Below are 57,671 nucleotides of genomic sequence, written 5' to 3'. Positions count from 1 at the left end.
TCGAAGCGGCCCAGCGCCCAGTCGTCCTTGGGGAAGTGCGCCGGTACCCAGTCGACGATGATCCCGAGGCCGGCCTGGTGAGCCCGGTCCACCAGGTGGCGGAAGTCGTCAGGACTGCCGAACCGCGACGTCGGCGCGTAGTAGCTGGTGACCTGGTAGCCCCACGACCCGCCGAAGGGGTGCTCGGCGACCGGCAGGAACTCCAGGTGGGTGAAGCCGGCCTCGACGGCGTAGTCGACCAGCTGCTCGGCCAGCTCCCGGTAGGACAGGCCCTGCCGCCACGAGCCGAGGTGGACCTCGTAGACGCTCATCGGCCGCTCGTGCCAGTTCCCGCGGGCGCGCTCGGCCAGCCAGGCGTCGTCGTTCCACTCGTGGGTGGACTCGACGACCACCGACGCGTTGGCCGGCGGCACCTCGGTGGCGAAGGCCATCGGGTCGGCCTTCTCCCGCCACACGCCGTCGGCGCCGAGCACGTGGAAGCGGTACCGGGTGCCGGCCTGCACGCCCGGGACGTAGAGCTCCCACACGCCGATGGAGCCCAGCTGGCGCATGGGGTAGGCGCGGGCCTCCCAGTAGTCGAAGTCGCCGGTGACCTTCACGCCCTGGGCGTTGGGCGCCCAGACGGCGAAGGAGACGCCCTCGACGGGCCCGCGCGGGGTGTCGTAGCGGCGCACGTGGGCGCCGAGCGCCTGCCACAGCTGCTCGTGGCGGCCCTCGCCGATGAGGTACTGGTCGAGCTCGCCGAGCGTGGGCATCCAGCGGTAGGGGTCGTCGACGACGTAGGTGTCGCGGCCGCCCCGGCCGTCGAGGTAGCCGACCTCGATCCGGTAGTCGCCGGGCTGCGTCGGCAGGGTGGCCTCGAAGACGCCGCTGCCGTGGATCTGCTGGGCCTCGTAGCGGGTGTCGTCCTGGTCGACGACGGCTACCGAGACCGCGTCGGGACGCAGTGTGCGCACCACCCAGCCGTCGGCCGCCGGGTGGGCGCCGAGCACGCGGTGCGGGTCGCGCGACCAGCCCTCGACGACGGCGCGCAGGTCGTCGGCGCTGACGTCGTCGGGCACCGCCTCGCCGGTGACCGGGCCGCCGGCCTGCTCCTCGGACGGGGCCTGCGGTGCCGGCTCGGGTGCCGGCTCGGGTGCCGCCTCCGGGGCCTGCGGGGTCGACGGCGCGGCCGGGTCCGGGTCGGGCGCCTCGGGCTGCCCGGCGGGCGCGCCCGCCGGCGACCCGGGCTCCGCGATCGGCGCGGGGGCCACCACCGGCGTCGCGGTGCCTCCCTGCTCGGCCACGACCTCCTCGGTGGGCACCGCCGCGGTGTCGGCGGCGGTCCGCCCCGCCGGGGTGCGCTCGGCCGCGGCCGTGGCCGTGGCTGCGGCCTTCTTCGTCGTCCGCTTGGCCTTCTTCGGGGCGGCGGGCTCGGCGTCGCCGCCGTCCGCGGTCGCGGCGGCGGCGGCCTTCTTCGCGGGGGCCTTCTTCGCGGCGGCCTTCTTGGCCGGGGCGCGCTTCCTGGCGGGGGAGGGGTTGACGACGGGCTCGCTCTCGGCCGCCTCGGCCTGCGCCGTCCTCTCCTCGACCACCCGCTGGAGCTCCTCCTTGGTGGCCGGCGCGTCCGTCGATTCGTTCGTCGTCATCGTCGCGTTGCCGTCCTCTGCCTCGTCGTGTGGGGCCGTGCTGCGGGGGCCGGTCATGCCTCGGCCGTGAGCCGGGACAGCGAGTGCAGCGGGATCATCAGCCAGTGCGGCCGGTTGCGCGCCTCGTAGACGCACTCGTAGACGGCCTTGTCCGCCTCGAAGGCCCGCAGCAGGGGGGAGTCCCCGCACGGGTCCATCCCGCTGGCGGCGGAGTAGCCGGTGCAGAAGGCCCCGCGGTTGCGCACTGCCCACTCCTGCGCCCGGTACGCACGCTGCGGGTCGCCGGGCTGCTCCACGAGCATGTGGCGCGCGGCGTAGTCGAAGCTGCGCAGCATGCCCGCGACGTCGCGCAGCGGGCTGTCGAGCTGGCGCCGCTCGGCCAGCGGCCGGGCCGGCTCGCCCTCGAAGTCCAGGACCACCCAGCCGGTCGCCGTCCGCAGCACCTGGCCCAGGTGCAGGTCGCCGTGCACCCGCTGGCGCAGCACGGTCTCGGGGCTGTCGGCCACCCGCGCGTAGACCGCGCGCAGGCCGGCGAGGTGCTCCTCCAGCTGCGGGACGACGGCCAGCGCCTGCTCCAGCCGCGCGGCCATCGCCTGCGCGGTGGCGCCGAACCACTCCCGGTCGGCCGGCTCGCTGGGCAGCACCTGCGCGAGGTCGGCGTGCACCGACGCGGTCGCCGCACCCAGCCGCTCGCTGTCGGCGGCGAAGTCGCCGCCCACCTCGTCGGCGTGCAGGTCGCCCTCGGCGTAGAGGTCCCGGACGCTGGCGGTGGCCAGCCGCCACCCGTCGCTGGCGCCCCGCACGAACGTCTGCAGCATCGCCGCGGTCGCGGGCTCGGCGCCGGGCTCGTCGATCTCGATGTGGCCGAGCAGCGGCGCGATGTGCTTGTTCTCGGTGCGTCGCAGGGCGTCGTGGATCTCCACGTCGGGGTTGAGCCCGGGCTCGAGCCGGCGGAACAGCTTGAAGATCGCGTCCTGGCCGTAGACCAGCGAGGTGTTGCTCTGCTCGGTGGACACGATGTCGCCGGGCGCACCGTCGGGGATCGACGCGACACCGGCCGGGTGGAAGTGCATCGGCCCGACGGTCGAGGCGGCCACCAGGTGGGTCAGCCACGGCACCGTCGCGTCGCGGTCGCGCATCGCGTCGTAGGCGTAGTTCTCCCGGTCGGCCCCGGGGACGGCGCCGATGAACGCCGAGCTCAGCTCCTCCTCGGGGTGGGCCCGCCACGACAGCGGCACCAGGTAGGTCTCGGTGGCGCCGTCGGTGTAGCCGACCCGGACGCGGTGCACCGAGACCACCGGCTCGGTGCGGGAGAGGAAGAACCCCTCCTCGGTGACCTCGGCCCACTCGCGGCCCTTGCCACCGAACCAGCGCTGGTGCGGCATCCAGTCGCGCAGCAGCTCGGTCAGGGCGGTGCTCATCGGGTTCCTCCGGTGCTGGACGGGACGTCGTCGCCGGTGCGCGTGTCGCTGCCGCCGGGGATCTGCTCGGCGTCGGACACCACGCCGGCGGCCAGCAGCGAGTCGGCGACGGGGCTCGAGGTCTGCCCGGCGTCCTCGACCACCGGCTCGGGCTCCTCCTGCGGCCTGGCCAGCTCGAACCAGTAGAAGCCGTGGCCGGCGAGGGTGAGCATGTAGGGCAGGACGCCGATCTGCGGGAACTCGACCCGGCCGGTGAGCTCGACGGGCGTGTAGCCCTCGAAGCGGCGCAGGTCGAGCTCCACCGGCTGCGGGAACCGGGAGAGGTTGTTCACGCACAGCACCACGTCGTCGCCGAACTCGCGGACGAAGGACAGCACGGTCGGGTTGCGCGAGCCGATCTCCTCGTAGGTCCCGCGGCCGAACGTGGGGTGCTCCTTGCGGACCTGGATCATCCGGCGGACCCACTGCAGCATCGAGTTGGTGTTGCGCAGCTGCGCCTCGACGTTGGTGGTCTGGTAGCCGTAGACCGGGTCCTGGTTGAGCGGCAGGTACATCCGCTGCGGGTCGGCGGTGGAGAACCCGCCGTTGCGGTCCGGCGTCCACTGCATGGGGGTGCGGACGCCGTCGCGGTCGCCGAGCCAGATGTTGTCGCCCATGCCGATCTCGTCGCCGTAGTAGAGGACCGGCGAGCCGGGCAGCGAGAGCAGCAGGGCGTTGAACAGCTCGAGGGTGTTGAGGTCGTTCTCCAGCAGCGGCGCCAGCCGGCGGCGGATGCCGATGTTGGCCTTCATGCGGGGGTCCTTGGCGTACTCCGCCCACATGTAGTCGCGCTCCTCGTCGGTGACCATCTCCAGGGTCAGCTCGTCGTGGTTGCGCAGGAAGATGCCCCACTGGCAGTTGTCGGGGATCGGCGGCGTCTGCGCCATGATCTCCGAGATCGGGAACCGCTGCTCCCGACGCGCGGCCATGAACAGCCGCGGCATCACCGGGAAGTGGAAGGCCATCTGGCACTCGTCGCCGTCCTCGCCGAAGTACTCGACGACGTCGGCCGGCCACTGGTTGGCCTCGCACAGCAGCACCCGGTCGGGGTAGTCGGCGTCGACCACCTTGCGGACGTGCTTGAGGAACTCGTGGGTCCGGGGCAGGTTCTCCCCGTTGGTCCCCTCCTCCTCGAACAGGTAGGGCACCGCGTCGAGCCGGAAGCCGTCGATGCCCAGGTCCAGCCAGAACCGGAGGGCGTCGATGATCGCCTCCTGCACCGCCGGGTTCTCGAAGTTCAGGTCGGGCTGGTGGGCGAAGAAGCGGTGCCAGAAGTACTGCTTGCGCACCGGGTCGAACGTCCAGTTCGAGCTCTCGGTGTCGACGAAGATGATCCGCGCGTCGGCGTAGCCGGTGTCGTCGTCGGCCCACACGTAGAAGTCGCCGTAGGGGCCCTCGGGGTCGCTGCGGCTGGCCTGGAACCAGGGGTGCTGGTCCGAGGTGTGGTTCATGACGAAGTCGATGATCACGCGGATGCCGCGGCTGTGGGCCGCCTGCAGCAGGTCGCGGAAGTCCTCGATGTCGCCGAACTCGGGCAGCACCGCGGTGTAGTCGCTGACGTCGTAGCCACCGTCGCGCAGCGGCGAGGCGAAGAACGGCGGCAGCCACAGGCAGTCGACGCCGAGCCACTGCAGGTAGTCGAGCTTGTCGAGCATGCCGCGGAGGTCGCCGACGCCGTCGGCGTTGCTGTCCGCGAAGCCGCGGACGAGCACCTCGTAGAAGACCGCGCGCTTGTACCAGAGCGGGTCGGTGCCGCGTGCGGGCAGGCCGGAGGCGGTGTCGTCGGAGTCGGGCACGGGGAGCGTCATCGGTGCGGGTGGCCCTCGTGAGTGTGTCGGTGGTGGGTGGGGTGCGGCCCCTGCAGGGGCCCGCCGCGAGCCTGCGAGTGGTGGGGAGGAGGGGTCAGGGGACCGCGGGCGGCCAGGTCACCGGCCGGGGCAGGTGGACCGAGAAGACGTGCGCCGGCTCCCAGTACGGGTCGAGCTCGACGTAGTTGAACTGACCCCAGTCGTAGCGGGCGCCGGTCAGCTCGTCGGTCACCGCGAAGCGCTCGTGCCAGTCCAGGCCCAGGCCGGGGAGGTCCAGCGACGTCGTCCCGATCTGCCGGTTGTGGCTGTCCAGCGAGCAGACGACGAGGACGGCGTCCTGCGAGCCCGGGTCGGTCTTGGAGAAGCAGATCAGGTTGGCGTTGTCGACGGCGTGGAAGCGCAGCGTGCGCAGCTGCTGCAGCGCCGGGTGCTGCCGCCGGATCTCGTTGAGCCGCCGCAGGTAGGGCGCGAGGCTGCGCCCGGCGGCCTCGGCGCCGGCCCAGTCGCGCGGCCGCAGCCGGTACTTCTCGCTGTCGAGGTACTCCTCGCTGCCCGGCCTCACCGCCACGTGCTCGTAGAGCTCGTAGCCGGAGTAGACGCCCCACGTCGGGCTCATCATCGACGCGAGCACCGCCCGGATCTTGAACATCGACGGGCCGCCGTACTGCAGGCTCGCGTGCAGGATGTCCGGGGTGTTCACGAAGAAGTTCGGGCGCATGTAGTGCGCGTTGGCGGCCAGCTCGCGGCCGTACTCCTCGAGCTCGTCGCGCCCGGTCCGCCAGGTGAAGTACGTGTAGGACTGGGTGAACCCGATCCGCGCGAGCTGGTGCATCATCGCCGGCCGGGTGAAGGCCTCGGCGAGGAAGAGCACGTCCGGGTCGGTCTGCTTGACCTCCCAGATGAGCCAGTGCCAGAAGTCCAGCGGCTTGGTGTGCGGGTTGTCGACCCGGAAGACCCGCACCCCGGCCTCGACCCAGACCCGGATCACCCGGAGGCACTCGGCGTAGATGCCCTCGGGGTCGTTGTCGAAGTTGACCGGGTAGATGTCCTGGTACTTCTTCGGCGGGTTCTCCGCGTAGGCGATCGTCCCGTCCGGCTTCGTGGTGAACCACTCCGGGTGGGCCTCGACCCACGGGTGGTCCGGGGCGGCCTGCAGCGCGAAGTCCAGCGCCACCTCCATGCCGAGCTCGCGGGTGCGTGCGACGAAGGCCGTGAAGTCCGCCATCGTGCCGAGCTGCGGGTGGACGGCGTCGTGCCCGCCCTCGGCACTGCCGATGGCCCAGGGCGAGCCGACGTCGTCGGGGCCGATCTCGTGCGGGTTGCCACCCGGGTACTGCGGGGTGTTCGGGCCCTTGCGGTTCACCGTGCCGATCGGGTGGATCGGCGGCAGGTAGACCACGTCGAAGCCCATGTCGGCGACGGCCGGCAGCCGGTCGGCAGCGGTGGCGAAGGTGCCGTGCGTGGGGGTGCCGCCGACGACGGGTCCCTCCGAGCGCGGGAAGAACTCGTACCAGGAGCCGTACAGCGCGCGCGGGCGGTCGACCCACACCTCGTACTCGGGCGACGGCGTCACCAGCTCCCGGACCGGGTGCTCGTCGAGGTACTGCTGCAGCGCCGAGGACAGCGCGGGGGCGACCCGGTCGTGCAGGCTGCGCACACCGTCGCGGAGGGCGGTCACGGCCTCGCGGAGCCGGCCGCGCCACTCGTCCTCGGCGTCCGCGGCCACCCGCTCGAACAGCCGGGCGCCCTCCTCGAGGTCGTTGGCCAGCTCGTCCGCGCCCTGGCCGGCCTCGATCTTGACCTCGACGGCGTGGTGCCAGGTGGCCAGCGGGTCGCTCCACGCCTCGACGCGGAAGGTCCAGCGGCCCTCCCGGTCGGGCACCACCGTGGTGAGCCAGCGGTCGGGCTGGTCGCCGTAGCGGCGCATGCGGGTGAACGGCCCGCGGCTGCCGTCGGGACCGGTCCAGACGACGTCGGCGGCGACGGCGTCGTGGCCCTCGCGGAAGACGGTGGCGGTGACCGGCAGGTGTTCACCGACCACGGCGCGGGCCGAGAACGACCCGCAGGACACGACGGGGGCGACATCGGTGATGCCGAGGCGGAGGTCAGCGCGGCGAGTCATCCGGGCCACGCTATCCACCCCGGGGACCGGCCACACATCGGCCGCCGAGGGGACCGCACGGTTCCCCAACACGGGGGTGGCGCGCCGGTCCGGCCCTGTCCCGGCGGGGATCGCTGACTAGGCTCTCGGCGTGCGAGCACTGCGTCGGTTCACCGTCCGCGCGGCCCTCCCGGAGGCCCTGACACCCCTGTCCCAGCTGGTCATGAACCTGCGCTGGTCGTGGCACGCCGAGACCCGCGACCTGTTCGAGGAGCTCGACCCCGAGCTCTGGCAGACCTGCGGCAACGACCCGGTCAAGGTCCTCGGCGAGGTGTCGGCCGAGCGGCTGGCCACCCTGTCGCGCGACCGCCGGTTCCTGCGCCACATGCAGGACGTCGTCGACGACCTGGAGGACTACCTGTCCTCACCGCACTGGTACCAGTCGCTGGGGCCCGACGCCCCGCGCAGCATCGCCTACTTCTCCGCCGAGTTCGGCATCACCGAGGTGCTGCCCCAGTACTCCGGCGGCCTGGGCATCCTCGCCGGCGACCACCTCAAGGCCGCCTCCGACCTCGGCGTGCCGCTGGTCGGCGTGGGCCTGCTCTACCGGGCCGGCTACTTCGAGCAGGGCCTGTCGGCCGACGGCTGGCAGCTCGAGCGCTACCCGTCGCTGGACCCGCACGGGCTGCCGGTCAAGCTGCTGCGCCAGCCGGACGGGTCGGCCGCCGTCGTCAGCGTGCCGCTGCCTGAGGGCCGCACGCTGCACGCCCACGTGTGGCGGGCGCAGGTGGGCCGGGTGTCGCTGCTGCTCCTCGACAGCGACATCGAGGAGAACAACCCCGCCGAGCGCGGCGTCACCGACCGCCTCTACGGCGGCGACGAGGACCACCGGCTGCGCCAGGAGATGCTGCTGGGCATCGGCGGGGTCCGGGCGCTGCGCACCTACTGCCAGCTCACCGGCACGCCACAGCCGGAGGTGTTCCACGCCAACGAGGGTCACGCCGGCTTCCAGGGCGTCGAGCGGATCCGCGAGCTCACCGAGTCCCACGGGCTGTCCTTCCCCGAGGCGCTGCAGGCCGTCCGCGCCGGCACCGTGTTCACCACCCACACCCCGGTGCCGGCCGGCATCGACCGCTTCCCGCGGGCGCTCATCGAGCGGTACTTCGCCGGCTTCGGCGTCCCGCTGGAGCACCTGATCCCGCTCGGCGCCGAGGACGACCCGTCGAAGTTCAACATGGCGCACATGGGCCTGCGGCTGGGGCAGCGGGCCAACGGCGTCAGCCAGCTGCACGGGCACGTCAGCCGCTCGATGTTCAGCGACCTGTGGCCCGGCTTCGACCAGGGCGACGTCCCGATCTCCTCGATCACCAACGGCGTGCACGCGCCCACCTGGACCGCCCGCGAGCTGGTCGAGCTGGGCACCCAGAGCTCGCGCACGGGCGACCCGTCCGAGGGCCGGGGCGCGGCGGTCTTCGACGGCGTCGACCGCATCCCCGCCGGCGAGCTGTGGGCCACCCGCCGGATGCTGCGCGGCCGGCTGGTCGAGGAGGTGCGCCGGCGGCTGCGGGAGACCGCGCTGTCGCGGGGCGCGGCCGAGACCGAGGTCGGCTGGACCGACAGCGCCTTCGACCCCGACGTCCTCACCATCGGCTTCGCCCGCCGGGTGCCCTCGTACAAGCGGCTGACGCTCATGCTGCGCGACCCGCAGCGGCTCAAGGCGCTGCTGCTCGACCCGGACCGGCCGGTGCAGCTGGTCATCGCCGGCAAGAGCCACCCGGCCGACGACGGCGGCAAGCAGCTGATCCAGCAGATGGTGAAGTTCGCCGACGACCCCGAGATCCGGCACCGCATCGCGTTCCTGCCCGGCTACGACATCGGCATGGCCCGCTACCTGTACTGGGGCTGCGACGTCTGGCTGAACAACCCGCTGCGGCCGCTGGAGGCCTGCGGCACCTCGGGGATGAAGGCGGCGCTCAACGGCGGGCTCAACCTCTCCATCCGCGACGGGTGGTGGGACGAGTGGTTCGACGGCCAGAACGGCTGGGCCATCCCGACCGCCGACGGGGTCACCGACGCCGAGCGCCGCGACGACGTGGAGGCGCGGGCCATCTACGACCTGCTCTCGACGCAGGTGCTGCCGCGGTTCTACGAGACCGACCGCGACGGCGTCCCGACCCGCTGGGTGGAGATGGTGCGGCACACGCTGCGCGAGACCGGCCCCAAGGTGCTCGCCACCCGGATGGTCCGCGACTACGTCGAGGGGCTCTACGTCCCCGCGGCGGGCTCCTCGCGCACCATGGCCGACGCCGGCTACGGCCCCGCGCGCACCGAGGCGCAGTGGCGGGCACGGCTGCAGGAGAACTGGACCGGCGTGCGGGTGGCCCACGTCGAGGCCACCGGTGCCGGCGACACCCCGGAGATCGGGTCGACGCTGGCCCTGCGCGCCGAGGTGGAGCTGCCGCAGCTGACCCCGGCCGACGTGCAGGTGCAGGCGGCCTACGGGCGGGTCGACGACGCCGACGGCCTGCACGAGGTGACGACGGTGCCCATGGAGCACGAGCACACCGAGGGCTCCCGGCACTGGTTCAGCGCCACGCTGCCGCTGGAGCGGACCGGCGCGTTCGGGTACACCGTGCGCGTGCTGCCGCACTCCGAGCACCTCGCCGACCCCGCTGAGCTGGGGCTCGTCCGCTCGGCGTAGCGGGCGCGACCCCGCGCGGGCACCCCAGCCGTCACGCCGGTCGCAGCGTCCCCACCGGGCGCGCGAACCGGCGTGGCGGTGGCGCCGGGACGCCCACTCGCCCCGCTGGTCACTAGGCTGGCGCGCATGCCCGACCGCTGTGAAGTCCTGCCCGGAGACGCCGTCGTCGCCCGACGCGGCGGTGGGCTGCTCTGGGTGGACGCTCCCGGTTCGCCCGCCCTGGTCGCCGCACTGCACGCCTGCCTTGGCGTGACCGGCCCCGGCGCCGACCGCGTGCTCGCGGCCGTCGCCGCCCAGGTCGCCCCGCTCGCCGGCGGCGGGGCGTCCTTCGCCCTGGTGCTCGTCGACTCGGCCGAGGGGTCGGGCACCGGCGTCGCCCTGTGGTCGGGCAAGGGCCAGCCCGCCGTCGACGGCGTCCCGGTGTCGGGCTCGCCGGTCGACGGGTGCAGCGTCGCCGCCGGCTTCCCGGTGGGGTCGACCCTCTACGTCGGCCCCGGCCAGGCCGCGCCGCAGATGCCGCCGGGGGTGGCCTACGACCTGACCGAGGGCACGGTCCCCGGCTCGGGCGCGCTCCTGCAGCTGGCCGCCACGGCGCACGCCTCGGCCGCCGCGCCGCCGGCGACCGCGCAGCCGTCCTCCTACACCGCCGGTTCCGACGCCGGGTTCGCCGGTGCCTCGGCGGGCTTCGGCGGCTCGCCGTTCGGCGGGGCCGGCTCGTCCGTGGTCGGCTCGCCGGCCCCCGCCGACAAGGGCGGTGAGGAGACGGCGTTCTGGAAGCCCGACGTCGTCGCGCCGGTGCTGCGCTTCGACGACGGGCTGGTCGTGACCGTCGACGAGGACCTGGTGCTCGGCCGCCGTCCCGACAGCCACGAGCTGGTCACCAGCGGGACGGCCCGCCCGGTGCCGATCGCCGACACGCAGAACGTGCTGTCCTCGGCGCACGCCGCGATCCAGCGCAGCGGCAACGAGGTCACCCTCACCGACCTGGGCTCGCTCAACGGCACCCACGTCGCCGGCCCCGAGGCCACCGAGTGGACCCAGCTCGAGCCCGGCGTCGCCCACCCGCTCTCCGACGGCGACCGCCTGCTGCTCGGCTGGACCGTCATCACCTACGAGCTCCCGCAGGACTGAGCACATCGTCGGCCTGCCGGCCGACACCGCGGCCAGGAGCCGTCCCCGACCTGCGCGGAGCCGCTGCCCGTGTCCCGGCCGGGGACCCTCCGGGCCCCGCGACCGGTCCACCCTGGGGAGTGCCGTCCCCGACCCGGCGGAGCCCCGGCCGTCCTTGGGCGGGGCTCCGCCGTCGCGGCGTCAGGGGCGGCGCAGGACGCGGAGCAGCCAGACCGTGCGGGCGGGCACCTCGATCGGGCCGGGCGCCACGACGGTCGGCCGCGGCGGCGCCCCGGTCGGGTACTCGGTGCTGACGGCGAACTCGTAGCCGTCGGCCCACGGCGGCCCGGGCAGCTCGACGGTGACCGGCCCGGGGCCCGCGTGCAGCTGCACGAGGTAGGAGTCGTCGGCCACCCGCCGGCCGCGCTCGTCGCGGTGCCGGATGCCGCGCCCGTCGAGGTACATGCCGATCGTCTGCAGCCGGTTGTCGAACCAGTCGGCGGTGGTGAGCTGCCCGCCGTCCGGGGCGAACCAGGCCAGGTCGCGGGTGCCGCCGGTGCCCGGGATCTCGTGGCCCTCGAAGAACGCCTCCTGGCGCAGCACCGGCGAGCTGCGGCGCAGCCGCACCAGGCGGCGGACGAAGGCGAGCAGGTCGGCGTCGACGGCGTCCCAGTCCAGCCAGGAGACCTCGTTGTCCTGGCAGTAGGCGTTGTTGTTGCCGCCCTGCGTGCGGCCCAGCTCGTCGCCGGCGGTGAGCATCGGCACGCCGGTGGACAGCAGCAGCGTGGTCAGGTGGTTGCGCACCTGCCGGGCACGCAGGGCCAGCACCGCGGGGTCGTCGGTGGGCCCCTCGACGCCGCCGTTCCAGTTGCGGTTGTGGCTCTCGCCGTCCCGGTTGTCCTCGCCGTTGGCCTCGTTGCGCTTGCGCTCGTAGGTGACGAGGTCGGCGAGGGTGAACCCGTCGTGGGCGGTGACGAAGTTGACGCTGGCGAAGGGGCGCCGGCCGTCGGAGCGGTAGAGGTCCGAGGAGCCGGTCAGCCGGTAGGCCAGGTCACGGACGCCGACGTGCGCGCCCGACCACACGTCGCGGACGGTGTCGCGGTACTTGCCGTTCCACTCCGTCCACAACGGCGGGAAGTTGCCCACCTGGTAGCCGCCCTCGCCGACGTCCCACGGCTCGGCGATGAGCTTCACCCGGCTGACCACCGGGTCCTGGTGGACGACGTCGAAGAACGCCGAGAGCCGGTCGACGTCGTGGAAGGACCGCGCCAGCGCGCTGGCCAGGTCGAAGCGGAACCCGTCGACGTGCATCTCGGTGACCCAGTAGCGCAGCGAGTCCATGAGCAGCGCCAGCACCGCCGGCCGGCGCACGTCGAGGGTGTTCCCGCAGCCGGTGTAGTCGGTGTAGCGGGCCGGGTTCTCGCCGGCGAGCCGGTAGTAGCCGCCGTTGTCGATGCCCTTGAGCGACAGGGTCGGGCCGGTGTGGTCGCCCTCGGCGGTGTGGTTGTAGACCACGTCGAGGACCACCTCGATGCCCGCGGCGTGCAGCGCCTTGACCATCGCCTTGAACTCGGTCACCTGCGCGCCGCCGGACCCGGCGGAGCTGTAGGCGGCGTGCGGGGCGAAGTAGCCGAGGGTGTTGTAGCCCCAGTAGTTGGTCAGCCCGCGGCGCAGCAGGTGCGGCTCGCTGACGAAGTGGTGCACCGGCAGCAGCTCGACCGCGGTCACCCCGAGCGAGCGCAGGTGCTCGATGAACGCCGGGTGCGCCAGGCCCGCGTAGGTGCCGCGCAGGGCCGGCGGGACGTCGGGGTGGCGCCGGGTGGCGCCGGCGACGTGCACCTCGTAGATGACGGTGTCCGACCACGCGGTCTGCGGCCGCCGGTCGCCGTCCCACGGGAAGGAGTCGTGCACGACCACGCCGCGCGGCACGTACGGGGCGGAGTCCCGCGGGTCGGCGGCCCCGGACTCGCCGGTCTCGAACGGGAAGCCGAAGAGCGCCGGGTGCAGCTCCAGGTCGCCGTCGACGGCCCGGGTGTAGGGGTCCAGCAGCAGCTTGGCCGGGTTGAACCGGGCGCCGGAGGCCGGGTCGTAGGGGCCGTGCACCCGGTAGCCGTAGCGCTGGCCGGGGCCGACGCCGGGCAGCCGGCCGTGCCACACCTGGTGGGTGGTCTCCTGCAGCCGGTGGCGGTGCTCGGTGCCGTCAGGGTCGAACAGGCACAGGTCCACGGCGGCGGCGCCGGCCGACCACAGCGCGAAGTTCGTGCCGGTGCCGTCCCAGTGCGCCCCCAGCGGCGCGGGGGAGCCCGGCCACACCTCCGCGTCGTCGGCGCCGTCCTGGGGAGTCCTCACCCGGCGATACTGCCAAGTCCGGCTGACGGGCGGCGGGACGCGGGCTGTTGGTTGGATGGGGTCGTGTCGAGCAGCGCCGCGTCCCCCCGGCCCGCCGGACCCGAGAGCGTCGTCGAGATGCGCGGGGTGGACGTCGTCCGCGGCCAGACGCACCTGCTGCAGGGGGTGGACTGGACCGTCCTGCCCGACCAGCGCTGGGTCGTCCTCGGTCCCAACGGCGCGGGCAAGACGACGCTGCTGCAGCTGGCCGGCGCGCACCTGCACCCCACGCGGGGCGAGGTGACGCTGCTCGGCGAGACGCTGGGCGCGGTCGACGTCTTCGAGCTGCGGCCGCGGATCGGGCTGACCAGCGCCGCGCTGGCCCAGCGCATCGAGCCGGGGGAGCGCACCGGCGACGTCGTCGTCTCCGCCGGGTACGCCGTCGTCGGCCGGTGGCGGGAGCGCTACGACATCCACGACCTGTCGCGGGCCGCCGCCCTCATGCAGCAGTGGGGCGTCGCGGGCATCGCGCACCGGCCCTTCGGCACCCTGTCGGAGGGCGAGCGCAAGCGGGCCCAGATCGCCCGCGCGCTGATGCCCGACCCCGAGCTGCTGCTGCTCGACGAGCCCGGCGCCGGGCTCGACCTCGGTGGCCGGGAGGACCTGGTCGGCCGGCTGTCCGAGCTCGCCGCCTCGCCCGCCGCGCCGGCGCAGGTGCTGGTCACCCACCACGTCGAGGAGATCCCGCCGGGCTACACGCACGCGCTGCTGCTGCGCGGGGGGCGGGTGGTGGCCGCCGGGCCGCTGGACGGGGTGCTCACCGCGGACCGGCTCTCCGAGACCTTCGGCCTGCCCCTGGACCTGTCCCGCTCCGACGGCCGGTTCACCGCCCGACGCAGGGGCACGGTCCCGGCTCCTCGTTAGGGTGCGGCGACGACGTCGTCCCCAGGAGGTCCGCAGATGGCAGCGCCGGAGTACGTGACCCTGTCGGTGGAGGGCGGGGTGGGCACCATCCGCCTCGACCGGCCGAAGATGAACGCGATCGACGAGCAGCTGCACTGGGAGGTGCGCGCGGCGGCGCTGGAGGCCGGCGAGCGCGCCGACGTGCGGGCCGTCGTCCTCTACGGCGGCGAGCGGGTCTTCGCCGCCGGCGCCGACATCAAGGCCATGTCCCAGCTCGACGGCCGCTCGATGGTCGCCTGGGGCCGGGAGCTGACCAACAGCTTCACCGCGGTCGCGCACATCCCCAAGCCGGTCATCGCCGCGATCACCGGGTACGCCCTCGGCGGCGGCTACGAGCTGGCCCTGTGCGCGGACTTCCGGGTGATGGGCGCCGGCGCCAAGGTCGGCCAGCCCGAGATCCTGCTCGGCGTCATCCCCGGGGCCGGGGGCACCCAGCGGCTGGCCCGCCTGGTCGGCCCGGCCAAGGCCAAGGACCTCGTGTTCACCGGCCGCCACGTGGGCGCGGAGGAGGCCCTGGAGATCGGCCTGGCCGACGCCGTCGTCCCCGACGCCGAGGTCCACGACACCGCCGTCGCCATGGCGCGCAAGTTCGCCGCCGGCCCGCCGCTGGCCCTCGCCGCGGCCAAGAAGGCGATCGACGAGGGGCTCGACCTGCCGCTGGGCCGGGGCCTGGAGCTGGAGAGCCGGCTGTTCGCCGGGCTGTTCGACACCGAGGACCAGGACACCGGGATGCGCTCGTTCCTCGAGCAGGGGCCGGGCAAGGCCACGTTCAGCGGCCGCTGAGCGGTCATCACGAGTTCGCCAAGGTGTCCCCGCACGCCCTGACGCGGACCATCCCGTTCTGTCACGATCCGCGGGACCCCTCCGGCACCGGCCCGCCGGTGCCGGAGGAGCCCCGGACCGCTCGTCGAGGAGGACGCCCGTGCGACGCCCTGCCACCCCCACCCTGAGGACGACGGCCGTGTTCGCCGCCGCCGCCCTCGCCCTGTCGGCCTGCGGCGGGGGTGACGGCGGCTCGGGCGGCGGCTCGGGCGGCGGTCCCGACGCGGCGAGCGCCACCTCCGCCGAGGACCTCGGCGGCATGGACGCCCTCGTCGAGGCCGCGCAGGCCGAGGGCGAGCTCAACGTCATCGCGCTGCCGCCGGACTGGGCGAACTACGGCGAGATCATCTCCACCTTCGAGGAGGAGTACGGGATCACCGTCAACAGCGCCTCGCCCGACGGCTCCAGCCAGGACGAGCTCAACGCGGTGGAGAGCCAGCGCGGGCAGGACCGCGCTCCCGACGTGCTCGACCTCGGCACCGCCTTCGCCCGGCAGGCCCAGGCGCAGGACCTGCTCGCGCCCTACCAGGTGCAGACCTGGGACGACATCCCCGAGGACCAGAAGGACCCCGAGGGCCACTGGTACAACGACTACGGCGGCTACGTCTCCATCGGCTGCAACGCCACGGTGATCGCCGAGTGCCCGACCACGATCGCCGACCTGCTCGACCCGCAGTACGCCGGCCAGGTCGCCCTCAACGGCAACCCGACCCAGGCCGCGGCCGCCTTCGCCGGCGTCTGGGCCGCGTCGCTGGCCAACGGCGGCAGCCTCGACGACATCGGCCCGGGCATCGACTTCTTCGCCCAGGTCAAGGAGGCCGGCAACTTCAACCCGGTCGAGATCACCCCGGCGACCATCCAGAGCGGCGAGACCCCGCTGGCCATCGACTGGGACTACAACAACGCCGGCCTGACCGACACGCTCGCCGAGCAGGGCGTCGAGTGGCAGGTCGCCGTCCCCTCCGACGGGCTGTTCGGCGGCTACTACAGCCAGGCCGTCAGCGCCTACGCGCCGCACCCGGCCGCGGCCCGGCTGTGGCAGGAGTTCCTCTACAGCGACCAGGGGCAGAACCTCTACCTCGCCGGCGGTGCCCGGCCGGTCCGGCTGCCCGCGATGGAGGAGGCCGGCACCGTCGACGCCGAGGCGCTGGCCGCCCTCCCGCCCGTCGAGGGCACCGCGGACTTCCCGACCCAGGAGCAGGAGAGCGTCGCCCAGCAGGTGGTCGCGACCCGCTGGAACCAGGAGATCTCCGGCTGAGCACCGTCGTCCCGGCTCCCGCGCCGGCGTCCCCCCGGGGGCGCCGGCGCGGGAGCCCACTGCTCGCGCTGGGCCCGGTCCTGGGGATCGCCCCGTTCCTGCTCTACGTCGCGGTCTTCCTGCTGCTGCCGGTCGGCGTGCTGACCGTGGAGGCCTTCCGCGCGGTCGACCCGGTGACCTTCGAGGAGTCGTGGTCGGCGGGCAACATCGGCACGATCACCGGCGGCGCCTACGCCCGCTCCTACCTCGGCAGCCTGCAGCTGTCGGCGGTCACCGCGGTGCTCAGCGCCGTCCTCGGGCTGGCGCTGGCGTTCGCGATCGTGCGCAGCCGCCGCAACACCCTGCTGCGCCGGCTGGTGCTCACCGCCTCCGGCGTGCTGGCCAACTTCGGCGGCGTGCCGCTGGCCTTCGCCTTCCTCGCCACGATCGGCAACGCCGGCGTGGTCACCGCGGTGCTCACCGGCCCGCTCGGCCTCGACGGCTTCCGGCTGGCCTCCCTGACCGGCCTGGCGCTGGTCTACCTCTACTTCCTCGTCCCGCTCATGGTGCTGACCATCGTCCCGGCGCTGGAGGCGCTGCGCCCGCAGTGGCGGGAGGCCTCCGACGTGCTGGGCGGCAGCGGCTGGCACTACTGGCGGCACGTGGGCGGGCCCGTCCTCGCCCCGCCGGTGCTGGGCGCCACCATGCTGCTGTTCGCGTCGGCGTTCGCCGCCTACGCCACCGCCAAGGCGCTCGTGGGCAGCAGCGTGCCGCTGGTGACGCTGCAGATCGCCGACTCGCTGTCGAGCAACGTCGTCGTCGGCGCGGAGAACCTCGGCAAGGCCCTCGCGCTGGGCATGGTCGTGCTCGTCGGGCTGGTGATGGTCTTCTACACGTGGGTGCAGCGGCGGACGTCGCGGTGGCTGGCGTGAGCGCCACCACCGGACCGGCGACGTCGACCGGCCTGTCCACCGCGGCGGTCGCCGGCGCCGGCGGGGTGGAGCCCGAGCCGCCCGCCCGCCCCGCCCGGCGCGGCCGCGGGTGGTGGCGCTGGGCCGTCTTCGCCGTCCTCGGCGTGTACTTCCTCGTCCCGCTGGGCGCCTCGGTGTGGTTCACCGTGCGCGACCGGGGGCGGGGCGGGGTCAGCGCCGACGTCTACGCGGGCATCCCGACGGCGGAGGGCTTCGCGGAGAACTTCGGCCGCTCGCTGGCCCTCGGGGCGCTCACCGTGCTCATCGCGCTGCTGCTGGTGGTGCCCACCGTCGTCCTGGTGGAGCTGCGGCTGCCGCGGCTGCGGCCCCTGGTGGAGCTGCTCACCCTCGTGCCGCTGCTGCTGCCGCCGATCGCGCTGGTGGTCGGCGTGCGCAGCGTCCTCGCGTGGGCGCCCGAGCACTTCCTCGGCACCCCGCTGGCCGACGCGTTCTTCGCCCTCCAGGAGCCGGCGCTGCCCTGGATCCTGGTGCTGGTCTACGTCGTGCTGGCGCTGCCGTTCGTCTACCGGGCCCTGGACGCCGGCGTCCGCGGCGCCCAGCTGCGCACGCTGACCGAGGCCGCCCGGGTGCTGGGCGCCTCGTGGCCGCGGGTGATGACCTCGGTGGTGCTGCCGGTGCTGCGCACGTCGGTGCTCAACGCCGCCTTCCTCACCCTGGCGCTGGTGCTCGGCGAGTTCACCGTCGCCAACATCCTGGGCTTCGAGACCTTCCCCACCTGGATCGTGCGCATCTCCGGCTCGCAGCCGCAGCTGTCGGTCGCCGTCTCGGTGCTCTCCCTGCTGCTCACCTGGGCGCTGCTGCTGCTGATCTCCGCGCTGGACCGCCGGCGCCGCGAGGAGGACCCCGCATGACCGCCGTCCGCCCGGCCGCCCCCGCCGACCTGCGCGAGGCGCCCGGCGTCGCCGTCCGGCTGGAGGGGCTGACCCGCCGCTACGGCTCGGTGCTCGCCCTCGACGGGCTGGACCTCGAGATCGCCGGCGGGGAGTTCCTCGCGCTGCTCGGGCCCTCGGGCTGCGGCAAGACGACGGCGCTGCGGGCGATCGCCGGCTTCGAGGTCCCCGACTCCGGGCGGGTGTGGTTCGACCGCCGCGACGTGACCGGGCTGCCGCCGTCCCGGCGCGACGTCGGCATGGTGTTCCAGGCCTACAGCCTGTTCCCGAACATGACCGTGGCCGACAACGTGGCCTACGGGCTGCGGGTGCGCCGCCGGGACCGGGCGGAGCGGGCCGGGCGGGCCGCCGAGCTGCTGGAGCTGGTCGGGCTGGCCGACCGCGGCGGCCGCTATCCCCACCAGCTCTCCGGCGGGCAGCAGCAGCGGGTGGCACTGGCCCGCGCGCTCGCCGTCGCCCCCCAGGTGCTGCTGCTCGACGAGCCGCTGTCGGCGCTCGACGCGCAGGTGCGCGTGCAGCTGCGCGAGGAGATCCGCCGCATCCAGTTGGAGCTGGGCACCACCACCGTCTTCGTCACCCACGACCAGGCCGAGGCCCTGTCGGTGGCCGACCGGGTCGGCGTCATGCGGGAGGGCCGGCTGGAGCAGGTGGCCTCGCCCGACGAGCTCTACGAGCGCCCGGCGACGGCGTTCGTGGCCGGCTTCGTGGGCACGATGAACCGCATCCCCGCCGTCCTGGGCGACGGCGACGTCGAGTTCCTCGGCGTGCGCCGCGAGGTGCTCGGCGGCGCGCTCCCGGCGGGGCCGGCGTTCGCGCTGGTGCGCCCGGAGGCGCTGGTGGTCGCTACCGACCCGCAGGGCGGCGGCCGGGTGGTCACCCGCACCTTCTCCGGCGCCACCACCCGGCTGGCGGTCGCGCTGCCCGACGGCCTGGAGGTGACCGCCGACGTCCCCAGCGCCGACAGCCTGGGCCTCACCCCGGGGACGGCGGTCTCCGTCACCCCCGCCGAGCGCCCCGCGCTGGTCGAGCCCGCGGGGGACTGAGCCTCACGCGGCGAGGTCGTAGACGACGACCGTGGCCGAGTACAGGTTGGTGACGTAGCCCCGCCGCCCGTCGGGGGACACGCCGATGCTGGTCGGCCCGTCGCCGGTGGTCGGTTGCGCGGTCACGGCCAGCGTCTCGGCGTCGACCACCGACATCGTGTCGCCCTCGACGTCGGCGGTGTAGAAGCGCGCCCCGTCCGGCGCCCAGGTCACGTCCTGGGGGCGCTGCCCGACCGGCCCCTCGACCGGCGCGAGGCTCGCCACGTCGACCAGGTGGACGGTGCTGCTGTCGAAGGCGACCACCGCGACCCGGCTGCCGTCGGGGGAGATCGCCACGCTGTGCGGGGCGGCACCGGCCGGGATCTCCGCCAGCACCCGGCCGTCCGCGGTGAGGTCGAGCAGCGAGAGCACGCCGGACTCGTGGTTGGCCGTCCACGCCCGGGTGCCGTCCTCGCTGACCGTGATCCAGTGCGGGTTGCGCGGGACCGTGTAGGAGGCGACCTCCGCCCCGGTGGCGGTGTCGAGCACCTGCACCCGGGCCTCGTCGTGCAGCGGCACGTACAGCAGCCGGCCGTCGGGCGAGGTCTCCGGGACGTAGGGGCGCGTCCCCACGTCGACGGTCTGCAGGACCTCGTTGGTGGTGGTGTCGACGAAGACGACGACGTTGACCGTGTAGTCGGCGTTGAACGCCGTGACGTAGGCACGGCTCCCGTCGGGGGAGAAGGCCACGTACTGCGGGGGTGCGGCGTCGATCGGGATCGTCGAGGAGACCTGCAGCGAGGTCGTGTCGAACACGCTGACCACGCCCTCCGCGCGGTGCGCGATGTAGGCGTAGCGGCCGTTGGGGGCGACCGCCAGGTAGCCGGGCGTGGGCCGCACCGGGATCGGCTCGCCCAGCTGGGTGGGGACGGCGAGGCTGGCCGGCGGGGGACCGGTCGGCCGGGGCGGCGGCGTGGCCCCCTCGGGCGCGAGGGTGCTCTCCGGCGTGCTCTCCGGCGTGCTCTCCGCCGTGCCGCCGGGTGAGCCGGCCGCGTCCGCACCGCCGTCGTCCCGGGGCCACAGCAGGGCGGCGACCCCCGCGGCGACGAGGACGAGCACCAGCGCGGTGACCAGCGCGACCCGCCGGCCCCGGCGCCGCGGCCGCGTCGCGGGTGTCTGCCCGCGGAGCGGCGGGGGCGGGAGCGGGGGCCCGGGCAGCTGCTGCACGGAGCTGTGCGCGCCGTCGCCGGACCGCACGCCCAGCACGGTGGGCGGGGCGGAGGGCACCGGCGCGGTGGTCCGCGGCGGGACGGCGGGGTCCGGCGGCGGGGCGGCCCCGGCTGCGGGCGCGGCGGCCGGAGCCGCCTGCAGGGCCGCGCGGGCGGCGTCGACCAGGGCACGCGGGGTGGGGAAGCGGTCCTCGGGGCGCTTGGCCATGCCCTGCGCGATCACCTCGTCCATGGCCTCGGGGACCCCGGCGACCAGCTCGCTGGGCCGCGGCGGGTCGACGTAGAGGTGGGCGTAGAGCAGCGCCGGCAGGTCCTCGCCGCGGAAGGGGCGGCGCCCGGTCAGGCACTGGGCCAGGACGCAGGCCAGCGAGTAGACGTCGACGCGGCCGTCGATCGGCTGGTCGGTGAAGCGCTCGGGCGCCATGTAGTCCAGCGTCCCGACCGTCGCGCCGGTGATCGTCAGCGACGTCCGCGTGCTGCCGATGGAGCGGGCGATGCCGAAGTCGACGACGTAGACGAAGTCGCTGGGCGTGACCAGGACGTTGCTCGGCTTGACGTCGCGGTGCACCAGGCCGTCGGCGTGCGCGGCCTCCAGGGCGTCGGCGACCTGCGCCAGCAGCGCCACGGTCCGCTCCGGCGGCAGCGGCCCCTCCTCGAGCAGCCGGCCGAGGTCGCGGCCGTCGACCAGCCGCATGTCGATGAACAGCCGGCCGTCGATCTCGCCGTAGTCGTGGATGGGGACGACGTGCGGCTCCCGCAGGCGGGCGGCGACGTGCGACTCGCGGCGGAAGCGGCCGGCGAACTCGGCGTCGCGGTTGAGGGCCTCCGGCAGCAGCTTCAGGGCCACGAGCCGCTCCCGGCGGGTGTCGCGGGCACGCCACACCTCGCCCATGCCGCCGGTGCCGAGCAGCTCCTCCAGGAGGTAGGGGCCGAACTCTCGGGGGGACATGGCGGCTCCTCGGCAGGCCGGCCGTGGTGCCGCGGGCCGGCCGGGCAGGCGGGTGGCGGCGGGGAGCGTAGGCAGCGCGGCGTCCGGGCGGCCCGGCCGCGGTCCCCGCGCGCGCCCGGCGCGGATCCCCGGCGCCGCGCCCCACCGCAGTGCAGTCCCGCGACGACGCAGCGTGCCCGGCCGTGCCGGCGGTGCACCAGACTGGCCCGGTGAGCCAGCCCGCCCCGACCGCCGCCGCCGACGTCGACCGCTCCGACCCCGCCGGCCGGGCCTGGGTCGACCGCGCGGTGGCCGCCGTCGAGGCCGACGCGCTGCGCAGCGCCGACACCCACCTGCTCGTCTACCCCCTGCCGCCGGAGTGGGGCGTCGACCTCTACCTCAAGGACGAGTCGACGCACCCGACGGGCAGCCTCAAGCACCGGCTGGCGCGCTCGCTGTTCCTGCACGCGCTGTGCTCGGGCTGGATCACCGAGGGCAGCACCGTCGTCGAGGCCTCGAGCGGGTCGACGGCGGTCAGCGAGGCCTACGTCGCGCGGATGCTCGGCCTGCCCTTCGTCGCGGTCATGCCGGCCTCGACCAGCCGGGAGAAGATCGCGCTGATCGAGCGGTACGACGGCCGCTGCCACCTGGTCGAGCGCGCCTCCGACGTCTACGACGAGGCCCGCCGGCTGGCCGCCGAGACCGGCGGGCACTACCTCGACCAGTTCACCCACGCCGAGCGGGCCACCGACTGGCGCGGCAACAACACCATCGCCGAGTCGGTGTTCGAGCAGCTGGCCCTGGAGCGCCACCCGGTGCCCGAGTGGGTGGTGGTCGGCGCGGGCACCGGCGGCACCAGCGCCACCTTCGGCCGCTACCTGCGCTACCGGCGGCACCCGACCCGGCTGGCCGTGGTCGACCCGGAGGGCTCGGCGTTCTTCCCCGGCTGGGTGGCCGACGACCCGGGCGCGACGACGGGGACGCCGTCGCGGATCGAGGGCATCGGCCGGCCGCGGGTGGAGCCGTCCTTCCTGCCCACGGTGGTCGACCGCATGATCCGCGTCCCCGACGCCGCCTCGCTGGCGGCCACCCGCCACCTGGAGCGGGTGACCGGCCGGCGGGCCGGCGGCTCGACCGGCACCAACCTGTGGGGCGCGTTCCGGCTGGTCGCCGAGATGCTCGCCGAGGGGCGCACCGGGAGCGTGGTCACCCTGCTCTGCGACGGCGGCGAGCGGTACGCCGACACGTACTTCGCCGACGAGTGGGTGGCCGCCCGGGGCCTGGACCTGGCGCCCGCCGCGGCGGTGCTGGAGGAGTTCACCGCCACCGGCCGCTGGACGGCGTGACCGCCGTCACGGGCACCCGGGCACGGGGGGCCGTTACCCCGCAGTAACCTCCACTATCGGAGCCAGGCGGGCCGTGGCCCGCGTCCCCCATGACCGATCGCGGAGGTAGGTCTGGCGATGAACATCGTCGTTCTGGTCAAGCAGGTACCCGACTCCGGCACCCAGCGCTCGCTGGACCCGTCGGACAACACCGTCGCCCGCGCAGGAGCGGACAACGTCATCAACGAGATCGACGAGTACGCCATCGAGGAGGCGCTGCAGGTCAAGCAGGCCCAGGGCGGCGAGGTCACCATCCTCACCGTCGGCCCGGCCTCGGCGACCGACGCGATCCGCAAGGCGCTGTCGATGGGCGCCGACAAGGCCGTCCACGTGACCGACGACGCCATCCACGGCTCGTGCGCGATCCAGACCTCGGCGATCCTGGCCGCGGCGCTGCAGCAGCTGGACTACGACCTGGTGCTCATGGGCGCGACCTCCACCGACGGGCAGGTCGCCGTCATGCCGGCCCTGCTGTCCGAGCGCCTCGGCATCCCGCAGCTGTCGGGCGCGCAGAAGCTCACCGTCGAGGGCTCGACGGTGAAGGTCGAGCGGCAGACCGACGGCGGGTTCTGGGCCCTGGAGGCACCGCTGCCGGCGATCGTGTCCACCTGGGACACCATCAACGAGCCGCGCTACCCCTCCTTCAAGGGGATCATGGCCGCCAAGAAGAAGCCGGTGACGACCATGTCCCTCGCCGACCTGGGCATCGACCCCTCCACCGTCGGCCTGGCCACCGCCACCAGCGCGGTCGTCGACGTCACCGGCCGCCCGCCCAAGGGCGAGGGTGTCAAGGTGACCGACGAGGGCGACGGCGCCCAGAAGCTCGTGGGCTACCTCGTCGAGCAGAAGCTCGTCTGACCGGCCGGCGATCGCAGCGAAGAGGAGACTGAACACCCATGGCAGAGGTCCTGGTCCTCGTCGAGCTGAACCCGGCCGACGGCACCGTCCGCAAGGGCACCCTGGAGGCGCTCACCGCCGCACGTGCGCTCGGTGAGGTCTCGGCGGTCGTCGCCGGCGGCCCCGGCGTCGCCGCCGGCGCCCGTGACCGGCTCGCCGAGTACGGCGCGGCGAAGGTCTACGTCGCCGAGTCCCCGGAGATCGACGAGTACCTCGTCGCCCCCAAGGCCGAGGTGCTCGCGCAGCTCGTGGCACAGGTGTCGCCGGCCGCCGTCGTCATCCCCTCCTCCCCGGAGGGCCGCGAGGTCGCCGGCCGGCTGGCGCTCAAGACCGGTAGCGGCTTCCTCACCGACGTCACCGAGATCGCGCCCGACGGCACCGCCACCCAGGTGGTCTTCGCCGGCGCCCAGATCGTGCACTCGAAGGTGACGGTGGGGACGCCGATCTACACGCTGCGCGGCAACTCCGTGACCCCCGAGCCCGCGCCCGCGGCCGGCGAGCAGGTGCCGGTCGAGGTCAGCCTGTCCGAGCAGGCCAAGCAGACCCGCGTGGTCGACAAGGTCGTCGAGCAGAAGAGCAACCGGCCCGAGCTCACCGAGGCGGCGATCGTCGTCTCCGGTGGCCGCGGCGTGGCCAGCGCGGAGAACTTCTCGATCATCGAGGGCCTGGCCGACTCCCTCGGCGCGGCCGTCGGCGCCTCGCGCGCCGCGGTCGACTCCGGCTTCTACCCGCACAGCTTCCAGGTCGGGCAGACCGGCAAGACCGTCAGCCCGACCCTCTACATCGCCGTCGGCATCTCCGGTGCCATCCAGCACCGCGCCGGCATGCAGACCAGCAAGACCATCGTGGCCGTCAACAAGGACCCCGAGGCCCCGATCTTCGAGCTGGCCGACTTCGGCGTCGTCGGCGACCTGTTCCAGGTCGTCCCCGCCGCCACCGAGCAGATCGCCTCCCGCAGGGGCTGAGCAGCAGGTCGCCCGTCGGGCGCCGGCCCCCGCGGGGGCCGGCGCCCGACGTGTGTCAGGAGGGGGAGGGGTGCACGAGGCGACGCCCGGCGTGTTCGACCGCCGGTACCGGCTGACGACGGCCGGCCTGCTCACCCTGGTCACCTTCATCGCCTTCGAGGCGATGGCCGTGGGGACGGCGATGCCGACGGCGGTCCGCGATCTCGACGGGCTGGCCTGGTACGGCTGGCCCTTCAGCGCCTTCCTCGTGGCCTCCGTGTTCGGCATGGTCGTCGGCGGGGACACCGGCGACCGTCGCGGCCCGCGGGCGGCGCTGCTGGCCGGGGTGACGGTGTTCGCCGCGGGCCTGCTCGCCGCGGGGCTCGCCGGCAGCATGGCGCTGTTCGTGGCCGCCCGCGCGGTGCAGGGCGCCGGCGCGGGGCTGATCGCGGTCTCCCTCTACGTCGTCGCCGGGCAGGCCTACCCCGCGGCGGCCCGGCCGCGGCTGTTCGGGGCGATCTCGGCGGCCTGGGTGCTGCCCGCGCTGGTCGGCCCGCTGGCGGCGGGGCTGGTCACCACGCACGCCGGCTGGCGCTGGGTGTTCCTGGCGCTGCTGCCCCTGGTCGCGGCGGGCCTGGCGCTGGTCCTGCCGGCGCTGCGCACGCTGCGCGGGCCGGGGGAGGGCAGCCGGGTCCCGGCCCCCGCCCGGCGCTGGTGGGCGGTCCTGGCCGGCCTGGGCCTGGCCCTCCTGCAGTACGCCGGGCAGCGCCGGGACGGCCCGGCGCTGCTGGTCGCCGCCGTCGGGCTGGCCGCGCTGGCCGCCGGCCTGCGGCCGCTGCTGCCCCGCGGCACGGTCCGCGCCCGCCCGGGGCTGCCCACCGTGGTCGCCTCGCGCGGCCTGCTGGCCGGGGCCTTCTTCGGCATGGACGCGCTGCTGCCCCTGGCCCTCACCGAGCTGCACGGCGCCGGTCCGACCGCCGCGGGCGTGCCGCTGACGGCCGGCGCGGTCGGCTGGGCGCTCGCCTCGCAGCTGCAGGGCCGCCGTCCCGGGGCCTCGCGGCTGGTGCTGCTGCGCGCCGGCTTCCTGCTGCTGGCCACCGGCACCGCGGCCACCGCCGTGGTCGCGGCGCCGGTCTCCGGGGCGTGGCCGGCCTACCTGACGTGGGCGGTCGCCGGCCTGGGCATGGGCCTCGGGATGCCCAGCGTCGGGGTGCTGCTGCTGGAGCGCTCGCCGGAGCACCGGCGCGGCGCGGACTCGGCGGCCTTCCAGATCGCCGACGTCGCCGGGTCGGCCCTCGCCGTCGGCCTGGTGGGCGTCCTCGTGGCCGCGGCGACCGCGGGGGTGCTGCCGCTGGCGGCCGCGGTCGTCGTCGCCACGGCCGTGCTCGCCGGGCTGGCGCTGCTGGGCGCCGCGGTGTGCGGCCGGGCCGGAGGCGGCGGCGCGGAGGACGACTACCCTGGCGGCGGAGGCGGACGCACGGCCGCGAGGGTGCAGGACGAGGCGGGCGCGGAGCCGGTGGACGCCAGCGAGGAGGGCAGGTGACCTACCTCGACCACGCGGCGACCACCCCGGTGCTGCCCGAGGTCCTCGCCGCGGTGACCGAGCAGATGGGCCGCGTGGGCAACGCCTCCTCGCTGCACGCCGGGGGCCGCGCCGCCCGCCGCGCCGCCGAGCAGGCCCGGGAGCGGCTGGCCGAGGCGCTGGGGGCCCGCCCGTCGGAGGTGCTGTTCACCGGCGGCGGCACCGAGAGCGACAACCTCGCGCTCAAGGGCCTGTTCTGGGCCCGGCGGGAGGCCGACGCGCGCCGCCGCCGGCTGGTGGTCAGCCCGGCCGAGCACCACGCCGTCCTCGACAGCGCCGAGTGGCTGGCCAAGCACGAGGGCGCCGAGGTCACCTGGCTGCGGCTGGAGCCCAGCGGCCGGGTCACGCCCGAGGCGCTCACCGAGGCGCTCGGCGACGGGTCCGACGTCGCGGTGGCCAGCGTCATGTGGGCCAACAACGAGATCGGCACGGTGAGCGGCGTCGCCGCGCTCGCCGAGGCCGCCCACGCCGCCGGGGTGCCGCTGCACACCGACGCGGTGCAGGCCGTCGGCCAGGTGCCGGTCGACTTCGCCGCCAGCGGCGCCGACGCGCTCACCCTGACCGGGCACAAGCTCGGCGGCCCGATGGGCGCCGGGGCGCTGCTGCTGCGCCGCGACGCGGAGTGCACGCCCCTGCTGCACGGCGGCGGCCAGGAGCGCGACGTCCGGTCGGGGACCCTCGACGTGCCCGTCATCGTCGGGCTGGCCGTGGCCGCCGGCGCCGCCGTCGCCGGCCGGGAGGAGCGGGCCGGCCGGCTGGCCGCGCTGCGCGACCGGCTGGTGGCCGGGGTGCTCGAGCAGGTGCCCGACGCCCAGCTCAACGGCGCGCCGCTCGACGACGTCGTCGCCGGCGGCCCGGGCCGGCTGCCCGGCAACGCGCACCTGTCCTTCCCGGGCGCCGAGGGCGACGCGCTGCTCATGCTGCTCGACGCCCGCGGCATCGAGTGCTCCACCGGCTCGGCCTGCAGCGCCGGCGTGGCCCGGCCCAGCCACGTGCTCACCGCCGTGGGGGCCGGCGCCGCGCGCGCCCGCAGCTCGCTGCGCTTCAGCCTGGGGCACACCTCGACCGGCGCGGACGTCGACGCCCTGCTGGCCGTGATCGGGCCGGTGGTGGAGCGCGCCCGGCGGGCCGGGATGGGACGCCGCTGATGCGGGTGCTCGCCGCGATGAGCGGGGGCGTGGACTCCGCGGTGGCCGCCGCGCTGGCCGTCGACGCCGGCCACGACGTCACCGGCGTGCACCTGGCGCTCTCGCCGGACCGGCAGACCCTGCGCAGCGGCGCCCGCGGCTGCTGCAGCGTGGAGGACGCGCACGACGCCCGCCGGGTGGCCGACGAGCTGGGCATCCCGTTCTACGTCTGGGACCTCGCCGACCGGTTCCGCGAGGACGTCGTCGAGGACTTCGTGGCCGAGTACGCGGCCGGGCGCACCCCCAACCCCTGCCTGCGCTGCAACGAGCGGATCAAGTTCACCGCGGTGCTCGACCGCGCCCGGGCGCTGGGCTTCGACGCCGTCGTCACCGGCCACCACGCGCGGCTGGCCGACGGGCAGCTGCGCCGGTCGGTCGACGCGGCCAAGGACCAGTCCTACGTGCTCGGCGTGCTCACCGCCGAGCAGCTGGCGGGGGCGCGCTTCCCGCTCGGGTCGACGACCAAGGAGCGGGTCCGCGCGATCGCCGCCGAGCGCGGCTTCGCGGTGGCGACCAAGCCCGACTCGCACGACATCTGCTTCATCCCCGACGGCGACACCCGGGGCTTCCTCACGCGCCGGCTGGGGGCCGCGCCGGGACCGGTGGTCGACGCCGCCACCGGCGCGACGGTGGGCAGCCACGAGGGCACCCACGGGTTCACCGTCGGGCAGCGGCGCGGGCTGGGCCTGGCGGTGGGTGACCAGCGGCCGCGCTACGTCCTGTCCATCGAGCCGGTCACCCGCACGGTGACCGTCGGGACGGCGGAGCTGACCGGCGTCGACGTCGTCCGCACCGGGCCGCCCACCTGGACCGGCCCGGCGCCGGCGCTGCCGCTGCGCGCGGAGGTGCAGCTGCGCGCCCACGGCACCCCGGTGGCCTGCACGGTGGACGCCGCACCCGACGGCGGGCTGGTGCTCACCCTGGCGCGGTCGGAGCGCGGCGTGGCCCCCGGGCAGTCGGCCGTGCTCTACGCGCCGGACCCGGTGCGCGGCGACCTCGTGCTCGGCCAGGCGCCGGTCACGCGCTGACCCCCGGAGGTCACCGGGGCGTCACCGGCCGGGCCTGGTGCCGGACGGGTCCGTCACCTAGCGTGTGCGGCGAGCCACTCCCCGAGCAGCGCCACGCGGCTCGGCTCCCGACCGCCGGTCCCGGCGGTCGGGTCCGCACGTCCTCGGAGGACTCCTTGCGCAGATCGCGCTCCACGCTGGCCGCCGCAGCCGCGGTGGCCACCACGGCCGGCATCCTGGCCGCTCCGGCCGCCCAGGCCGCGCCGGGGGACGGCGCGGGCGGCCTGCCGGTCCAGCTCGTCGCCATGAACGACTTCCACGGCCGGATCAGCCCGCAGACCGGTGGCGACGGCGAGCTGGTCACCTCGCCGGGACCGGACGGGGACTACGCGACCGCCGCCGACAACGTCGTCGAGAAGGTCGGCGGCGCGGCGAACGTCGCGACCACCCTCGCCGACATCCGCGAGGACTGGGGCGGCCCGGCGAGGAACACCTTCTTCGTGGGCGCCGGCGACCTGGTCAGCGCCTCGCCGTTCAACTCCAGCGTGTTCAAGGACGAGCCCACCATCGAGGTGCTCAACGCCCTCGGCCTGGACTTCTCCGCGGTGGGCAACCACGAGTTCGACCGCGGCCAGGACGAGCTCTACCGCATCTCCGGCGCCACCGACGACACGTTCTCCGACGACGTCGAGGCGTGCGAGGGCATCACCCCGGGTGTCGACGGCTGCTTCGGCGAGGGCGAGCACGCCTTCGAGGGCGCGCAGTTCCCGTACCTGGCGGCCAACGTGACCGACACGGCCACCGGCGAGCCGATCCTCCCGCCGTACGAGGTCGTGCGGACCACCGGCAACCGGGAGGTCGGGCTGATCGGCGTCGTCACCGACGACACCCCGGACATCGTCGCGGCCGCGGGCATCGCCGGCCTGGAGTTCGGCGACGAGGCCGAGGCGGTCAACCACTACGCCGCCGAGCTGCAGGGCAAGGGCGTCGAGGCGATCGTCGTCATGGTCCACGAGGGCGGCACCCAGGGCGCCGGCGGCGGCTACGACCGCTGCGTCGGCGACATGGCCGGCACCCCGGTCGGCGCCATCAACGCCGCCGTCGACGCGTCCGTCGACGTCATCGTCAGCGCGCACACCCACGTGCCCTACGACTGCGTCCTGCCCGACCCCGCCGGCGACCCGCGCCCGGTCACCCAGGCCGGCTTCTACGGCAAGGCGCTGACCGACATCCGGTTCCGGATCGGCAGCGACGGCGACGTCGTCCGCGAGACCGCGACCGCCACGAACGTGCCGGTCCGCCAGACCGCCCCGGACCCGGCGGTCCAGTCGATCGTCAGCTACTGGGAGGCCCGCGCCGCCGAGGCGGGCGACGTGCCGGTCGGGCAGCAGGCGGCCGACCTGGACCGGGCGTACCGGTCCGGTGCCCCGGTCCGTGACTCGGAGTCGTCGCTGGGCAACCTGGTCGCCGACGCCCAGCTCGCCGCCGTCCCCGGCGCCCAGGTGGCGTTCATGAACCCCGGCGGGCTGCGCGCCGACATCAACTGCGCGTCGGGCACGCCGGCCGGGACCATCACCTACGCCGAGACCTTCGCCGTCCAGCCGTTCAGCAACACGGTCAACAGCGTGCAGCTGACCGGGGCGGCCATCGAGCAGGTGCTCGAGCAGCAGTGGGCCACCCGGAGCGGCTCGCCGAGCTTCCTGCAGCTGTCGGTGTCGGGTCTGACCTACTCCTTCGACCCGCGCCGGCCGGTGGGCGACCGGATCGACCCGGCGTCGATCCTCGTCGGTGGGCAGGCGTTGGACCTCGGCGCCTTCTACACGGTGGTGGCCAACTCCTTCCTCGTCGAGGGCGGGGACGGCTTCACCGCCTTCCGCACCGGCCGGGTGCCGGACACGACCGCGGCCACCGGGCCCAACGACGTCGACGCGTTCAACGCCTACCTCGACGCGCAGCCCGGTCCGGTCGCCCCGCCGGCGCTCGACCGCGCCGTGTCGCTCGACCCGGCGCAGCCGTTCGACGACGACCTGTCCGGTCGGGGGCCCTGCACCGTCTGACCCCCGGGGGTGCCGCGGCGGCGCCGGACTACCGTCGCCGCCGTGGCGTCCCCGACCGAGCCCAGCACCGAGAACACCGACCCGAGGCCGGCTCCCGCACCGTGGGGGCCGGCCTCGGGCGTCGGGTCCCTGCCCGGCACCGACCCGGCCGAGGCCCTGCGCGTGGTGCTCGGCGAGCTGCCCGGCCTGCCGCACCTGCCCGAGCTGCCCGCCCGGGGCGCCGGCGCCGACCTCCTCGGCCGCAGCGCGGCGCTGCTGGTCGACCTGGCCGTCGACCTGACGCCGGCCGGCTGGCGCCTGGTGCCGCGCGGGGGCGTGGACCTGCGCCGGGCGCAGGAGTTCCTGCTGCGCGACCTCGACGCCGTGCACGAGGTCGCGGGCACCCACGACGGCCCGTTCAAGGTGCAGGCGGCGGGCCCGTGGACGCTCGCCGCCGGGCTGGAGCGCGAGCGCGGCGAGCGGGCGGTCGTCGACCCCGGTGCCCGCCGCGACCTCGGGCAGTCGCTGGCCGAGGGGATCGCCGCGCACGTCGCCGACGTCGCGGCCCGCGTGCCCGGCGCGCGGGTGGTCGTGCAGCTCGACGAGCCGTCGCTGCCCGCCGTCCTGCAGGGGTCGCTGCCGACGGCGAGCGGCTTCGGCCGGCTGGCCGCCGTCGAGGCGGCCGTCGTGCAGGCCGAGCTCGCCGCGGTCGTCGAGGCGCTGCCCGGACCGGTCGTCGTCCACTGCTGCGCCTCCCGCGCGCCGCTGGACCTGCTGCGGGCCGCCGGGGCCGGCGCGCTGTCGTTCGACCTGGGCCTCGTGCAGGACCTCGACGCGCTCGGGGCCGCCGTCGAGGCCGGCACGCACCTGCTGCCCGGCGTCGTCCCCGGCACCGACGCGCCGCTGCCGGCGCCGAAGGCGACCGCCTCCCGGCTGCAGGGCTGGTGGCGCGAGCTCGGGTTCGCGGCCGACGCGCTGCACGAGGCGGTCACGCTGACGCCCGCGTGCGGGCTGGCCGGGGCCAGCCCCGCGTACGCCCGGGCGGCGATGACCCACGTCCGCGAGGCCGCGAGGTACCTGGTGCCGGAGTGACGGTGCGTCGGCGCGTACGTGCGCCGGGTGAGCGCCGCCCTCCTACGCTGCCGCGGTGCGCCAGCTGACCGTCGACGGCATCCCCGTGTTCGTGGCCGACGGCCCGCCGCCCCTGGCGGCCGGGCTCGTGTTCGGGGTCGGCCGCCGCGACGAGACCTTCGTCCGGGGCGGCATCACCCACCTCGTCGAGCACCTGGCCATGGGCGCCCTCGGCCGGACGACGGTCGAGACCAACGCGTCGGTCGACCTCGCCGTCACGGAGTTCACCGCGACCGGGGCACCCGAGCGGGTCGCCCGGGTCCTGGAGACCGTCTGCACCGCGCTCGCCGACCTGCCGACCGACCGGCTCGCGGTCGACGCCGACGTGCTGCGCAGCGAGCGCGGGCTGGCCGCCGCGCCCGACACCGCGGTCCTCCTGGGCGAGCTCTACGGCGCCTCGGGGCCGGGGCTGGCGTCGATGCGCGAGCCGGCGCTGCGCGCGGTGACGGCCGACCAGGTGCGCGCCTGGGCCCGGCGGTGGTTCGTCGCCGGGAACGCGGCGCTGTGGCTGGTCGGCCCGGTGCCCGCGGAGCTGTCCCTCCCGCTGCCCGGTGGCCCGGTGCCGGAGCGGGCGCCCCAGCTGCGCCGCGACCTGCCGACACCGGCCTGGACCGAGCTGCCCGTCGACGAGCGGGTCGCGGTGGCCGCCGAGCTACCGCGCGGCCCGGCGGACGCGGCCACCGCCGGGATCCTGCGGGCCCGGGTGGAGGAGGAGCTGCGCTCCCGCCGCGGTGTCGCCTACGCCGTCGAGCTCGACCAGGTGCCGGTGGACGCCGGACGCCGGGTGGTCGTCCTCTCGTCCGACGCGCGGCCGGGGGAGGAGGCGGTCGTCGCCCGGCTGCTCTGGCGGGAGGTGCAGCGCCTCGCCGACGAGGGGCCGCAGCCGGCGGAGCTCGACCACGAGCGGGCGCTGGTCGCCGAGTACCTGGCCGACCCGCGGTCGGACGCGGACGAGGCGCGGGCGACGGCGCGCGGCCTGGTCACCGGCTCGCCCGTCACGACCGGGGCCGAGCTGCGCGAGGAGGCGGAGCGGCTCGACGCGGAGCAGGTGCGCGCGGTCGCCGCCGCTCTCCGCGACGCCGCCGTCCTGGGGGTGGCCGCGGGCACCGAGGCGCCGGCCGGCCTGCCCCGCCTGCCGCAGTGGTCGGCCGACCGGGTGACCGGCCGGGTGTTCCGCCGCGCGCGGCGCTCCGGCGCGCCGCGGGGCGCGGAGCTCGTCGTCGGGCCGGAGGGTGCCGGCGTCGACCTGGGGGAGGGGCGGCTGCTCACCGTGCGCTGGGCCGACGTGATCGGGCTCGTGCGCTCCCCGGGCGAGGAGTGGACCCTCGTCGGACGCGACGGCACCGGCGTCCCCCTCGTGGCCGCGGACTGGCGGGACGGCACCGAGGCCGTGGAGCTCGTCCGCGCCGCCGTCCCGTCCGAGCTGCAGGTGACCGACGACGAGGTGCACGACCAGGACGGGGTCCTGCTGCTGCGGGTCCCCGTCCACCGCGTGCGCGAGGCGGTCGGGACGTCGCGCGACGCCGTCTCCCTCGTGGGCGACGGCGAGTGGACGCTGGTCGCACCCGACGGCGCGCGCTCCGCCGAGGCCCGGGCGCTGCACCTCGGCGCGGCCGGGCCGCGGACGACGGCCCTGGTCCTGCGCCGCTCGCACGCCGACCTGGAGTACGTGCTGTACCGGGGCGGGCGGGAGGTCGACCGGCACCGCTGGGGCGTGTCCCCCGGGGACCCCGACCTGCTCGCCAGGGCGACCGGCCGGCCGGTGCACGCCGTGGCGGGGGTGCTGGCCGACACCGGCGCCCCGGAGGCGGTCCTCGCCCGGTTCGCCGCCCTGCTCGGCCTGGCCGGCCGGCCGGCCGGCGTGCTGCCCGACCTCCTGGCCGGCCGGGCGGTCGAGGGCCTCGAGCGGGTGGAGGGGCGCGGCGCCGTCCAGGGTCTGCGCGCCGCCGTCCGCGGCGACTTCGCCCCGCCGCCCGGGACGGGTGGCGCACTCGAGCGGTACGCGCGGCTCGGCCGCACCCGGCCCGCCTGGTACCGGGCGGTCAACGCCGTGACCGGCCTCGTCCTCGCCCTGGTGGCCTGGGTCCTGCTCGCCGACGGCCGGGTCGCGCTCGGCGTCCTCGCCGCCCTCCTCGCCGTGTGCTCGCTCGCCGAGGTGCGCCCGCCCCGCCGGGACGCCGGACCTCCCGGGTCGCCGCCCGCCGCGGTGACGCCGACCGGGTGAGCGAGCCGTCCAGGCGCGGGGACGTGCGCCCGGACGGGTGGCGCCCGCGCCGCGGCGTTCCGCTGTCCCACCCGCCGGATACCGTCGCGCCGTGAGCACCGACGCAGCCGAGGTCGACGTCCCGCAGGTCGACGCCGTGGTCGACCGGGCCGACGTCACCGAGGTCCCCGACGACGCGCGGACCCGCCACCGCGACCTGTCCGAGGAGCTCGACCGCTACGCGTTCGCCTACTACGTGCAGGACGCGCCGCTGGTCAGCGACGGCCAGTACGACGAGCTGATGGGCGAGCTCACCGCGCTGGAGGCCGCCCACCCGGCGCTGGTGACGCCGGACTCGCCGAGCCAGAAGGTCAACGGCGGCTTCACCGCCACCTTCGCCCCGGTGCGGCACCTGGAGCGGATGCAGAGCCTGGACAACGCGTTCACCGGCGACGAGCTCTCCGCGTGGGCCGGCCGGGTGGAGCGCGAGGTCGGCTCCGCGGCGGTGTACCTGTGCGAGCTGAAGGTGGACGGCGTCGCCGTCGACCTGGTCTACGAGCAGGGCCGGCTGGTGCGCGCGGCCACCCGCGGGGACGGCGTCACGGGGGAGGACGTCACCGCCAACGTGCGCACGATGGACGACGTCCCGCAGCAGCTCACCGGTGACCCTGACGACGGCACCGTCCCGCCGCTGCTGGAGGTGCGCGGCGAGATCTACTTCCCGGTCGCCGGCTTCGCCGACGTGAACGCGGGCCTGGTCGAGCAGGGCAAGGCGCCCTTCGCCAACCCGCGCAACGCGGCCGCGGGTTCGCTGCGGCAGAAGGACCCGCGGGTCACCGCCTCGCGGCCGCTGCGGCTGGTCGTGCACGGCCTCGGCGCCCGGGAGGGCTTCGCGCCGGAGCGGCAGTCGGCGGCCTACGCCGGGCTGCGGGCGCTGGGGCTGCCGGTGAGCGACCGGTTCGAGGTCGTCGAGGACCTCGAGGGCGTGTGGGCCTACATCGAGCGCTACCGCGAGCAGCGGCACTCGGTGGAGCACGAGATCGACGGCGTGGTGGTCAAGGTCGACCAGGTCGCGCTGCAGCGCCGGCTGGGGTCGACCTCGCGCGCGCCGCGCTGGGCGATCGCCTTCAAGTACCCGCCGGAGGAGGCCACGACCAAGCTGCTCGACATCCGGGTCAACGTCGGGCGCACCGGGCGGGTCACGCCGTTCGCCTACATGGAGCCGGTCAAGGTGGCCGGGTCGACCGTCCAGCTGGCCACGCTGCACAACGCCAGCGAGGTGGAGCGCAAGGGCGTGCTCATCGGTGACACGGTCGTCATCCGCAAGGCCGGCGACGTCATCCCCGAGGTGCTCGGCCCGGTGGTCGCCGCCCGCACCGGCGACGAGCGCCCGTTCGTGATGCCCACGCACTGCCCGGAGTGCGGCACCGAGCTGCGGCACGAGAAGGAGGGCGACGCCGACATCCGGTGCCCCAACGCCCGGTCCTGCCCGGCGCAGCTGCGGGAGCGGGTGTTCCACGTCGCCGGCCGGGGCGCGTTCGACGTGGAGGCGCTGGGCTACGAGACGGCGATCGCGCTGCTGCAGGCGCAGCTCATCGAGGACGAGGGCGACCTGTTCGCCCTGGACGAGGAGAAGCTCGCGCGGTCGTCGTTCTTCACGCGCAAGAAGGACGCCGGGCTGACCGCCAACGCCCTCAAGCTGCTGACCAACCTGCAGCACCGCAAGGACGTCCCGCTGTGGCGGGTGCTGGTCGCCCTCTCGATCCGGCACGTCGGCCCGACGGCGGCGCAGGCGCTGGCCCGCGACTTCCGCTCGCTGGACCGGATCGCGGGTGCCGGTGAGGAGGAGCTCGCCGCGGCCGACGGGGTCGGCCCGACGATCGCGCGGTCGGTGCTGGACTGGTTCGCCGTCGACTGGCACCGCGGGGTGGTGGAGAAGTGGCGGGCCGCCGGGGTGCGCATGGCCGACGAGGGGGAGGACGCCGGGCCGGGGCCGCTGACCGGCGTCACCGTCGTCGTCACCGGCTCGCTGCGCGACTTCAGCCGCGACCAGGCCATCGCGGCGATCCAGGAGCGCGGCGGCAAGGTGACCGGCTCGGTGTCGAAGAAGACCGGGTTCGTCGTGGTCGGTGCCGACCCGGGCGGCAAGTACGACAAGGCCGTGCAGGCCAAGGCGCCGATCCTCGACGACGACGGCTTCCGCGTGCTGCTCGACGACGGACCCGACGCAGCCCGTGCGGTGGCGACGATCGGCGACGACAGCGAGCCGGCGGCCGCGGAGGAGCAGCCGGCGGGGGATTGACCGGTGGACGTCGTCGTGGAGGTCGGCGGGTGGGAGCACGAGTGCTGCGGGCCGGCCATCGAGCGCGACCGGGTCGTCGATCTCGGCTGCACCCGCTGGACGGCGCCGGACGGCCAGGTGCGGCTGGTCGAGACGCACCACCACGTCGAGCACGACGAGCGGGTCCGGGGACGGGTGACCGGGATCGAGGTGGTCCTCGACGAGGGCACCGTCCAGCCGGTGCTCCGCGTACCGAGCGGGCGGGCCCTGCTGGGCTTCGACGACGACGACGACGGCCACCTGGAGGACCCGTGGACCGGTGTGGTGGTCGCGACGGGGAGCACCGACTTCCTCGTGACCGTCCGACGGTCCGACTGACAGCCAGGGCACCGCGGCGGTCAGCACGTCGTCCACGCCCTCGATCTGCGTTCGAACGCTGCCCTGCACGACAGTCGTAGGGCACGAGAGCACAGGTCAGCGCGCCGGTTCAGACGGGCGGCAGGTGCGCGACCGTGCTGGCGATCCCCGCCAGGTGGGCCAGCCGCAGCAGCTCCGACCTCCGGTACGCCGGGCCGCCGGACCGGCCGAGCACCACCGCCGTCCCCGGGTCGCCGAAGGGCGCGGCCATCATCTCGATCGCCATCTCCCGCCACCGCTCCGGCAGCCAGTCCTCCTCGCTGGGCAGCAGCCGCGGCGAGGAGAGCGGCAGCCAGGGCAGGGGCACGTCCTCGAGGCGGGGCGCGGCGTCGGACGCCGCGAGCGCCTCGCCGTCGGCCCGCACCACCGCCGCCCAGCCGCTGTGGAACACCCGCGGCAGCTCCGCGGCCAGCAGCTTGACCTGGGTGCCCTCGGCGGCGCGGGCCAGCGCCTCGAGCAGGTCGAGCTCGCGGTGGGTGTCGAGCGGCCCGTGGAAGGGGCGCAGCGCCTCGACCTGCACACCCGGCACCGTCTGCGCGACGGTGATCAGGCTGTCGGGCAGCCGGTCGCGGGGGAGGTCCACGACGACGTCGTCGACGGCGACGCCGCCACCGCGCTCGAGCACGTCGACCGAGACGATGTCGATCCCGGCGACACCCAGGGCGGTCGCCACCGCGCCGAGCAGGCCGGGGCGGTCGGGGACGACCAGCCGCAGGAGATAGGACACGGTTCCTCCGCAGACGACGTCGAGCTGCTGGCCGATCCTCGTCGATCGCGTGGCGGGAGCAGCTTCCCCCACGAGGCGCCCCCGGGTCGAGCGGGCGTCCCGGGAGGTCCCCGGCCCCACGTACAGTGACCGGGTTGCGTCCCTGGCGCCGGCCGGCGCCGACGACAGGAGTCCCAGCCCCAGCATGAGCAGCGAGCCCACCCCCGACACGGCCGCCCACCCGGCCCTCGACCGCCAGGACATCGCGCACCTCGCGCGGCTGGCCCGGCTGGCCGTCACCGACGAGGAGCTCGACCGCTTCGCCGGCCAGCTGGGCGCGGTCCTCGACGCGGTGGCCCAGGTCCAGCGCGCCGACGTCGCCGACGTCGTCCCCACCACGCACGCCGTCCCGCTGACCAACGTGCTGCGCGCCGACGTCGCCACCCCGAGCCTGCCCCGCGACGCCGTCCTGGCCGGCGCCCCCGCCGCCGAGGACGACCGCTTCCGGGTGCCCCGCATCCTGGGGGAGGAGGCGTGAGCGACCTCACCGCACTGAGCGTCGTCGAGCTGCAGCAGGCGCTGTCGGCCGGCGAGACCACCTCCGTCGAGGTCACCCGCGCCCACCTCGACCGCATCGCCGCCGAGGACGGCGCCCTCGGCGCCTACCTGCACGTCGACGGCGAGGCCGCGCTGCGGCGGGCCGGCGAGATCGACGCCGCGGGCACCGCGGGCACCGGCCTGGCCGGCATCCCGGTCGCGCTCAAGGACGTCTTCGTCACCGAGGGCGTGCCCACGACCAGCGGCTCGCGGATCCTCGAGGGCTGGCGGCCGCCGTACGACGCCACCGTCGCCCGCCGGCTCAAGGACGCCGGCACGGTGCTGCTGGGCAAGACCAACATGGACGAGTTCGCGATGGGCTCGTCCACCGAGAACTCCGCGTACGGGCCCACCCGCAACCCGTGGGACCACGACCGCATCCCCGGCGGGTCCTCCGGCGGGTCGAGCGCGGCCGTCGCCGGGCGGCTGGCGCCCTTCGCGCTGGGCACCGACACCGGCGGCTCGATCCGGCAGCCGGCGGCGGTCACCGGCCTGGTCGGGCACAAGCCCACCTATGGCTCGGTGTCGCGCTACGGGCTCATCGCGTTCTCCTCGAGCCTGGACCAGGCCGGCCCGATGGCCCGCACGGTCCTGGACGCCGCCCTGCTGCACGAGGCCATCGGCGGCCACGACCCGCGCGACTCCACCAGCATCGACGCCCCGGTGCCCACCGTCGTCGAGGCCGCCCGCCGCGGTGCCGGCGGCGACCTGGCGGGCCTGCGGGTCGGCGTCGTCCGGGAGCTCGGCGGCGACGGCGCCCGCGAGGGCTACGACGCCGGTGTGCTGGAGCGGGTGGCCGAGGCGGTGGCACTGCTGGAGGGCGCCGGCGCCGAGGTGCGCGAGGTGTCCTGCCCGTCGTTCGGGCTGGCGCTGCCGGCGTACTACCTGATCGCGCCGAGCGAGGCGTCGTCGAACCTGGCCCGCTTCGAGGGGATGCGCTTCGGCATCCGCGTCGGCGACGACGGCACCCGCGACATCGACGAGGTCATGGCGCTCACCCGGGAGCAGGGCTTCGGTCCCGAGGTCAAGCGCCGCATCATCCTCGGCACCTACGCGCTGTCGGCGGGGTACTACGACGCCTACTACGGCCAGGCGCAGAAGGTCCGCACGCTGATCGACCGCGACTTCACGGCCGCCTTCGACGACGACGTCGACGTGCTCGTGAGCCCGACCAGCCCGACGGTGGCCTGGCCGATCGGCGCCCGCGTCGACGACCCGCTGGCCATGTACGCCGCCGACCTGTGCACCCTGCCGGCCAGCCTCGCCGGCGTCCCGGCCATCTCGGTGCCCTGCGGCCTGTCCGAGGGGCTGCCGGTGGGCCTGCAGGTCATGGCCCCGGCCCTGGCCGACGACCGCTGCTACCGGGTCGCCGCCGCCGTCGAGGCGGCGCTCGGCGCCCCGCTGACCGACCGGCTCGCGGAGCGTGCCGCGTGACCGCCCAGCCGGGCACCGCCCCGAAGGGAGACCCCTGTCCGTGAGCGAGCCCCTCGTCGAGTTCGACGACGTCCTCACCCGGTACGAGCCCGTCATCGGCCTGGAGACGCACGTCGAGCTGGGCACCGAGTCGAAGATGTTCTGCGGCTGCGCGACGACGTTCGGCGCCGAGCCCAACACCCAGACCTGCCCGGTCTGCCTCGGCCTGCCCGGGTCGCTGCCGGTGGCCAACGCCGCCGCCGTCGAGTCCACGATCCGCATCGGCCTGGCGCTGGGCTGCCGGATCGCGTCCTGGTCGCGCTTCGCCCGGAAGAACTACTTCTACCCCGACATCCCCAAGGGCTTCCAGACCAGCCAGTACGACGAGCCGCTGTGCACCGCGGGGCACCTCGACGTCGAGGTCGACGGCGAGACCTACCGCGTGGAGATCGAGCGGGTGCACCTCGAGGAGGACACCGGCAAGAACCTGCACGTCGGCGGGGCCACCGGGCGCATCCACGGCGCCGACCACTCGCTGGTCGACTTCAACCGCGCCGGCATCCCGCTCGTCGAGATCGTCACCCGCCCGGTCCCCGGCGCCGGCGCGAAGGCCCCCGAGGTCGCCCGCGCCTACGTCACCGAGCTGCGCGAGATCATCCAGACCCTCGGCGCCTCCGACGTGCGGATGGAGCAGGGCAGCCTGCGCTGCGACGTCAACACCTCGCTGGCGCCGACCGGCAGCCTGGAGTGGGGCACCCGCACCGAGACCAAGAACGTCAACTCGCTGCGGTCGGTGGAGCGGGCGGTGCGCTACGAGATGCGCCGGCAGGCCGCCGTCCTCGACGCCGGTGGCCGGGTGCTGCAGGAGACCCGCCACCTCCACGAGGACACCGGCAGCACCTCGCCGGGGCGGAGCAAGGAGGAGGCCACCGACTACCGGTACTTCCCCGAGCCCGACCTGGTGCCGCTGGCGCCCGACGCCGAGTGGGTGGAGAAGCTCGCCGCCGGGTTGCCGGAGCTGCCCGCCGCCCGCCGCACCCGCCTGCAGCAGGAGTGGGGGCTGTCGGCCACCGAGATGACCTGGCTGGTCAACGCCGGGGCGCTCGGGCTGGTCGAGCGCACCGTGGCCGCCGGCGCGTCACCGGCCGACGCCCGCAAGTGGTGGCTCGGGGAGCTGGCCCGCCGGTCGAACGACGCCGGCGTCGAGCTCACCGAGCTGGCGGTCACGCCGGCGCAGGTGGCCGAGCTGACGGCGCTGGTCGCCGAGGGCACGGTCAACGACAAGCTGGCCCGGCAGGCGCTCGACGGCGTGCTCGCCGGCGAGGGCGACCCGCGGGCGGTCGTGCAGGCGCGCGGCCTGGCGGTGATGGGGGAGTCCGACGAGCTCGGCGCCGCCGTCGACGCCGCCATCGCGGGGGCCCCGGACGTCGTGGCCAAGGTGCGCGGCGGCAAGGTGCAGGCCCTCGGCGCGCTGGTGGGCGCGGTCATGAGGACCACCCGCGGCCAGGCCGACGCGGCCACCGTCAAGCGGATGCTCGAGGAGCGCGTGCTCGGCGGTTGACCCACGGCGGCCTGCCGCCGTGTCGCGCCCGAGTGGGCGGTCCGGTGGGACCGCGGTGTCACGGCCTAGATCGGGCTGGAGCCTCCCGAGGACGGCGGCAGGATGCGCAGCACCTTGTCGTCGTCCTCGGCGGGCGTGCCGGCGCCGTCCCCGTTGGACGTGGTCACCCACAGCCCGCCCTCGGCGTCGAGGGCGAGGGTCCGCAGCCGGCCGTAGCGCTCGGGGATGAGCGCGGTCGGCTCCTCGGTGACGCCGCCGCCCTCGACGGTGACGACGTACACGCGCCGCCCCTCGAGCGCGCCCAGGAAGACCGTGCCGCCCACGGCCGCGCAGCCGCTGAGCCCGCCCGCGTCGCCCGGCACCTCGAGCAGCGGCCCGGTGCTGGTGGACCCGGGAGCCGGCCAGCCGTGGTCGCTGTCCTGCAGGACGGTGTTGAGCTCGTCGGGCCCGGTGGAGGAGTCGTCGACGGCGAGGAGCACCGCCGGGTCGTCGAGGCCGGGGCACAGCGCCTTGACGTCGGCGTGCCCGCGGCTGAAGACCGGCCCGGAGCCCACCGGCTGGCCGAAGACGTCGACGTGCAGCACCTTGCCGCCCAGCGAGGCGGTGTCCTGGGCGAGCGCCGGGTCGCCGGTGTCGCCGGTGCCGACGAACAGCGTGCCGTCGGGGGCGAACGCCAGCCCGCCGCCGTTGTGCACCTCGCCGCGCGGGATGCCGGTGAGCACCGGGTTGGGGGTGCCGCCGAGCGGGAAGCGGACGACGCGGTTGTCGGTGGCCGTCGAGACGTAGGCGTAGAACAGCCCGTCCTCGTCGAAGGTGGGCGACAGGGCCAGGCCCAGCAGTCCGCCGTCGCCGGCGGTGTCGATGCCGGGCACGACCATGAGCTCCCGAGGCGGGGAGCGGTCGGGGAAGACCTGCAGCAGGCGGCCGGTCTCGCGCTCGCCCACGACCGCGGTGCCGTCGGGCAGCACGACCAGCCCGGTGGGCACCGCCAGGTCGGTGGCGACGACGTTCGGGTCGCCGCCCGACTCGCCCGACCCCGGCTCCGCGGGGTCGCCGGGGGCCGGCGCCGGGGTGGACTCGGTGGGCGGCCCGACCTGCGGCGGCTGGCCCTCGGGCAGCGGCCGGAAGGGGCCGGCGGGCTCGTAGCCGTCCTCCGCGCAACCGGCGAGGACCAGCGTCAGCGCCACCGCGCACGCGGCGCCGGCGGCCCGCCGCCCCCGCTGTCGCCTCACCCGGACCACAGTACGGGCGGACGGCGGCCGGGCGGTGCCGGCGGCACGGACCTGGGAACATGGTCGGTCGTGGCCGACCACGCACGCATGCGGCTGAGCCGGGTGGCCCTGGTGCCCGTCGTCTTCCTCGCCGTCTGCGTGCTGCCGTTCGCCGCGGCCGCGCCCTGGGCCGCCGTCGTCCTGGTGGTCCCGCTGCTGGCCGCGGTGTGGGTGCTGCGGGTCGGCGTGGACGTCGACGACGAGGGCATCACCACCCACACGCTGGGCCCCTCGCGCCGGGTGGCGTGGACGGAGCTGGCCGGCATCCGGGTGGGCCGCGGCGCCCGGCTGCGGCTGGTCACGACCGCCGGGTCGGAGCTGCAGCTGCCGGTGCTGCGGGCCCGCGACCTGCCGCGGCTGGCGGCGCTGTCGGGCGGGCGGATCGACGCGCCCTGAGGCTCAGCCCGCCAGTGCGGCCAGGCGCCGCGCGGAGTCGCTGCCCGCGGCCGCGGTGTAGACGACCAGCTGCAGGCCGGGGGCGTCGGCCGGGGTCAGCTGGTGGTGCTCGAGCAGCAGGGTGCCCACCTCGGGGTGCTCGAAGCGGCGCTCGGCGGAGCTGAACCGGTCGACGTCGCGGCTGGCCCACCCGGCGCGGAAGTGCGGGCTCGCCGCCTCCAGCCGGACCACGAGGTCGACCACCGCCGGGTCGGCCAGCCGGGGGCCCACCTCGGCGCGGAACTGGGTGAGGAACCGGCGGCTGTCGGTCGTCCAGTCGCCGAGCAGCTCCCGGACGGCGGGGTCGGTGAAGACCAGCCACAGCAGGTTGCGCTGCGGCGGGGCGACCGCGGCCACCCCGGGGTAGAGCCGCTCATAGGCCCGGTTCCACCCGGCGATCGCCCACGTCGCGGTGATCGCGTAGGCGGGGTAGGGGCCGAGCGCGTCGAGCAGGCGCTGCAGGTGCGCCGGCATCCCGTCGCCGTCGTCGGGGAGGGGAGCGCCGCCGTGCCCGGTCAGCCGGCGCACGTACTCGTGCTCGGCCGGCGACATCCGCAGCGTGCGGGCCAGCGCGTCGACCACCTGCCGCGACGGCCGGATGTCGCGGCCCTGCTCCAGCCACGTGTACCAGGTGTGGCTGACGCCCGAGAGCAGCGCGACCTCCTCCCGGCGCAGCCCCGGCGTCCGCCGCGCGCCGCCGGCGGGCAGCCCGACGTCGCGGGGGTCGACCTGGCGGCGGCGGGAGCGCAGGAACCCCGCGAGCTCTCGGCGGGTGGGCGGGGGATCGGCACGGCGGGCGGTGGCGGGCACGCGGGCTCCTCGGTGGTGGTGTCGGTACCAGTATCGGCGGCCCCTCGGCACGGGCCGCCGTCCGGCCTACGCTCGGCGCTCGTGACCACCGTGGACGACCCCCGCACCACCGCCGACGTCAAGCCCCGCAGCCGCGAGGTGACCGACGGCATCACCCGCGCCCCGGCCCGGGCGATGCTGCGCGCCGTCGGCATGGGCGACGACGACTGGGAGAAGCCGCAGGTCGGCGTCGCCTCGTCGTGGAACGAGATCACCCCCTGCAACCTCTCCCTGGACCGGCTGGCCAAGCGGGCCAAGGAGGGCGTGCACGCCGCCGGCGGCTTCCCGCTGGAGTTCGGCACGATCTCGGTCTCCGACGGCATCTCCATGGGCCACGAGGGCATGCGCGCCTCGCTGGTCTCCCGGGAGGTGATCGCCGACTCGGTGGAGACGGTGGTGTTCGCCGAGCGCCTCGACGGCACGGTGCTGCTCGCCGGCTGCGACAAGTCGCTGCCCGGCATGCTCATGGCCGCCGCCCGCCTCGACCTGGCCAGCGTCTTCCTCTACTCCGGCTCCACGCTGCCCGGCCGGCTCGGCGACCGCGACGACATCACGATCATCGACGTCTTCGAGGCCGTGGGCGCGTGCGCCCGCGGGCTGATCACCGAGGAGGAGCTGGGCGCCGTCGAGCGCGCCGCCTGCCCCGGCATGGGCTCGTGCGGCGGCATGTACACCGCCAACACCATGGCCAGCGTCGCCGAGGCCCTGGGCATGGCCCTGCCCGGCAGCGCCGCCCCGCCGGCGCCCGACAGCCGCCGCGACGCCTTCGCCGTCGCCTCCGGCGAGGCCGTGGTCGAGCTGCTCCGCCGGGGCATCACCGCGCGGCAGATCATGACCCGCGAGGCGTTCGAGAACGCGATCACCGTGGTGATGGCGCTGGGCGGCTCGACCAACGCCGTCCTGCACCTGATGGCCATCGCGCACGAGGCGCAGGTGGACCTCTCGCTGGACGACTTCAACCGGATCGGCGACCGCACGCCGCACCTGGCCGACGTCAAGCCCTTCGGCCGCTACGTGATGACCGACGTCGACCGCATCGGCGGCGTCCCGGTCGTCCTGCGCGCACTGCTCGACGCCGGGCTGCTGCACGGCGACGTCCTCACCGTGACGGGCAGGACGATGGCCGAGAACCTCGCCGAGATCGCCCCGCCGGACCCCGACGGCGCGATCATCCACGCGATGTCCGAGCCCATCCACCGCACCGGCGGGCTGACGATCCTGCGCGGCTCGCTCTCGCCCGACGGCGCGGTGGTCAAGTCGGCCGGCTTCGACCGGGACGTCTTCGAGGGCACCGCCCGCGTCTTCGACGGCGAGCAGGGCGCCATGGACGCGGTCACCGACGGCACGCTGCAGGCCGGCGACGTCGTCGTCATCCGCTACGAGGGCCCCAAGGGCGGGCCGGGCATGCGCGAGATGCTCGCCGTCACCGGCGCCATCAAGGGCGCCGGCCTCGGCAAGGACGTGCTGCTGCTCACCGACGGCCGCTTCTCCGGCGGCACCACCGGCCTGTGCATCGGCCACGTCGCCCCCGAGGCCACCGACGGCGGGCCGATCGCGCTGGTGCGCGACGGCGACCCGATCCGCCTGGACCTGCGCGCCCGCACGCTGGACCTGCTGGTGGACGACGACGAGCTGGCCCGCCGCCGCCAGGAGTGGCAGCCGCTGCCCCCGCGCTACACCACCGGGGTGCTCGGCAAGTACGCCAAGCTCGTCGGCTCCGCGGCCCAGGGCGCCATCTGCACGTGAGGGCGGGGCCCCCCTCCTTGGGGTGAGGGGGGCCCGCCGTGCCTCCGGCCGGCCGGCCGCACTGCCGACACCCGGGGTGTGGACAGGCGGATCAGGTGGCTGGTGACGTGTGCCCTGCCCGCGGCCGCGGCGTGCCTCGTGGCCGCCCTCGTCCCGGCACTGCACCCGCTCGGTGAGGTCGTCGCGGCGCTCGCCGGGCTGCTGACCGCCGCGGTCCTGTGGACCACCGGCCGCGCGGCCGACCGCTCCGCCCGCCCGTGGCGGCTGCTCGCCGCCGCCGCGCTGTTCCCGGTCACCGGGCTGCTGGTCAGCGTCCTCGCCGCGCCCTCCTCGCTCCTCGAGGAGGTCGTGCTGCGCTGGGTGGTCATCGTCCCCGGCTACGTCCTGGCCGTCGTCGGGCTGCTCGGCATGGTCGAGCGCGCGGCGCTGCGGCGCACCTGCCCCCGGGCGGCGCTCGAGCTCGCGCTGTTCGCCACCGCCGCGCTCGTCGTCATGCAGGCGCTGCTCGTCGGTCCCGGCAACGGCTGGACGGCGCTCTCGCCGGTTGCCCGGCTCGTCCTCGGCAGCGCCGTGGTGGCCACCGCGGCCACCATGGCCGCCGGCCTCACCGTCCTCGGCGGGGTCGCCGCGCACCGCCAGCGGATGGCCGCGGTCCTGTTCGCCGGGCTCGTCGCGCTGTGCGTGGGCCGCGGCACCGGCACCTCCGCCGCCCTGCTCGGCGCCACCGACGCCGTCCCCGCCACGCGGGTGGCCGTCGTCGTCGGGCTGGCGCTGCTCGTGCTCGCCCGGCTGCTCGACGCGGCCCCCGCGTCGGACCCCGCCGCTGCCGGCCGGGCGGCGCAGCTGCGCTCGGTGCTGCCGCACCTGGCGCTGGTGGTGGTCGTCGGCCTCGTCGTCGTGCCCCTGGCGCTCGGCGTGGTGCCCACCCCGGTCACCCTCGTCGGCGCGCTGCTGTGCGTGGGGCTGTCGGCCGCCCACCGCTGGGTGGCCGCGCGCGAGGACCACCTCCGCGGCGCCCGGCTGCGCCGCGACGAGGCCTACTTCCGCAGTCTGGCGGCCTCCACCAGCGAGGCGGTGCTCGTCCTGGACGCCCGCCTGCGCGTCGGCTGGACCTCCCCGGCGCTGGCCGCCCTGCTCGGCAGCACGCCGGCCGACCTGGCCGGCCGCGACCTGCTCTCCGGCCGCTCGGCCGTCGACGCCGCCGACGCCACCGCCCTGCGCCTGCGCCTGGAGGCCGGGGAGGCGAGCGGCCTGCTGACGTTGCACGTCCGCGACGGGGCGGGTGGGGTCCGCTGCCTCGAGGCCAGCGTCTCCGACCTGCGCGCCGACCCCGCCGTCGCCTCGGTCGTGCTGCACTGCCGCGACGTCACCGAGCGGGAGACCCGCGAGCGGGCGCTCGAGGAGCTGGCGTTCACCGACCCGCTGACCGGCCTGCCCAACCGGGCGGGCTGGGAGGCCGCGCTCGCCGGCGCCGTGGAGGGCTCGGCCGCCGGGCCCGCGGCGGACGCCCCCGGCCGGGCGCTGCTGCTGGTCGACGTCTGCGGCCTCACCGAGGTCCGCGAGCACGCCGACCGCGACACCGTGTCCGGCGTCCTGGTCGAGCTCGGCCGGCGCCTGCGGGCCACCGTGCGCGGCGACGAGGTCGTCGCCCGCGTCGCCGGGGGCGTCTTCGGCGTGCTGGTCACCGGCGACGGCGACACCGCCGACCGGCTGGCCGACCGCTGCCTGGCCGCCCTGGAGCGCCCGGTGGGCACGCCGGCGGGCGTCTTCGACCTCACCGCCGACGTCGGCGTCGTCGTCGTCGAGCCGGGCCTGTCCGTCGGCGAGCTCACCGGCCGCGCGGAGACCGCCGTCGCGGCCGCCCGGGCCGGCGGCTCGGCGCGGGCCACCCGGTGGACCGACGCGCTCGGCGCCGCCGCCGCCCGCCGCGACCGGCTGCGCGAGGACCTGCCCGGTGCCGCCGGGCGCGGGGAGCTGTGGCTGGCCTTCCAGCCGATCGTGTCGATGGACGAGCAGCGGGTGGTCGGCGTCGAGGCGCTGCTGCGCTGGCGGCACCCCGAGCTCGGGGACGTCCCGCCGCGCGAGTTCGTGCCCATCGCCGAGCGCGCCGGCGTGATCGGCGAGCTGCAGCGCTGGGTGCTGCGCGAGGCCACCGCGACCGCCGCCGGGCTGCCCGACAGCGACGGCGTGCCGCTGCGGCTGGGCGTGAACACCTCCGCCTCGCACGTGGCCGCCCGGACCCTGGTCGACGACGTCGCCGCGGCGCTGGCGTCCTCGGGCCTGGCGCCCGAGCGGCTGGTCCTCGAGGTCACCGAGGCCACCCTGCTCGACGACGGCGACTTCGTGGCCATCGACGTCCAGGCGCTGCGGCTCATGGGCGTGCACGTCGCGCTCGACGACTTCGGCACCGGCACCTCGTCGCTGCTGCACCTCACCCGGCTGCCGATCGACGTGCTGAAGCTCGACCGCGCGTTCGTCTCCCGCGTCGACCGCGACGCGCAGAGCCGCGCCCTGTGCGAGGCGGTGGTCACCGTGGGCCGGGCGCTGGGCGTCGACGTCGTCGCCGAGGGCGTGGAGACCCCCGCGCAGCTCGGCGTGCTCCGCGGCCTGGGCCTGGGCTTCGCGCAGGGCTTCCTGCTGGCCCGCCCGCTGCCGCCGGCCGACCTGCTCCGCGTGCTGCGCGAGGGCGCGGGCTCGCTGTGGCCCGGCCTCGTCGGCCTGTCCCACGACGTGTTCCCGGCCGCCGGGGGCCCGCCCGTCCGGGTCGTGCGCGGTGCGTGACGCCGCCGGGCGCCCGGTCGGGCCGGCCGCGGTCGCGGCCGTCCTCGCCCTGCTGGCCCTGCTCGGTGCCGGCACCACCGCGCTGCAGCTGACCGGCACGCCGTCGGCCGCCGTGCTCGTCCCCGCGGCGCTGGCGCTGGCCTCGGGCACCGGCGCCGCCGTCCTGGCCACCGGGGCCCGGCGGCTGCCCGGACGGGCCGGCCGGCCGTGGCGGGCCATGGCGCTGGCCGCGGGCCTGCTGGCGCTCGGCCAGGTCCTGGCCGTGGCCCGCGCCGGCCGGGACCTGTCCGCCGGCGGGGTCGAGGAGGTCCCGACCGTGCTGGCGGTACCGGTCGCGGTCGCGGTGGCCGTCCTGCTGCTGCCGCCCCGGGCGGGCCGGCGGGTCGGCTCCCGCGTGCTGCTCGACGGCGTCGTGGTCACCATCGCCGTCGGGGTCCTCGGCGGCGTGGTGCTCGACGACCTGCTCGACGCCCTGTCCGACGGCGCGGCGGGGCCGGGGCACGGGCTGATCGCGGCCGGCTACCCGCTGGTCGGCGCCGTGCTGTGCGGCGTCGGCCTGGTCACCGTCACCGCGGTGCCCGAGGCGCGCCGCCGGTCGGCCACCTGGCTGCTGGCCTCCTTCGTCGCGATGGCCACCGTCGCGGTCAGCGGCGCCGTGGGCCGGTCGGCAGTCGGCGCGGCAGGCCCGGAGTGGTCCGTCGTCACCGTCCTGGCCTGGCTGGCCATGCTGGGCACCGGCCTGTGCGCCGCCGCCGCCGACCGGGCCGCGACGGCCCCGGGCGGGCGGCGCGCGCTGCCGCTGCGCGGCGCCGTGCTCGCCCATGCCGCGGCCACCGCCGCGCTGCTCGCGGTGACCGGCGGCGTCGTCGCCGGCCGGCCCGTCCCCGCCGCGGAGGCGGCTGCGGCCGTCGTCCTGCTGCTGCTCACCTCGGCCCGCACGCTGTCCTGGGCGCTGGACGCGGCGCGGCTCACCCGCCGCCTGGAGCGCACCGAGGGCTGGTTCCGTGCCCTGGTGCACAGCGGCGACGCCGTCACCGTCGTCCTCGACGCCGCCGGCCGGGTCACCTCGGTGTCCGGCCCGGTGGCCGCCCAGCTCGGCCGGGCGGAGGAGGATCTGGTCGGGCACGAGCTGGTCCCGCTGCTGCACCCCGACGACCGCGACCTCGTCGAGCGGGTCGCCGCGGCGCTGCGCGACGGCGCCCCCGACGGGCTGCCCGCCACCGGCCGCCTGGCCGGTGCCGACGGCGGCTGGCGCGACGTCGAGGTCTCCGGCGCCGCCCGCACCGGAGCGCGCCGGGCCGACGACGGCCTGGTGCTGCACCTGCGCGACGTCACCGAGCGCCGCGCCGGGCAGCGCGAGCTGGAGCGGCTGGCCTACACCGACTCGCTGACCGGCCTGCCCAACCGCGCCCGGTTCATGGCCGCGCTGGAGGGTGCCCTCGACCGGGCGGCGCGCGGCCGGCGGGCCTGCGTCCTGCTGGTCGACCTCGACGGCTTCAAGTCGGTCAACGACGTGGCCGGGCACGACGCCGGCGACCGGCTGCTGCGCGAGGTGGCCGACGCGCTGCGCGCCGAGGCCCGCTCGGAGGACCTGGTGGCCCGCCTCGGGGGCGACGAGTTCGCCCTCCTCCTCGACGCCGGGCCCGACGCGGCCATGGCGCTGGCCGAGCGGCTGGTCGCGCGGCTGGACGTCTCCCGCCGCTACGGCGGCGCGGACGGCGGCGCGGACGGCGGCCTCGCCGGCCCGGTGTTCCGCGTCTCGGCCAGCGTGGGGCTCGCCGAGGTGGTCGCCGGTGCCGACGCGTCGGCCACCGTCCGGGAGGCCGACCTGGCGCTGCGCACGGTCAAGGCGCAGGGCAAGAACGGCGTCCGGGCCTCGGGGGAGGGGCTGGTGGAGGCCTCGGCGCGGCGCAGCCGGCTGGCCCGCGACCTGCCCGGCGCCATCGAGCGGGGCGGGCTGCGGCTGGTCTACCAACCGGTCGTCGGGGTGCACGAGCGCCGGGTGCTCGGGGCGGAGGCGCTGGTGCGCTGGGACCACCCGGTGCTCGGCCCGGTCCCGCCCGAGGAGTTCGTCGGCCTGGCCGAGGACGACGGCCTGATCGTGCCGCTGCAGCGCTGGGTGCTGGAGACCGCGACGGCCGAGCACGCCCGGCTGGTCGCCGGGGGCCGCGACCTCAAGCTCGGCGTCAACATCTCCGTGCGGCACCTGCAGGCCCGCTGCCTGGTCGAGGACGTCACCCGTGCGCTGGAGCGCTCCGGCCTGCCGGCGCGGCTGCTGATGGTCGAGGTGACCGAGAGCGTGCTCATGGACGACGACCAGCGGCTGCTCGCCGAGCTCGCGGAGCTCTCCGCGCTGGGCTGCGTCGTGTCCCTGGACGACTTCGGCAAGGGCTACTCGTCGCTGGCCTACCTCGCCCGGCTGCCCGTCGACGTGCTGAAGATGGACCGCGGCTTCGTCTCCGGCATCGACACCGACCCCCGGGGCGCGGCGCTGGTCGGCAGCGTCGTCGACCTCGGCCGCACGCTGGGCATGGACGTCGTCGCCGAGGGCGTGGAGACCGCGGCCCAGCGCGAGGTCCTCGTGTCGCTGGGCTGCGGCTTCCTGCAGGGCTGGCTGACCGGCCGCCCGGTCCCGGCCGCCGAGCTGCCCGCGGTGGTCGACGGCTTCGACCCGGGGCTGCTCGGCGCGCGGGAGCCGCTGCCCGTCCCATGGAACGGCTGACACGGTCCACTGTGTGGGACAGCGTTGTTGACGTCGGGACGGCGGAGGCGCACAGTGTGTCCGTGCCCTCCGCCTGCCTGCTCCTCGTAATCGCCTAGCGCGCCGGTCACCCGACCGACGCGCTACACCCCTCCGTGCCCGCGGCACGAGGGGTTTTTTGTTGCCCGAGCAGGCACCCGACCGCACGCCCCACCCCGCACGTCCGGCCCAGGAGAACAGCCGCCATGACCACCACCCCGAGCGAGTCCGCCACCCGCGAGGCCGCCGAGGCGCTGACCGGCGTCGAGACCACGGCCCGCTCGATCGCCGAGGCCGCCGCCGAGCCCGCCACCGGCATCACCGGCGCGCAGAGCCTCGTCCGCTCGCTCGAGGCGGTCGGCGTCGAGGTCGTGTTCGGCATCCCGGGCGGGGCGATCCTGCCGGCCTACGACCCGCTGTTCGACTCCCACGTCCGGCACGTCCTGGTCCGCCACGAGCAGGGCGCCGGGCACGCCGCCACCGGCTACGCGCAGGCGACCGGCCGGGTCGGCGTCTGCATGGCCACCTCCGGCCCCGGCGCGACCAACCTGGTCACGCCGCTGGCCGACGCCTACATGGACTCGGTCCCGCTGGTCGCGATCACCGGCCAGGTGCCGAGCCGGGCGATCGGGACCGACGCGTTCCAGGAGGCCGACATCCGCGGCATCACCATGCCGATCACCAAGCACAACTTCCTGGTGACCGACGCCGCCGAGATCCCGCAGCGGATCGCCGAGGCCTTCCACCTGGCCGCCACCGGCCGCCCCGGCCCGGTGCTGGTCGACATCGCCAAGGACGCGCTGCAGGCCACCACCGACTTCTCGTGGCCGCCGCGGATGGACCTGCCCGGCTACAAGCCGACCACCCGCCCGCACGGCAAGCAGGTGCGCGAGGCCGCCGCGCTGATCGCCGCCGCCCGCCGTCCCGTCCTCTACGTCGGCGGCGGGGTGCTCAAGGCGGGTGCCACCGCGGAGCTGGCGGAGCTCGCCGAGCTCACCGGCGCGCCGGTGGTCACCACGCTCATGGCCCGCGGCGCCTTCCCCGACAGCCACCCGCAGAACCTGGGCATGCCGGGCATGCACGGCAACGTCGCCGCCGTCACCGCGCTGCAGAAGGCCGACCTGCTGGTGGCCCTCGGCGCGCGCTTCGACGACCGCGTCACCGGCGAGCTGAGCTCCTTCGCCCCGCACGCGCAGGTCGTGCACGCCGACATCGACCCGGCCGAGATCGGCAAGAACCGCAGGGCCGACGTCCCGATCGTGGGCGACGCGAAGGAGACCATCGCCGAGCTGGTGGGCGCGCTGCGCGCCGAGCACCGCGCCGGCCGCACGAGCGACCTGTCGGCCTGGTGGGCCCAGCTCGACGACTGGCGGGCGCGCTACCCGCTGGGCTACGAGTGGCCCGAGGACGGCTCGCTGTCGCCGCAGTACGTCATCGAGCGGCTCGGCGCCATCGCCGGCCCGGACGCGATCTACGCCTCCGGCGTCGGGCAGCACCAGATGTGGGCCGCGCAGTTCATCCGGTACGAGAAGCCGGGCACCTGGCTCAACAGCGGCGGCCTCGGGACGATGGGCTACGCCGTCCCCGCCGCCATGGGCGCCAAGTACGGCCGCCCGGACACCACGGTCTGGGCGATCGACGGCGACGGCTGCTTCCAGATGACCAACCAGGAGCTGGCCACCTGCGCCATCGAGGGCATCCCGGTCAAGGTCGCCGTCATCAACAACGGCAACCTCGGCATGGTCCGGCAGTGGCAGACCCTCTTCTACGAGGGCCGCTACTCCAACACCAAGCTGCACCCGGTCGACGCCGAGGGCCGGCCCCGGCCGGTGCGCATCCCCGACTTCGTCGCGCTGGCCGAGGCGCTGGGCTGCGTCGGCCTGCGCTGCGAGTCCAAGGACGACGTCGACGCCGTCATCGAGAAGGCCATGGCGATCACCGACGCACCCGTGGTCATCGACTTCGTCGTCGGCGCCGACGCCCAGGTGTGGCCGATGGTGGCCGCCGGCGCCAGCAACGACGACATCCTGGCCGCGCGCGACCTGCGCCCGGTCTTCGGCGAGGGGCAGGTCTGACGATGACGAGGCACACCCTGTCGGTGCTGGTCGAGAACAAGGCCGGTGTCCTGGCCCGCGTCTCGGCGCTGTTCAGCCGGCGCGCGTTCAACATCGAGTCGCTGGCCGTCGGCCCGACCGAGAACCCCGACCTGTCGCGGATGACGATCGTCGTCGACGCCGAGTCCGCACCGCTGGAGCAGGTGACCAAGCAGCTCAACAAGCTGGTCGAGGTCATCAAGATCGTCGAGCTGGACGGCGCCGCCGCGGTGCAGCGCGAGCTGCTGCTGGTCAAGGTGCGCGCGCCGCTGGCCGACCGCACCACCGTGCTGCAGACCGCCGAGCTGTTCCGCGCCCGCGTCGTCGACGTGAACACCGACACGGTGACCCTCGAGGCCACCGGCACGCCGGACAAGCTGCAGGCCCTGCTCGCCGTCCTCGCCCCGCTCGGGATCAAGGAGATGGCGCAGTCGGGCACGGTCGCCCTGGGGCGGGGCCCGCGCTCGATGAGCGGCGCCGGTACCTTGCGCCCGGTCGACCGCACCGCCTAGAAGGACCCCCTCGCCCCCCGCCGCTCGCAGGCTCGCGGCGGGGCCCTGCGAGGGGGCCGTTCCATCCCCTCACCAGAAGGAGCACCACCGCATGGCCGCCGAGATCTTCTACGACGACGACGCCGACCTGTCGATCATCCAGGGGCGCACCGTCGCCGTCATCGGCTACGGCAGCCAGGGGCACGCGCACGCCCTCTCGCTGCGCGACTCGGGGGTCGACGTGCGGGTGGGCCTGCCCGAGGGCTCGAAGAGCCGGGCCAAGGCCGAGGCCGAGGGCCTGCGCGTCGTGACCCCCGCCGAGGCGGCCGCCGAGGCCGACCTGGTGATGGTCCTGGCGCCCGACCACGTGCAGCGCACGCTCTACACCGAGTCGATCGAGCCGAACCTGCAGGACGGCGACGCGCTGTTCTTCGGCCACGGCTTCAACATCCGCTTCGGCTACGTCAAGCCCCCGGCCGGCGTCGACGTCGCCATGGTCGCCCCGAAGGGCCCCGGCCACCTGGTGCGCCGCGAGTTCGAGAACGGCAAGGGCGTGCCGGCGCTGGTCGCCGTCGAGCAGGACGCCAGCGGGCAGGCGCTGCAGCTGGCGCTGTCCTACGCCAAGGCCATCGGCGGCACCCGCGCCGGCGTCATCCGGACGACGTTCGCCGAGGAGACCGAGACCGACCTCTTCGGCGAGCAGGCGGTCCTCTGCGGCGGCATGTCCGCCCTGGTCACCGCCGGCTTCGAGACGCTCACCGAGGCCGGCTACCAGCCCGAGATCGCCTACTTCGAGTGCCTCCACGAGCTCAAGCTCATCGTCGACCTCATGTACGAGGGCGGCATCGCCAAGCAGCGCTGGTCGGTGTCCGACACCGCCGAGTACGGCGACTACACCTCCGGCCCGCGGGTGATCGACGCCCGCGTCAAGGAGACGATGAAGGACGTCCTGGCCCGTATCAAGGACGGCTCGTGGGCGGCTGAGTTCATCGCCGACCAGGACGCCGGCGCGCCGGACTTCACGCGCCGCCGCGCCGAGGCCGAGGCGCACCCGATCGAGGAGACCGGCCGCAGGCTGCGCGGCCTGATGAGCTGGGTGTCGGCGTCCGACGACTACACCGGCACCGCCGCGCGCGGCTGAACCACCCCTGCACGCGAGACGGCCCCGCTGCCGGCCGGCAGCGGGGGCCGTCTCGCGCGTGCGGCTCAGAAGGGCTGGCCGAGCGGCGCCTTCGGGTCGGAGCCGTAGCGGTTCGGGTGCCGCTGCCCCTCCAGGCAGTAGAAGACCAGCAGCACGATGCCGCCGAAGGGCACCAGCCCGATGAGCAGCCACCAGCCGGACCGGTCGGTGTCGTGCAGGCGCCGGACGCCCACCGCCAGGCTGGGGACGACCAGGCCCAGGCTGACGATCAGCTGGAGGACCGGGAACCCGAGGATCGCGTCGATGATCGCGGCCACCGTCACGACGACCACGCTGAACAGGGCGAACCACCAGTACTCGGCGCGCCGCGCCCGCCCGGTGAAGTCCGCGTACCGGGTGAGGACGCTGCGGACGGCGTCGGGGAAGCCCATCGTCGCCGTCGCGCCGTAGGGGGTGGGGGTGCCGTAGCCGCCGTAGGGGGCCGGCTGTCCGTAGCCGTAGGGCTGCTGGCCGTACCCCTGCTGGCCGTACCCCTCCTGGCCGTACGGCTGCTGGCCGTAGCCCTGCTGGCCGTACGGCTGCTGGCCGTACGGCTGCTGGCCGTAGCCCTGCTGGCCGTAGCCCTGCTGGCCGTAGCCGTGCTGGCCGTAGCCGTGCTGGCCGTAGCCCTGCTGGCCGTAGCCCTGCTGGCCGTAGGGCGGCTGGCCGTACGGCTGCTGTCCGTACCCCTGCTGCTGGCCGTGGCCTGGTTGGTCCCCGGACGGGGTGTCCTTCTCGAAGCTGGGACCGGTCATGGTTCCTCCCGTGGTGGTCGCGGCGCGTCGGCGCCCGGCGGCGGAGTCTAGGTGCCCTCCGGTGCGGCTACCGCGCGCCACGACTGGCGAAGTACCGCTTGGACACCGGCTGCTGCAGCAGGGCGATGCTCCCCACGAGGAGGACGAGCACCAGCACGGAGAAGACGTCCAGCCCGGTTCCGGTGACGAGCGCGGTCACGATCCCGAAGAGCACCAGGCCCGCGGTGACGGCCGCCGCGACGAGCAGGACGCGACTCCCCGTGCCCCGGATGGCCTGCACCCCGCCCCAGATGCAGCCGGCGGCCAGTGCGAGGAAGAGGACCCCGAACAGCGCCAGGACGCCGGCGAGCGTCGCGAGGGCGAAGTAGGTGAAGGCGACGAGGAGCAGGAACAGCGCTGCGACGAAGCCCAGGACCGCGGCGGTGAGCACCTGCGGCGGGCGGGCGCCCGGTGTGCCGCCGCCGTGGGGGGAGAGGCCGCCGGGCTGCTGACCGGGTGCCCCGTACCCGGGCTGACCGCCCGGCGGGTCGTTCTCCTCGGAGCTGGGGCCGGTCATGGTTCCTCCCGTGGTGGTCGTCGCCCCCGTGGGCGGTGAGCGGCGGAGTGTAGGAGCTCGGACACGGCCGCAGGGGCCTGCCCGGGGGAGGCAGACCCCTGCGGGGGACAGCGGGCGGGTGCGCGGGTGGTCAGCGGCCGCGGCGGGCGCGGTGCGCGGCGAAGTAGGCCGCGGCCGGCCGCAGCGACAGCAGGACGACGATCGCCAGGGCTGCCAGGAAGAACAGCAGGCTGGTGATGATGCCGCCCGCGCCGGCCGTCTCGGCGTCGGCGAGGTTGCCGATCAGGCCGATGAGGGTGAAGGCGAGGGCGATCGAGCCGCCGACGAGCAGCACCACCCGGCTGCGGCCGGTCAGCGCCCACACCGAGCCCCAGATCATGACCACGGTCCACAGCAGCGCCAGCAGGCCGACGACCAGGATGGCGCCGGCGACGGCGCCGGCCCCCGCGTCCAGCCCGGGGATGACGTCGCCCAGGTCGCCGGAGGCCCCGCCGATGGCCGCACCGGCGAAGACGAACAGGAAGCTGAGCAGGACGCCGATCGCGCCGAACACGAACCCCAGGACGGCCGCGGTCACCACGCTGCCGGGCTTGGCCGGCACCGCGTCCTGGCCGTACTGCCCGTACTGCTGCCCGTAGCCGCCGTACTGCTGGCCGTACTGCTGGCCGTACTGCTGGCCGTACTGCTGGCCGTACTGCTGGCCGTACTGCTCCGTGCCGTAGCCCTGCTGTCCGTAGGGCGTGGTGCCGTACTGCTGCTGGCCGTAGGCCGGGGTGCCGTACTGCGGCTGCCCGTACTGGCCCGGCTGCCCGTACTGCTCCGGCTGCCCGTACTGCGGCTGCCCGTGACCCGGCTGCTGGCCGTAGGGCGTCGTGCCGTACTGGCCCTGCTGCCCGGGCTGCTGACCCTGCTGACCCTGCTGGGCCTCCTGACCCTGCTGACGGTGCTGGCCCTGGCCGTACGGGGTGGCTCCGCCCGAGCTGCCCGAGCCCGGGTCCTTGCTGAAGTCGGTCATGGTCCCCTCCGGACGCGTCGGCCGGCGCCGGCGCTGCTGGCCGCCAGGATGGTCGGACGTCGTCGGCGTCGGCAACCACGCACTACCCCGTCGGCGCGGTGTCGTGGCCTCTGGGACGTGACGTTCCCCGCCCGTGACCGCCGGCGGGTGCGGGGCGGAGGAGGGGACCGGCCCCGCCCGTCCCTAGGCTGTGACCCCGTGACCCCGAGCGCTCCCGTCGTCCTGATCGCCGAGCAGCTGGCCCCGAGCGTGCTCGAGGTGCTCGGCGGCGACGTCGAGATCCGGCACGTCGACGGCGCCGACCGGTCCGCACTGCTGCCGGCGCTGGCCGACGCGGCCGCGGTGCTGGTCCGCAGCGCCACGCAGATCGACGCGGAGGCCCTCGCCGCGGCACCCAACCTCAAGGTGGTCGCCCGCGCCGGCATCGGCCTGGACAACGTCGACGTCGCCGCGGCCACCGAGCGCGGCGTCATGGTCGTCAACGCGCCGACGTCGAACATCGTCAGCGCCGCCGAGCACGCCGTCGCCCTGCTGCTGGCCGCCGCCCGGCAGATCCCCGCCGCTGACGCGTCGCTGCGCGAGGGCGCCTGGAAGCGGTCGCAGTTCATGGGCGTCGAGGTCGCCGACAAGGTGGTCGGCGTCGTCGGCCTGGGCCGCATCGGCCAGCTGGTGGCCCAGCGGCTGGGGGCCTTCGGCACCACGCTGATCGCCTACGACCCCTACATCCAGCCCGGCCGCGCCGCCGGGCTCGGCGTGCGGATGGTGTCGCTGGAGGAACTGCTCCGCGAGGCGGACTTCATCACCGTCCACCTGCCGAAGACGCCCGAGACCCTCGGCCTGATCGGCGCCGACGAACTGGCCACCACCAAGCGCGGCGTGATCGTCGTCAACGCCGCCCGGGGCGGGCTGGTCGACGAGGCCGCGCTGGCCGACGCCCTGCGGTCGGGCCAGGTCGCCGCGGCGGGCCTGGACGTGTTCGCACAGGAACCCTGCACCGACAGCCCGCTCTTCGGCCTGCCCACCACCGTCGTCACCCCGCACCTGGGGGCCTCGACGACGGAGGCGCAGGACAAGGCCGGCACCGCCGTCGCCCACTCCGTGCGCCTCGCCCTGCAGGGCGAGTTCGTGCCCGACGCGGTCAACGTGCAGGCCGGCGGCGTCGTCGCCGAGGACGTGCGGCCCGGGCTGCCGCT

Annotated in this window: 42 protein-coding genes (2 of these 42 only partly in view); 30 read left to right on the top strand and 12 right to left on the bottom strand. The window is 75.5% G+C overall.

What is annotated here, in order from left to right; genetic code table 11:
- The 4 genes from glgB to BMZ33_RS04320 all read right to left on the bottom strand — a co-directional run.
- Positions 1–1,628, bottom strand: partial view of a 1,4-alpha-glucan branching protein GlgB gene (gene glgB, locus BMZ33_RS04335; RefSeq protein WP_091108250.1) — the 5' portion only. It extends 1,141 nt beyond the left edge of the window; the window shows 1,628 of its 2,769 coding nt (coding positions 1–1,628); its start codon is at positions 1,626–1,628; its stop codon lies off the left edge, out of view.
- 53 nt (positions 1,629–1,681) lie between these two features.
- Positions 1,682–3,049, bottom strand: coding sequence for a maltokinase N-terminal cap-like domain-containing protein (locus BMZ33_RS04330; RefSeq protein WP_091108248.1), 1,368 nt, complete (start codon positions 3,047–3,049; stop codon positions 1,682–1,684).
- On the bottom strand, positions 3,046–4,896 hold the full coding sequence (gene treS / locus BMZ33_RS04325) for a maltose alpha-D-glucosyltransferase (protein WP_091108246.1): 1,851 nt from the start codon (positions 4,894–4,896) through the stop codon (positions 3,046–3,048). The genes BMZ33_RS04330 and treS overlap by 4 nt, the downstream gene beginning before the upstream one ends.
- Positions 4,897–4,990: 94 nt before the next feature.
- Complete coding sequence (locus BMZ33_RS04320) at positions 4,991–7,018, bottom strand: alpha-1,4-glucan--maltose-1-phosphate maltosyltransferase (RefSeq protein WP_091108856.1); 2,028 nt, start codon at positions 7,016–7,018, stop codon at positions 4,991–4,993.
- A 130-nt stretch (positions 7,019–7,148) separates the two neighbouring features.
- Here BMZ33_RS04320 and glgP point away from each other — a divergent pair, with 130 nt between their 5' ends.
- Both glgP and BMZ33_RS04310 read left to right on the top strand, forming a co-directional pair.
- Positions 7,149–9,698, top strand: a complete 2,550-nt coding sequence (glgP, locus tag BMZ33_RS04315) for an alpha-glucan family phosphorylase (RefSeq protein ID WP_091108245.1) — start codon at positions 7,149–7,151, stop codon at positions 9,696–9,698.
- 126 nt (positions 9,699–9,824) lie between these two features.
- Positions 9,825–10,829: an FHA domain-containing protein gene (locus BMZ33_RS04310; RefSeq protein ID WP_091108242.1), complete on the top strand. Its 1,005-nt coding sequence runs from the start codon at positions 9,825–9,827 to the stop codon at positions 10,827–10,829.
- Positions 10,830–11,009: 180 nt separating this feature from the next.
- Here BMZ33_RS04310 and glgX read toward each other — a convergent pair whose 3' ends face one another.
- Positions 11,010–13,157 (bottom strand): glycogen debranching protein GlgX, encoded by a 2,148-nt coding sequence (gene glgX / locus BMZ33_RS04305; protein ID WP_169063876.1) that lies wholly within the window; start codon positions 13,155–13,157, stop codon positions 11,010–11,012.
- Positions 13,158–13,220: 63 nt separating this feature from the next.
- Here glgX and BMZ33_RS04300 point away from each other — a divergent pair, with 63 nt between their 5' ends.
- The 6 genes from BMZ33_RS04300 to BMZ33_RS04275 all read left to right on the top strand — a co-directional run bounded on the left by BMZ33_RS04300 (position 13,221) and on the right by BMZ33_RS04275 (position 19,083).
- Positions 13,221–14,060 (top strand): ABC transporter ATP-binding protein, encoded by an 840-nt coding sequence (locus BMZ33_RS04300; RefSeq protein WP_169063875.1) that lies wholly within the window; start codon positions 13,221–13,223, stop codon positions 14,058–14,060.
- Positions 14,061–14,096: 36 nt separating this feature from the next.
- Positions 14,097–14,882 carry an enoyl-CoA hydratase/isomerase family protein gene (locus BMZ33_RS04295; RefSeq protein ID WP_091108239.1) on the top strand — a complete coding sequence of 262 codons (786 nt, stop codon included), beginning with the start codon at positions 14,097–14,099 and terminating at the stop codon, positions 14,880–14,882.
- A gap of 139 nt (positions 14,883–15,021) precedes the next feature.
- Positions 15,022–16,179 (top strand): ABC transporter substrate-binding protein, encoded by a 1,158-nt coding sequence (locus BMZ33_RS04290; RefSeq protein WP_091108237.1) that lies wholly within the window; start codon positions 15,022–15,024, stop codon positions 16,177–16,179.
- Between the two features lie 137 nt (positions 16,180–16,316).
- Positions 16,317–17,090 carry an ABC transporter permease gene (locus BMZ33_RS04285; RefSeq protein WP_169063874.1) on the top strand — a complete coding sequence of 258 codons (774 nt, stop codon included), beginning with the start codon at positions 16,317–16,319 and terminating at the stop codon, positions 17,088–17,090.
- On the top strand, positions 17,087–18,001 hold the full coding sequence (locus BMZ33_RS04280; protein WP_169063873.1) for an ABC transporter permease subunit: 915 nt from the start codon (positions 17,087–17,089) through the stop codon (positions 17,999–18,001). The genes BMZ33_RS04285 and BMZ33_RS04280 overlap by 4 nt, the downstream gene beginning before the upstream one ends.
- Positions 17,998–19,083, top strand: coding sequence for an ABC transporter ATP-binding protein (locus BMZ33_RS04275; protein WP_091108235.1), 1,086 nt, complete (start codon positions 17,998–18,000; stop codon positions 19,081–19,083). The genes BMZ33_RS04280 and BMZ33_RS04275 overlap by 4 nt, the downstream gene beginning before the upstream one ends.
- Before the next feature lie 3 nt (positions 19,084–19,086).
- Here BMZ33_RS04275 and BMZ33_RS04270 read toward each other — a convergent pair whose 3' ends face one another.
- Positions 19,087–21,240 carry a serine/threonine-protein kinase gene (locus BMZ33_RS04270; RefSeq protein WP_091108233.1) on the bottom strand — a complete coding sequence of 718 codons (2,154 nt, stop codon included), beginning with the start codon at positions 21,238–21,240 and terminating at the stop codon, positions 19,087–19,089.
- A 209-nt stretch (positions 21,241–21,449) separates the two neighbouring features.
- Here BMZ33_RS04270 and cds1 point away from each other — a divergent pair, with 209 nt between their 5' ends.
- From cds1 to BMZ33_RS04215, 11 genes are all read left to right on the top strand, one after another.
- Complete coding sequence (cds1, locus tag BMZ33_RS04265; RefSeq protein WP_091108852.1) at positions 21,450–22,565, top strand: L-cysteine desulfhydrase Cds1; 1,116 nt, start codon at positions 21,450–21,452, stop codon at positions 22,563–22,565.
- 117 nt (positions 22,566–22,682) lie between these two features.
- Positions 22,683–23,462, top strand: a complete 780-nt coding sequence (locus tag BMZ33_RS04260) for an electron transfer flavoprotein subunit beta/FixA family protein (protein ID WP_091108231.1) — start codon at positions 22,683–22,685, stop codon at positions 23,460–23,462.
- Positions 23,463–23,500: 38 nt separating this feature from the next.
- Complete coding sequence (locus BMZ33_RS04255; protein ID WP_091108229.1) at positions 23,501–24,466, top strand: electron transfer flavoprotein subunit alpha/FixB family protein; 966 nt, start codon at positions 23,501–23,503, stop codon at positions 24,464–24,466.
- Between the two features lie 70 nt (positions 24,467–24,536).
- A complete protein-coding gene (locus BMZ33_RS04250) occupies positions 24,537–25,988 on the top strand; it encodes an MFS transporter (RefSeq protein WP_091108227.1) in 1,452 nt (483 codons plus the stop codon).
- Positions 25,985–27,175, top strand: a complete 1,191-nt coding sequence (locus BMZ33_RS04245; RefSeq protein ID WP_091108225.1) for a cysteine desulfurase family protein — start codon at positions 25,985–25,987, stop codon at positions 27,173–27,175. Before BMZ33_RS04250 ends, BMZ33_RS04245 begins: the two co-directional genes overlap by 4 nt.
- On the top strand, positions 27,175–28,242 hold the full coding sequence (mnmA, locus tag BMZ33_RS04240) for a tRNA 2-thiouridine(34) synthase MnmA (protein ID WP_091108223.1): 1,068 nt from the start codon (positions 27,175–27,177) through the stop codon (positions 28,240–28,242). The genes BMZ33_RS04245 and mnmA overlap by 1 nt, the downstream gene beginning before the upstream one ends.
- Positions 28,243–28,397: 155 nt before the next feature.
- The gene (locus tag BMZ33_RS04235; RefSeq protein ID WP_091108221.1) at positions 28,398–30,278 is read left to right on the top strand and encodes a bifunctional metallophosphatase/5'-nucleotidase; all 1,881 of its coding nucleotides are present in this window, start codon (positions 28,398–28,400) and stop codon (positions 30,276–30,278) included.
- Positions 30,279–30,320: 42 nt separating this feature from the next.
- Entirely contained in the window at positions 30,321–31,349 is a 1,029-nt protein-coding gene (locus BMZ33_RS04230; protein WP_091108219.1) for a methionine synthase, read from the top strand.
- Positions 31,350–31,404: 55 nt separating this feature from the next.
- On the top strand, positions 31,405–33,612 hold the full coding sequence (locus tag BMZ33_RS04225; protein WP_091108217.1) for a peptidase M16 family protein: 2,208 nt from the start codon (positions 31,405–31,407) through the stop codon (positions 33,610–33,612).
- 91 nt (positions 33,613–33,703) lie between these two features.
- The gene (gene ligA, locus BMZ33_RS04220; protein WP_091108215.1) at positions 33,704–35,893 is read left to right on the top strand and encodes an NAD-dependent DNA ligase LigA; all 2,190 of its coding nucleotides are present in this window, start codon (positions 33,704–33,706) and stop codon (positions 35,891–35,893) included.
- 3 nt (positions 35,894–35,896) lie between these two features.
- Positions 35,897–36,250 (top strand): hypothetical protein, encoded by a 354-nt coding sequence (locus BMZ33_RS04215; protein ID WP_091108212.1) that lies wholly within the window; start codon positions 35,897–35,899, stop codon positions 36,248–36,250.
- 109 nt (positions 36,251–36,359) lie between these two features.
- On the opposite strand, the gene BMZ33_RS04210 is transcribed toward BMZ33_RS04215, so the two are convergent.
- Entirely contained in the window at positions 36,360–37,016 is a 657-nt protein-coding gene (locus BMZ33_RS04210; protein ID WP_091108210.1) for an ACT domain-containing protein, read from the bottom strand.
- Between the two features lie 184 nt (positions 37,017–37,200).
- On the opposite strand from BMZ33_RS04210, the gene gatC reads away from it, so the two are divergent.
- The 3 genes from gatC to gatB are packed head-to-tail and all read left to right on the top strand — an operon-like array spanning position 37,201 to position 40,566.
- A complete protein-coding gene (gene gatC, locus BMZ33_RS04205; protein ID WP_091108209.1) occupies positions 37,201–37,533 on the top strand; it encodes an Asp-tRNA(Asn)/Glu-tRNA(Gln) amidotransferase subunit GatC in 333 nt (110 codons plus the stop codon).
- Positions 37,530–39,026, top strand: coding sequence for an Asp-tRNA(Asn)/Glu-tRNA(Gln) amidotransferase subunit GatA (gene gatA / locus BMZ33_RS04200; RefSeq protein ID WP_091108207.1), 1,497 nt, complete (start codon positions 37,530–37,532; stop codon positions 39,024–39,026). Before gatC ends, gatA begins: the two co-directional genes overlap by 4 nt.
- A 40-nt stretch (positions 39,027–39,066) precedes the next feature.
- The gene (gene gatB / locus BMZ33_RS04195) at positions 39,067–40,566 is read left to right on the top strand and encodes an Asp-tRNA(Asn)/Glu-tRNA(Gln) amidotransferase subunit GatB (RefSeq protein ID WP_091108205.1); all 1,500 of its coding nucleotides are present in this window, start codon (positions 39,067–39,069) and stop codon (positions 40,564–40,566) included.
- A 65-nt stretch (positions 40,567–40,631) separates the two neighbouring features.
- Here gatB and BMZ33_RS04190 read toward each other — a convergent pair whose 3' ends face one another.
- Positions 40,632–41,798: a PQQ-dependent sugar dehydrogenase gene (locus BMZ33_RS04190; RefSeq protein WP_091108202.1), complete on the bottom strand. Its 1,167-nt coding sequence runs from the start codon at positions 41,796–41,798 to the stop codon at positions 40,632–40,634.
- Positions 41,799–41,867: 69 nt separating this feature from the next.
- On the opposite strand from BMZ33_RS04190, the gene BMZ33_RS04185 reads away from it, so the two are divergent.
- Positions 41,868–42,233 carry a PH domain-containing protein gene (locus tag BMZ33_RS04185; RefSeq protein WP_169063872.1) on the top strand — a complete coding sequence of 122 codons (366 nt, stop codon included), beginning with the start codon at positions 41,868–41,870 and terminating at the stop codon, positions 42,231–42,233.
- 3 nt (positions 42,234–42,236) lie between these two features.
- Here the strand turns inward: BMZ33_RS04185 and BMZ33_RS04180 are convergent, their stop codons facing one another.
- Positions 42,237–43,082: a helix-turn-helix transcriptional regulator gene (locus BMZ33_RS04180; RefSeq protein ID WP_091108200.1), complete on the bottom strand. Its 846-nt coding sequence runs from the start codon at positions 43,080–43,082 to the stop codon at positions 42,237–42,239.
- Positions 43,083–43,163: 81 nt separating this feature from the next.
- On the opposite strand from BMZ33_RS04180, the gene ilvD reads away from it, so the two are divergent.
- The 6 genes from ilvD to ilvC all read left to right on the top strand — a co-directional run bounded on the left by ilvD (position 43,164) and on the right by ilvC (position 54,113).
- Entirely contained in the window at positions 43,164–44,867 is a 1,704-nt protein-coding gene (gene ilvD, locus BMZ33_RS04175; RefSeq protein WP_091108198.1) for a dihydroxy-acid dehydratase, read from the top strand.
- Positions 44,868–44,969: 102 nt separating this feature from the next.
- A complete protein-coding gene (locus BMZ33_RS04170; RefSeq protein ID WP_091108196.1) occupies positions 44,970–47,648 on the top strand; it encodes a putative bifunctional diguanylate cyclase/phosphodiesterase in 2,679 nt (892 codons plus the stop codon).
- Positions 47,641–50,370: a putative bifunctional diguanylate cyclase/phosphodiesterase gene (locus BMZ33_RS04165; RefSeq protein WP_091108193.1), complete on the top strand. Its 2,730-nt coding sequence runs from the start codon at positions 47,641–47,643 to the stop codon at positions 50,368–50,370. The genes BMZ33_RS04170 and BMZ33_RS04165 overlap by 8 nt, the downstream gene beginning before the upstream one ends.
- A gap of 224 nt (positions 50,371–50,594) precedes the next feature.
- A complete protein-coding gene (locus tag BMZ33_RS04160; RefSeq protein ID WP_091108190.1) occupies positions 50,595–52,463 on the top strand; it encodes an acetolactate synthase large subunit in 1,869 nt (622 codons plus the stop codon).
- A 2-nt stretch (positions 52,464–52,465) separates the two neighbouring features.
- On the top strand, positions 52,466–52,993 hold the full coding sequence (ilvN, locus tag BMZ33_RS04155; protein WP_091108188.1) for an acetolactate synthase small subunit: 528 nt from the start codon (positions 52,466–52,468) through the stop codon (positions 52,991–52,993).
- Between the two features lie 91 nt (positions 52,994–53,084).
- Positions 53,085–54,113, top strand: coding sequence for a ketol-acid reductoisomerase (ilvC, locus tag BMZ33_RS04150; protein WP_091108186.1), 1,029 nt, complete (start codon positions 53,085–53,087; stop codon positions 54,111–54,113).
- 65 nt (positions 54,114–54,178) lie between these two features.
- On the opposite strand, the gene BMZ33_RS23935 is transcribed toward ilvC, so the two are convergent.
- The 3 genes from BMZ33_RS23935 to BMZ33_RS23045 all read right to left on the bottom strand — a co-directional run bounded on the left by BMZ33_RS23935 (position 54,179) and on the right by BMZ33_RS23045 (position 56,478).
- Positions 54,179–54,907, bottom strand: coding sequence for a DUF805 domain-containing protein (locus BMZ33_RS23935; protein WP_169063871.1), 729 nt, complete (start codon positions 54,905–54,907; stop codon positions 54,179–54,181).
- 67 nt (positions 54,908–54,974) lie between these two features.
- Positions 54,975–55,463 (bottom strand): hypothetical protein, encoded by a 489-nt coding sequence (locus tag BMZ33_RS04135; RefSeq protein ID WP_091108185.1) that lies wholly within the window; start codon positions 55,461–55,463, stop codon positions 54,975–54,977.
- 130 nt (positions 55,464–55,593) lie between these two features.
- A complete protein-coding gene (locus BMZ33_RS23045) occupies positions 55,594–56,478 on the bottom strand; it encodes a hypothetical protein (RefSeq protein ID WP_169063870.1) in 885 nt (294 codons plus the stop codon).
- A 198-nt stretch (positions 56,479–56,676) separates the two neighbouring features.
- On the opposite strand from BMZ33_RS23045, the gene serA reads away from it, so the two are divergent.
- Positions 56,677–57,671, top strand: the 5' portion of a protein-coding gene (serA, locus tag BMZ33_RS04125; protein WP_169063869.1) for a phosphoglycerate dehydrogenase. The gene runs 607 nt beyond the window's last position; only the first 995 of its 1,602 coding nucleotides appear in the window; the start codon lies at positions 56,677–56,679; the stop codon falls past the right edge of the window.

It is taken from the genome of Geodermatophilus dictyosporus (assembly GCF_900115505.1).
Taxonomy (GTDB): Bacteria; Actinomycetota; Actinomycetes; order Mycobacteriales; family Geodermatophilaceae; genus Geodermatophilus; species Geodermatophilus dictyosporus.
The sequence above is the reverse complement of the archived record's forward strand: the minus strand, read 5'-3'. Positions and strand labels throughout refer to the sequence as shown.

Excerpts from the sequence above, each read along its gene's own strand:
- BMZ33_RS04320 (WP_091108856.1), bottom strand. The coding sequence starts at position 7,018 with ATGACTCGCCGCGCTGACCTCCGCCTCGGCATCACCGATGTCGCCCCC.
- treS (WP_091108246.1), bottom strand. The coding sequence starts at position 4,896 with ATGACGCTCCCCGTGCCCGACTCCGACGACACCGCCTCCGGCCTGCCC.
- BMZ33_RS04270 (WP_091108233.1), bottom strand. The coding sequence starts at position 21,240 with ATGTCCCCCCGAGAGTTCGGCCCCTACCTCCTGGAGGAGCTGCTCGGC.
- ilvN (WP_091108188.1), top strand. The coding sequence starts at position 52,466 with ATGACGAGGCACACCCTGTCGGTGCTGGTCGAGAACAAGGCCGGTGTC.
- BMZ33_RS04260 (WP_091108231.1), top strand. The coding sequence starts at position 22,683 with ATGAACATCGTCGTTCTGGTCAAGCAGGTACCCGACTCCGGCACCCAG.
- BMZ33_RS04135 (WP_091108185.1), bottom strand. The coding sequence starts at position 55,463 with ATGACCGGCCCCAGCTCCGAGGAGAACGACCCGCCGGGCGGTCAGCCC.
- BMZ33_RS04310 (WP_091108242.1), top strand. The coding sequence starts at position 9,825 with ATGCCCGACCGCTGTGAAGTCCTGCCCGGAGACGCCGTCGTCGCCCGA.
- BMZ33_RS04295 (WP_091108239.1), top strand. The coding sequence starts at position 14,097 with ATGGCAGCGCCGGAGTACGTGACCCTGTCGGTGGAGGGCGGGGTGGGC.
- gatC (WP_091108209.1), top strand. The coding sequence starts at position 37,201 with ATGAGCAGCGAGCCCACCCCCGACACGGCCGCCCACCCGGCCCTCGAC.
- BMZ33_RS04275 (WP_091108235.1), top strand. The coding sequence starts at position 17,998 with ATGACCGCCGTCCGCCCGGCCGCCCCCGCCGACCTGCGCGAGGCGCCC.
- BMZ33_RS23045 (WP_169063870.1), bottom strand. The coding sequence starts at position 56,478 with ATGACCGACTTCAGCAAGGACCCGGGCTCGGGCAGCTCGGGCGGAGCC.
- BMZ33_RS04330 (WP_091108248.1), bottom strand. The coding sequence starts at position 3,049 with ATGAGCACCGCCCTGACCGAGCTGCTGCGCGACTGGATGCCGCACCAG.
- ilvC (WP_091108186.1), top strand. The coding sequence starts at position 53,085 with ATGGCCGCCGAGATCTTCTACGACGACGACGCCGACCTGTCGATCATC.
- BMZ33_RS23935 (WP_169063871.1), bottom strand. The coding sequence starts at position 54,907 with ATGACCGGTCCCAGCTTCGAGAAGGACACCCCGTCCGGGGACCAACCA.
- BMZ33_RS04255 (WP_091108229.1), top strand. The coding sequence starts at position 23,501 with ATGGCAGAGGTCCTGGTCCTCGTCGAGCTGAACCCGGCCGACGGCACC.
- mnmA (WP_091108223.1), top strand. The coding sequence starts at position 27,175 with ATGCGGGTGCTCGCCGCGATGAGCGGGGGCGTGGACTCCGCGGTGGCC.
- BMZ33_RS04160 (WP_091108190.1), top strand. The coding sequence starts at position 50,595 with ATGACCACCACCCCGAGCGAGTCCGCCACCCGCGAGGCCGCCGAGGCG.